General features: G+C 68.3%; 50 protein-coding genes (2 of these 50 running past the window's edge). 23 read left to right on the top strand and 27 right to left on the bottom strand.

Annotation, left to right across the window (positions count from 1 at the left end; all coding sequences use genetic code 11):
• The 4 genes from CTB96_RS03410 to CTB96_RS03395 form a co-directional block, all read right to left on the bottom strand.
• Positions 1–824: the 5' portion of an aldo/keto reductase gene (locus CTB96_RS03410; RefSeq protein ID WP_110125499.1), read on the bottom strand. It extends 148 nt beyond the left edge of the window; only the first 824 of its 972 coding nucleotides appear in the window; its start codon is at positions 822–824; the stop codon falls past the left edge of the window.
• A 93-nt stretch (positions 825–917) separates the two neighbouring features.
• Positions 918–1,838 carry a vacuolar protein sorting-associated family 26 protein gene (locus tag CTB96_RS03405; RefSeq protein WP_146215742.1) on the bottom strand — a complete coding sequence of 307 codons (921 nt, stop codon included), beginning with the start codon at positions 1,836–1,838 and terminating at the stop codon, positions 918–920.
• Positions 1,839–2,012: 174 nt separating this feature from the next.
• A complete protein-coding gene (locus CTB96_RS03400; protein WP_110125497.1) occupies positions 2,013–2,945 on the bottom strand; it encodes a carbohydrate kinase family protein in 933 nt (310 codons plus the stop codon).
• A complete protein-coding gene (locus tag CTB96_RS03395) occupies positions 2,942–3,505 on the bottom strand; it encodes a dihydrofolate reductase family protein (RefSeq protein WP_110125496.1) in 564 nt (187 codons plus the stop codon). Before CTB96_RS03395 ends, CTB96_RS03400 begins: the two co-directional genes overlap by 4 nt.
• 251 nt (positions 3,506–3,756) lie before the next feature.
• Between CTB96_RS03395 and CTB96_RS03390 the strand changes: the two genes are divergently transcribed.
• From CTB96_RS03390 to CTB96_RS03380, 3 genes are read left to right on the top strand one after another with little or no spacing between them, the layout of a single operon-like run.
• The gene (locus tag CTB96_RS03390; protein WP_219993202.1) at positions 3,757–5,034 is read left to right on the top strand and encodes an NtaA/DmoA family FMN-dependent monooxygenase; all 1,278 of its coding nucleotides are present in this window, start codon (positions 3,757–3,759) and stop codon (positions 5,032–5,034) included.
• Complete coding sequence (locus CTB96_RS03385) at positions 5,035–6,336, top strand: NtaA/DmoA family FMN-dependent monooxygenase (protein WP_110125494.1); 1,302 nt, start codon at positions 5,035–5,037, stop codon at positions 6,334–6,336.
• Positions 6,337–6,358: 22 nt separating this feature from the next.
• Positions 6,359–7,942: a carboxylesterase/lipase family protein gene (locus tag CTB96_RS03380; RefSeq protein ID WP_110125493.1), complete on the top strand. Its 1,584-nt coding sequence runs from the start codon at positions 6,359–6,361 to the stop codon at positions 7,940–7,942.
• A 451-nt stretch (positions 7,943–8,393) separates the two neighbouring features.
• On the opposite strand, the gene CTB96_RS03375 is transcribed toward CTB96_RS03380, so the two are convergent.
• From CTB96_RS03375 to CTB96_RS03345, 7 genes are all read right to left on the bottom strand, one after another.
• On the bottom strand, positions 8,394–9,296 hold the full coding sequence (locus CTB96_RS03375) for an ABC transporter permease (protein ID WP_110125492.1): 903 nt from the start codon (positions 9,294–9,296) through the stop codon (positions 8,394–8,396).
• Positions 9,296–10,336: an ABC transporter permease gene (locus CTB96_RS03370; RefSeq protein ID WP_110125491.1), complete on the bottom strand. Its 1,041-nt coding sequence runs from the start codon at positions 10,334–10,336 to the stop codon at positions 9,296–9,298. Before CTB96_RS03370 ends, CTB96_RS03375 begins: the two co-directional genes overlap by 1 nt.
• Complete coding sequence (locus CTB96_RS03365) at positions 10,329–11,138, bottom strand: ABC transporter ATP-binding protein (protein WP_110125490.1); 810 nt, start codon at positions 11,136–11,138, stop codon at positions 10,329–10,331. The genes CTB96_RS03370 and CTB96_RS03365 overlap by 8 nt, the downstream gene beginning before the upstream one ends.
• Complete coding sequence (locus CTB96_RS03360) at positions 11,135–11,998, bottom strand: ABC transporter ATP-binding protein (RefSeq protein WP_110125489.1); 864 nt, start codon at positions 11,996–11,998, stop codon at positions 11,135–11,137. Before CTB96_RS03360 ends, CTB96_RS03365 begins: the two co-directional genes overlap by 4 nt.
• 47 nt (positions 11,999–12,045) lie before the next feature.
• Positions 12,046–13,683 (bottom strand): ABC transporter substrate-binding protein, encoded by a 1,638-nt coding sequence (locus tag CTB96_RS03355; RefSeq protein ID WP_146215741.1) that lies wholly within the window; start codon positions 13,681–13,683, stop codon positions 12,046–12,048.
• A gap of 219 nt (positions 13,684–13,902) precedes the next feature.
• On the bottom strand, positions 13,903–14,541 hold the full coding sequence (locus tag CTB96_RS03350) for a UTRA domain-containing protein (RefSeq protein WP_110125487.1): 639 nt from the start codon (positions 14,539–14,541) through the stop codon (positions 13,903–13,905).
• On the bottom strand, positions 14,538–15,404 hold the full coding sequence (locus CTB96_RS03345; protein WP_181397114.1) for a GntR family transcriptional regulator: 867 nt from the start codon (positions 15,402–15,404) through the stop codon (positions 14,538–14,540). Before CTB96_RS03345 ends, CTB96_RS03350 begins: the two co-directional genes overlap by 4 nt.
• Before the next feature lie 249 nt (positions 15,405–15,653).
• Between CTB96_RS03345 and CTB96_RS03340 the strand changes: the two genes are divergently transcribed.
• Genes CTB96_RS03340 through CTB96_RS03325 form a run of 4 tightly spaced genes read left to right on the top strand, consistent with a single transcriptional unit; the run spans position 15,654 to position 20,929 of the window.
• Positions 15,654–16,937, top strand: a complete 1,284-nt coding sequence (locus tag CTB96_RS03340) for an NtaA/DmoA family FMN-dependent monooxygenase (RefSeq protein WP_219993201.1) — start codon at positions 15,654–15,656, stop codon at positions 16,935–16,937.
• A 12-nt stretch (positions 16,938–16,949) separates the two neighbouring features.
• Positions 16,950–18,233, top strand: a complete 1,284-nt coding sequence (locus CTB96_RS03335; RefSeq protein ID WP_110125484.1) for an NtaA/DmoA family FMN-dependent monooxygenase — start codon at positions 16,950–16,952, stop codon at positions 18,231–18,233.
• A 36-nt stretch (positions 18,234–18,269) separates the two neighbouring features.
• Positions 18,270–19,592, top strand: a complete 1,323-nt coding sequence (locus CTB96_RS03330) for an NtaA/DmoA family FMN-dependent monooxygenase (RefSeq protein WP_110125483.1) — start codon at positions 18,270–18,272, stop codon at positions 19,590–19,592.
• 11 nt (positions 19,593–19,603) lie between these two features.
• Positions 19,604–20,929 (top strand): NtaA/DmoA family FMN-dependent monooxygenase, encoded by a 1,326-nt coding sequence (locus CTB96_RS03325; RefSeq protein ID WP_219993200.1) that lies wholly within the window; start codon positions 19,604–19,606, stop codon positions 20,927–20,929.
• A gap of 376 nt (positions 20,930–21,305) precedes the next feature.
• On the opposite strand, the gene CTB96_RS03320 is transcribed toward CTB96_RS03325, so the two are convergent.
• Complete coding sequence (locus CTB96_RS03320; RefSeq protein WP_110125481.1) at positions 21,306–21,944, bottom strand: polysaccharide deacetylase family protein; 639 nt, start codon at positions 21,942–21,944, stop codon at positions 21,306–21,308.
• A gap of 131 nt (positions 21,945–22,075) precedes the next feature.
• Between CTB96_RS03320 and CTB96_RS03315 the strand changes: the two genes are divergently transcribed.
• Both CTB96_RS03315 and CTB96_RS03310 read left to right on the top strand, forming a co-directional pair.
• Positions 22,076–23,383 (top strand): NtaA/DmoA family FMN-dependent monooxygenase, encoded by a 1,308-nt coding sequence (locus tag CTB96_RS03315; protein ID WP_110125480.1) that lies wholly within the window; start codon positions 22,076–22,078, stop codon positions 23,381–23,383.
• Positions 23,384–23,462: 79 nt separating this feature from the next.
• The gene (locus CTB96_RS03310) at positions 23,463–24,167 is read left to right on the top strand and encodes a hypothetical protein (protein ID WP_146215740.1); all 705 of its coding nucleotides are present in this window, start codon (positions 23,463–23,465) and stop codon (positions 24,165–24,167) included.
• Positions 24,168–24,248: 81 nt separating this feature from the next.
• Here CTB96_RS03310 and CTB96_RS03305 read toward each other — a convergent pair whose 3' ends face one another.
• The 5 genes from CTB96_RS03305 to CTB96_RS03285 all read right to left on the bottom strand — a co-directional run bounded on the left by CTB96_RS03305 (position 24,249) and on the right by CTB96_RS03285 (position 27,481).
• Complete coding sequence (locus CTB96_RS03305) at positions 24,249–24,749, bottom strand: glutathione peroxidase (RefSeq protein ID WP_110125478.1); 501 nt, start codon at positions 24,747–24,749, stop codon at positions 24,249–24,251.
• Positions 24,750–24,821: 72 nt separating this feature from the next.
• Positions 24,822–25,199, bottom strand: coding sequence for an SHOCT domain-containing protein (locus tag CTB96_RS03300; RefSeq protein WP_110125477.1), 378 nt, complete (start codon positions 25,197–25,199; stop codon positions 24,822–24,824).
• Positions 25,200–25,269: 70 nt separating this feature from the next.
• On the bottom strand, positions 25,270–25,602 hold the full coding sequence (locus CTB96_RS03295) for a DUF4190 domain-containing protein (RefSeq protein WP_110125476.1): 333 nt from the start codon (positions 25,600–25,602) through the stop codon (positions 25,270–25,272).
• Between the two features lie 23 nt (positions 25,603–25,625).
• Complete coding sequence (locus tag CTB96_RS03290; RefSeq protein ID WP_181397113.1) at positions 25,626–26,354, bottom strand: META domain-containing protein; 729 nt, start codon at positions 26,352–26,354, stop codon at positions 25,626–25,628.
• A gap of 80 nt (positions 26,355–26,434) precedes the next feature.
• A complete protein-coding gene (locus CTB96_RS03285) occupies positions 26,435–27,481 on the bottom strand; it encodes a helix-turn-helix transcriptional regulator (RefSeq protein WP_181397112.1) in 1,047 nt (348 codons plus the stop codon).
• Between the two features lie 322 nt (positions 27,482–27,803).
• Between CTB96_RS03285 and CTB96_RS03280 the strand changes: the two genes are divergently transcribed.
• From CTB96_RS03280 to CTB96_RS03255, 6 genes are read left to right on the top strand one after another with little or no spacing between them, the layout of a single operon-like run.
• Positions 27,804–29,513, top strand: a complete 1,710-nt coding sequence (locus CTB96_RS03280; RefSeq protein WP_110125473.1) for an MFS transporter — start codon at positions 27,804–27,806, stop codon at positions 29,511–29,513.
• A 9-nt stretch (positions 29,514–29,522) separates the two neighbouring features.
• Positions 29,523–31,112: an SLC13 family permease gene (locus tag CTB96_RS03275; protein ID WP_110125472.1), complete on the top strand. Its 1,590-nt coding sequence runs from the start codon at positions 29,523–29,525 to the stop codon at positions 31,110–31,112.
• A 34-nt stretch (positions 31,113–31,146) separates the two neighbouring features.
• Positions 31,147–32,691 (top strand): leucyl aminopeptidase, encoded by a 1,545-nt coding sequence (locus tag CTB96_RS03270; protein ID WP_110125471.1) that lies wholly within the window; start codon positions 31,147–31,149, stop codon positions 32,689–32,691.
• Positions 32,688–33,743: an AI-2E family transporter gene (locus CTB96_RS03265; protein WP_110125470.1), complete on the top strand. Its 1,056-nt coding sequence runs from the start codon at positions 32,688–32,690 to the stop codon at positions 33,741–33,743. The genes CTB96_RS03270 and CTB96_RS03265 overlap by 4 nt, the downstream gene beginning before the upstream one ends.
• 3 nt (positions 33,744–33,746) lie before the next feature.
• Positions 33,747–35,201 carry a cardiolipin synthase gene (cls, locus tag CTB96_RS03260; RefSeq protein ID WP_110125469.1) on the top strand — a complete coding sequence of 485 codons (1,455 nt, stop codon included), beginning with the start codon at positions 33,747–33,749 and terminating at the stop codon, positions 35,199–35,201.
• Positions 35,202–35,213: 12 nt separating this feature from the next.
• Positions 35,214–35,897 carry a GAP family protein gene (locus CTB96_RS03255; protein ID WP_110125468.1) on the top strand — a complete coding sequence of 228 codons (684 nt, stop codon included), beginning with the start codon at positions 35,214–35,216 and terminating at the stop codon, positions 35,895–35,897.
• Positions 35,898–36,011: 114 nt separating this feature from the next.
• Here the strand turns inward: CTB96_RS03255 and CTB96_RS03250 are convergent, their stop codons facing one another.
• Together CTB96_RS03250 and CTB96_RS03245 are read right to left on the bottom strand one after the other, a co-directional pair.
• On the bottom strand, positions 36,012–36,860 hold the full coding sequence (locus tag CTB96_RS03250) for a DUF1206 domain-containing protein (protein ID WP_110125467.1): 849 nt from the start codon (positions 36,858–36,860) through the stop codon (positions 36,012–36,014).
• Positions 36,861–36,866: 6 nt separating this feature from the next.
• Entirely contained in the window at positions 36,867–40,229 is a 3,363-nt protein-coding gene (locus CTB96_RS03245; RefSeq protein WP_110125466.1) for a DEAD/DEAH box helicase, read from the bottom strand.
• 104 nt (positions 40,230–40,333) lie between these two features.
• Here CTB96_RS03245 and CTB96_RS03240 point away from each other — a divergent pair, with 104 nt between their 5' ends.
• Positions 40,334–41,533, top strand: coding sequence for a class I SAM-dependent methyltransferase (locus CTB96_RS03240; RefSeq protein WP_110125465.1), 1,200 nt, complete (start codon positions 40,334–40,336; stop codon positions 41,531–41,533).
• A gap of 646 nt (positions 41,534–42,179) precedes the next feature.
• On the opposite strand, the gene CTB96_RS03235 is transcribed toward CTB96_RS03240, so the two are convergent.
• From CTB96_RS03235 to CTB96_RS03210, 6 genes are all read right to left on the bottom strand, one after another.
• Positions 42,180–42,785 carry a histidine phosphatase family protein gene (locus CTB96_RS03235; protein ID WP_110125464.1) on the bottom strand — a complete coding sequence of 202 codons (606 nt, stop codon included), beginning with the start codon at positions 42,783–42,785 and terminating at the stop codon, positions 42,180–42,182.
• 47 nt (positions 42,786–42,832) lie between these two features.
• Positions 42,833–44,146, bottom strand: a complete 1,314-nt coding sequence (locus CTB96_RS03230; RefSeq protein ID WP_181397111.1) for a glycosyltransferase 87 family protein — start codon at positions 44,144–44,146, stop codon at positions 42,833–42,835.
• Positions 44,147–44,343: 197 nt separating this feature from the next.
• Positions 44,344–45,894, bottom strand: coding sequence for an APC family permease (locus CTB96_RS03225; RefSeq protein WP_110125462.1), 1,551 nt, complete (start codon positions 45,892–45,894; stop codon positions 44,344–44,346).
• 33 nt (positions 45,895–45,927) lie between these two features.
• On the bottom strand, positions 45,928–46,803 hold the full coding sequence (locus CTB96_RS03220; RefSeq protein ID WP_110125461.1) for a universal stress protein: 876 nt from the start codon (positions 46,801–46,803) through the stop codon (positions 45,928–45,930).
• Positions 46,800–48,884: a primary-amine oxidase gene (locus CTB96_RS03215; RefSeq protein WP_282433112.1), complete on the bottom strand. Its 2,085-nt coding sequence runs from the start codon at positions 48,882–48,884 to the stop codon at positions 46,800–46,802. Before CTB96_RS03215 ends, CTB96_RS03220 begins: the two co-directional genes overlap by 4 nt.
• Positions 48,881–50,311 (bottom strand): aminobutyraldehyde dehydrogenase, encoded by a 1,431-nt coding sequence (locus CTB96_RS03210; RefSeq protein WP_110125459.1) that lies wholly within the window; start codon positions 50,309–50,311, stop codon positions 48,881–48,883. Before CTB96_RS03210 ends, CTB96_RS03215 begins: the two co-directional genes overlap by 4 nt.
• A 271-nt stretch (positions 50,312–50,582) precedes the next feature.
• On the opposite strand from CTB96_RS03210, the gene CTB96_RS03205 reads away from it, so the two are divergent.
• From CTB96_RS03205 to CTB96_RS03180, 6 genes are all read left to right on the top strand, one after another.
• The gene (locus CTB96_RS03205; protein WP_110125458.1) at positions 50,583–51,962 is read left to right on the top strand and encodes an LLM class flavin-dependent oxidoreductase; all 1,380 of its coding nucleotides are present in this window, start codon (positions 50,583–50,585) and stop codon (positions 51,960–51,962) included.
• A gap of 52 nt (positions 51,963–52,014) precedes the next feature.
• A complete protein-coding gene (locus CTB96_RS03200) occupies positions 52,015–53,034 on the top strand; it encodes a methionine ABC transporter ATP-binding protein (protein ID WP_110125457.1) in 1,020 nt (339 codons plus the stop codon).
• Entirely contained in the window at positions 53,031–53,792 is a 762-nt protein-coding gene (locus tag CTB96_RS03195; protein ID WP_110125456.1) for a methionine ABC transporter permease, read from the top strand. The genes CTB96_RS03200 and CTB96_RS03195 overlap by 4 nt, the downstream gene beginning before the upstream one ends.
• Before the next feature lie 354 nt (positions 53,793–54,146).
• Positions 54,147–55,061 (top strand): MetQ/NlpA family ABC transporter substrate-binding protein, encoded by a 915-nt coding sequence (locus CTB96_RS03190; protein ID WP_110125455.1) that lies wholly within the window; start codon positions 54,147–54,149, stop codon positions 55,059–55,061.
• 99 nt (positions 55,062–55,160) lie between these two features.
• Positions 55,161–55,433, top strand: coding sequence for an ArsR/SmtB family transcription factor (locus tag CTB96_RS03185; protein WP_110125454.1), 273 nt, complete (start codon positions 55,161–55,163; stop codon positions 55,431–55,433).
• Between the two features lie 8 nt (positions 55,434–55,441).
• A complete protein-coding gene (locus CTB96_RS03180; protein WP_110125453.1) occupies positions 55,442–55,834 on the top strand; it encodes a VOC family protein in 393 nt (130 codons plus the stop codon).
• A gap of 135 nt (positions 55,835–55,969) precedes the next feature.
• Here the strand turns inward: CTB96_RS03180 and CTB96_RS03175 are convergent, their stop codons facing one another.
• Together CTB96_RS03175 and CTB96_RS03170 are read right to left on the bottom strand one after the other, a co-directional pair.
• A complete protein-coding gene (locus CTB96_RS03175; protein ID WP_110125452.1) occupies positions 55,970–56,713 on the bottom strand; it encodes a class I SAM-dependent methyltransferase in 744 nt (247 codons plus the stop codon).
• Between the two features lie 26 nt (positions 56,714–56,739).
• A complete protein-coding gene (locus CTB96_RS03170; protein ID WP_110125451.1) occupies positions 56,740–57,438 on the bottom strand; it encodes an SDR family NAD(P)-dependent oxidoreductase in 699 nt (232 codons plus the stop codon).
• A gap of 102 nt (positions 57,439–57,540) precedes the next feature.
• On the opposite strand from CTB96_RS03170, the gene CTB96_RS03165 reads away from it, so the two are divergent.
• On the top strand, positions 57,541–57,671 hold the start of the coding sequence (locus CTB96_RS03165) for a helix-turn-helix domain-containing protein (RefSeq protein WP_110125450.1). Its footprint extends 709 nt past the window's final position; the window shows 131 of its 840 coding nt (coding positions 1–131); the start codon lies at positions 57,541–57,543; the stop codon falls past the right edge of the window.

The following is a 57,671-nucleotide window of genomic DNA, read 5'->3' as shown; positions in this document are numbered from 1 at the left end:
ACGGCGCTCTGGTGCATCAGCCAGGCCAGGCCCACGTCGCCCGGTTCGTGGCCGAGTTCGGCGCAGAAGGCCTCGTAGGCCTCGAGGGCCGGTCGGTACTTCTCGATCTTCGCGGCGGATTCCGGCGACACCCGGCGTCCGCTCGTGTTCTGCTTCTTCAGCACACCGCCGAGCAGGCCGCCTTCCAGCGGTGACCAGGGCATGATGCCCATCCCGTTGGCCTGTGCGGCCGGGATGACCTCTCGTTCGATGTCGCGCTTGATCAGGTTGTACAGCGACTGTTCGCTCACCAGCCCGGTGAAGTTGCGGCGTCGGGCCTCGGCCTGGGCGGTGGCGATGTGCCAGCCGGCGAAGTTGCTGCTGCCGGCGTAGAGGATCTTGCCCTGCGCGACGGCGGTCTCCATGGCCTGCCAGATCTCGTCCCAGGGGGTGTTCCGGTCGACGTGGTGGAACTGGAAGAGGTCGATGTAGTCGGTCTGCAGCCGCTTCAGGCTTTCGTCCAGGCTGCGGCGGATGTTCAGAGCCGACAGCTTGCCGTCGTTGGGCCGCTGGGACATGTCACCGTAGACCTTGGTTGCCAGCACAGTGTTCTCGCGGCGGTCGCCACCCTGGGCGAAGTACCGGCCCAGGATGCTCTCGGTGGCGCCCCGGCCCTGCTTGGAGCCGTAGACATTCGCTGTGTCGAAGAAGTTGAGACCCGCCGCCTGGGCGGCATCCATGATCTCGAACGAGGTGGCCTCGTCGGTCTGCGGGCCGAAGTTCATGGTGCCCAGGCAGAGACGCGAGACTGAAAGGCCGGAGCGACCGAGGTGTGTGTATTCCATTTCCTCAGGCTGCTCCGGTTCCCGGCCGCTGTCCAACAGGAGAACCGGATGCGATCCAGCACTCCCGGTTCTCAATCGTCAGCCGGGTGGCTTCTACTCGGTGTCGAGAGTGCTCTGCCGCGGTCCTTCATTGGGCTGTCGGCTGGCGGTGACCGCGAGGAGGTCCAGGGACATTTGCGGGTTGCGGCGTAACGGCAGGTCCACCACGGCCTGCAACTCCCAGCGCACGTGCAGGTTGTCGATGAGCATCGAGGGCGCGGGCAGACCGGCGGGCGTCTGCACGGTGAACGGCAGATCCACCACGGTGCCGGCCGTCAGGGTTCCCGCTGACCGTACGGTGGCGGTGGCCATCGCGGACTCCGAATGCCGGTAGCCCTCCGACTCGCTGGCGTCCAGATCGGCGTCCTGGTCGGGCCCGCCGAGCACTTCTTCGCAGCGCACCAACTGCACCCGTACGCCCCGGGTGGCGAGTTCGTCGGTGGCGCGCAGCCGCAGGATGCCGGTGAGCGGGGTGCCCGGCTCCAGGATTCGCGAGGAGAGCGCGATGAAGTCCATGGTCATGTGCTCAAGGTTCTCGCCCACCGGCGGGTGGCCGATGTCAGTGGCGCTCGAGCGGCCCCAGGACTGCACGTCGATCAGGCGTTCGCGTTTGATGATCTGGCCGTTGGCGGCGTGGAGCACACAGCGCACCGACCAGCCCACGTCGATCAGGTCACCACGCACCGACGCCGGGCCGTCGCTGGGAATGCTCAGCCGGCCGCTGAGTTCGCGCTTGGTACCGGCCGGAATCGCCCCCAGCGCGGGTAGGGCCACAGTGGTGATCACCTCGGTGCGGCGCTCGCGGGCGGGGAACACCGCGCCGTAGACGTTGCCGCGCCCGTAGGTGTAATTCACTTTACGAATCAGGGAGAGCTCGGCCCGTTCGATCAGCGCCGGCCTCAGCGCGGTGAGGGAGATGCTGACTCCCAGCGACCCGCCCTCGACCACCACCCCGTCGGAGGGAGAAAGTTCCACCGTGACTTGCACTGCAGTGTCGGTTTTTGCAGCGTCTGTTCTTTGGACCACCATGTCGCACCAGACTTCCTCTTGCCCGTCGGCCCGAAAGGAGACGACTTGCGCTCAGTAAAGCCCCGCCGGCGGCGGGGTTCAAGGGGATTGACTTGCCCAGTGGGGTCTGAGTGCCGTCGGTCAGCGGTCGGTCAGCTCCACTGTGGTGGGCGGGTTGGCGCCGGCGCGCGACACCGTGATCGCGGCGCTCGCCAGGGCGGTCTGGCCGAGGCGGCCGAGATCGCTGGCGGCGAGCTCGTTCTGCAGGATCGCCTCGGTGGCCTCACCGACCAGAATCGCGTAGAGCAAGCCGGACATGAACGAGTCGCCGGCGCCGATGGTGTCGACCACGGTCACCGGATGCGCGGCCAGCTCGGTCGTGGCCCCGCCGGCGCGGAGCAGCGCACCCTCGCCGCCGCGGGTGACGGCGAACAGGGCCACTCCGGCGGCCACGTAGTCCCGCGCGATCTGGTCGAGGCTGCGGCCGGGGTAGAGCCAGGCGGCATCCTCGTCGCTCATCTTCACCACATGGGCCGCGGCGGAGAGCCGCTCGACGGCCCGCACCACGTCGTCCCGGCTGCCCATGATGCCCGGCCGCACGTTGGGGTCGAAGCTCAGCAGGGTGCCGGCCGGGGCGGCGGTGAACGCGCTCAGCACGGTGCGGGCGCCGGGCTCGAGGATCGCGCCGATCGACCCGGTGTGCATCAGGGTGCACGGCTCCGGCAGCGCCAGCTCGGGCAGCTCCCAGCTCAGGTCGAAGTCGTAGTTGGCGGCGCCGGTCGCGTCGAGGGTGGCGGTGGCGCTCGACGTGGCACCGGCCGTGACCGAGCCAGGCAACAGATCCACGCCCGCCGTGCGCAGATGGGTCGCGATGATCTCGCCGAAGGCATCCTCGCCGATCTGGGTGACCAGGGTGGTGGGCACACCCAGCCGGCCGAGACCGTAGGCCACGTTCATCGGGCTGCCGCCGGCGTGGCTCACCGGTTCGGCGCCGGGGCGCCGCACGATGTCGATCAGAGCCTCCCCGATCACGAGAGCACGGATGTTCGCGGCAAGCGGGCGGTCAGGCGTCATCGCTTCACCGTATAGCCCAGGTAGACCACTCCGTTGCGGAAGGCGTACTCATCCTTCAGCTCGAGCGAGAGGGCGAGGTTGTCGGGCAGGAACTTCGTGCCCCCGCCCACCACCACCGGGGAGACGAACAGCTGCACCTCGTCGACCAGTCCGGCCGCGAAAGCCTGCGCGGCCAGGTGCGGGCCGCCGATCGACAGGTTGCCGGAGGCGGTGCGCTTGAGCTCCCGCACCGCCTCCGGGTCGAAGCTGCGCTCGATGCGGGTGCGCCGGCTGGACGGTTCGGTGAGGGTGCTGGAGTAGACGATCTTGTCTGCGGCCTGCCAGAGCGCGGTGTAGTCCCGCATCACGGCCGGCTGGTTGTCGTCGTCCAGGTGCATGGTCTCCCAGGCCACCATCACCTCGTACAACCGCCGGCCGTAGAGATAGGTGCCGACGGCCCGTTCGAGGTCGTTGATGAAGGTATGCACCTCGTCACTGGGTGCGCTCCAGTCGAAGTTGCCGTTCTCGTCGGCGATATAGCCGTCGAGGGAGGTGATGCCCGTGCAGATCAGAATGCCCATGGGTTGTGTCCCTTCCGCGGTTGCGCCGCCGCGGTGAGAGCTCACGGCAGCGTGGCGCATCCATTCTGCTCGCCCAGGAGGTCTTGAGGCCAGTCCCAGGGCCAGTCCCTCGGCCACCGCAGCGGCCATCGCAGCGGCCGGGCGCGGAGGTGGCGCAATACGGCGTTAACCCGGTGTCACCATTCGGGAAATGCGCCGCCACTGGAATGACAGGAGTACTTCGACGAAGGGCAGGACTGCGAATGTTCCACATGGGCTGGTTTCTCAACTACACGGTTCCGGGCTGGGGCAAGGACTGGTCGGGCGAACCCGCCCGGGACTGGACCAGCCCCGACCTCTACGTCGAGCTCGCCAAGGCCATGGAACGAGCCCGCTTCGACTACATGATGCTCGAAGACGGTGCGTTCATTCCCGACGCCTATAAGGGCACCGCCGAGTACTACCTCGCCAAGGCCAACCACGCCCCCAAGCACGACCCGGCCATCCTGGTGCCGTTGATCATGCAGGCCACCCGGCACCTCGGCGTGATCATGACCATCGCCACCCCCTACTACCCGCCGTTCGCCGCGGCCCGGTTGATGGCCAGCCTCGACCACCTGTCCAACGGTCGTGCCGGCATCAACCTGGTCACCGCGCACAACGTGCGCACCGCGCAGAACTTCGGCCGCGACGTGCACTACGAACACGACCTGCGTTACGAGATGGCCGACGAGTGGATCGATCTCGTCAACCAGCTCTGGACCTCCTGGCAGCCCGACGCCGTCGTCGCCGACTACGAGGCCGGCATCTACGCCGACCACACCAAGGTGAACCCGATCAACTTCGAGGGCAAGTTCTACAAGTCCCGCGGTCCGCTGAACGCCATCCCCTCCCCGCAGGGCCGCCCGGTGGTGTGCCAGGCCGGCGGTTCCCCGGCGGGCCGGGACCTCGCCGCCAGGCACGCCGACACCGTCGTCGCATCCGTGCCCGGCATCGCCGCCATGAAGGAGTACCGGGCCGATATGAACGAGCGGCTGGTGAAATTCGGCCGCGACCCCCAAGACCTCAAGATTCTCTTCACCATCTCGCCGGTGTTCGGCGAGACCCACGACGAAGCCGTGGCCAAGAAGAAGCGCATCGACGCCACCACCGTGGAGGATGCGCTGGCCCGCATCTCCTGGACCAGCGGCATCGACTTCTCCCAGTTCGACCTCGACTCCCCGCTGCCCACCATCAACACGGATGCGGCGTCGTCCACCACCCTGGGCATGCTGCAGGGTTCAGACCCCACCACCACGCTGCGGGAGATCGCCGAGCGGCCGGTGCGACTGGGCTCACTCGAGGTGAGCGGCACCGTCGACGAGGTCGCCAGTGTGATGGAGGAGGCCATGCAGGAGGTCGGCGGCGACGGGTTCCTCATCGCCGGGCAGCTCTCCCGCCGCTACATCAGCGAGATCACCGACGGCCTCGCGCCGGTGCTGCGCCGCCGCGGCCTGATCCGCAGCGAGTACACCGGGGCCACGCTCCGCGAGAACCTGCGGGAGTTCTAGATGTTCCACATGGGCTGGTTCCTGGGCTACGGCTTCGGGTCTTACGGCTGGAACCAGCAGTGGTCGGGCAATGCCGCGGCCGACCTGGCCAACCCTCAGCTGTTCATCGACCTGGCCACCTCGCTCGAACGGGCCGGGTTCGACTACATGATGATGGAAGACTCCTCGGTCATCCCCGACACCTTCCGCGGCACCATGGAGGAGTCCCTGCGCGCCGGCATCGTGCGGATGGACCCGATGCCGCTCATCCCGTTGCTGGCCGCGGCCACCAAGCACCTCGGCATCGTGGCCACCGCCGCCACCACCTTCTACCCGCCGTTCCTGGCGGCGCGGCTGCTGAACACCCTCGACCACCTCAGCCACGGCCGGGTGGGCGTGAACCTGGTGACCGCGAGCCCGGATGCCGCGGCGCAGAACTACGGCTTGGCCAAGCACTACGAGCACGACCTGCGGTACCGCATGGCCGACGAGTGGGTGCAGGCGGTCAAGACGCTCTGGGACACCTGGGAGCCCGGTGCGCTCACCCTCGACGAGGAGAGCGGCATGTTCGCCGACCACACCAAGGTGCACCGGGCCGACTTCGACGGCGAGTTCTACAAGACCCGCGGGCCGCTCAACACCGTGCCGTCGCCGCAGGGCCACCCGGTGATCTGCCAAGCCGGCGGGTCGCCCGCCGGCATGGACTTCGGCGCCAAGCACGCCGACACGATTCTCGCCTCGGCCGACGGCCCGGCCGGCATGAAGCGTTACCGCGACGACATCTCCCGCCGCATGATCGGCTTCGGCCGTGACCCGAAAGACGTCAAGGTGCTCTTCCTGGTGGAGCCGGTACTCGCCGACACGGATGCCGACGCGATCGAGAAGAAGCGCCGCATGGACGCCGCGAACGAGGGCAACATCGAGGCCTCGCTGATGCGGATGTCGTACATCTCCGGCCTGGACTGGTCGAAATTCGCGCTCGACGAGGAGATTCCCGACCTCACCGGCAAGCACAACGGGCACCAGAGCGTGGTCGACGACTTCCTCAAGGCGGCGGAGGGCAAGACCCTGCGCGAGGCGCTGGCGTCACAGCGCCGGGGAACGGCATCCGTCACGCTCGTCGGCTCGCCCGACACCGTGGCCGGGCAGATGGACGATGCAATGCAGGAAGCCGGCGGCGACGGGTTCCTGGTGGCGATGCCGGTGACCCGCAAGAACATCACCGAGGTCTGCGACGGCCTGGCCCCGGCGCTCCGCCGGCGCGGACTCATCCGCGACGGGTATCTGCCGGGCACCTTCCGCGACAACCTGTTCGCGTACTAGCCGCAGAGCCAGAGAACGAGAGATGTCCATCGATTCCGCCGGGCCGGTTGCCGTCGACACCCGCGCGACCGGCGCATCCGCCGCCGGCACCGTCGACGTGACCACCACCGCCGGGATCGTGCGCGGTCGCTGGCGGCCGGGCTCGGCGGCGTTCCTCGGCATCCCGTTCGCGGCGCCACCGGTGGGGGAGCTGCGGTTTCTCGCGCCCGTGCCGCATCCGCCCTGGCCCGGCGTCCGGGATGCCGGCAGCCCCGGCGCAACGCCGCAGCGCGCGACGGGTCGGGAGACGCCCGATGTGCCGCACCCGAGCATTCCGGGCGAGTCGACCCTCAACGTGAACGTGTTCACGCCGCACCCCACCGCGGCCCCGGCCGGTGGCGGCCTGCCGGTACTGGTGTACATCCACGGCGGCGCCTACATCGCCGGGTCGCCGTCGAGCCCGTGGGCGGATGGCGCGGCGTTCAACCGGCACGGTGTGGTCACCGTGAATGTGTCCTACCGGCTCGGCTTCGACGGCTTCGGCTGGATCGAGGACGCCCCGCTCAACCGGGGCGTACTGGACTGGCTGCTCGCCCTGGACTGGGTGCAGCAGAACATCGCCTTCTTCGGCGGCGACCCCGCCCGGGTCACCATCGCCGGCCAGTCCGCCGGCGGCGGCGCGGTCTTCACTCTGCTCACGATGCCCCGGGCGCAGTCGCTCTTCGCCCAGGCGCTACCGATCTCCGGCGTGCCCACCTACGTCGACCCGGCGCGCGCCGAGGCGCTCGGCCGCCGCCTGGCCGCCTTGGCCGGCGTCGCCCCCACCCGGGCCGGCCTGGCTGCCCGCACGGAAGACCAGCTGATCGCACTGCAGGCCCCGGCCACGGCCTTCGCGCCCGGCTCACCCGCCGGCGCGTTGGGCGAGATCGCGAACACCATCACCGGCGGACTGCCGTTCGGTCCGGTGGTCGACGGCGATCTGATCCCGCTGCCCACGGTCGAGGCGGTGCGCGCCGGGACCGGTGCGACCAAGCCTCTGCTGCTGGGCAGCACCGACCACGAGTTCACTGCCGCCCTCGACGGGCTCACCGAGGAGCTGGCCGGCGCCGACGCCGCTGCCATGCTGGCCGAGCTGGGTCTGCCGGCAGCGACCGCGGAGGCCTACGTCGCGGCGCATCCACGGCTCGGCACCGCCGCGGTGCTCGGCCAGTTCGCCTCCGACCGGGCCATCCGAGGCCTGACGGTGCGGGTGGCCGAGGCGCGCGCCGCCGCCGTGCGCCGGTCGGCATCCGCCGCGCGCACCTGGCTCTGGGCCTTCGCCTGGTCGCCCGTGGCGGGCGGTGCCGTGCACACCCTCGACCTGCCGTTCTTCTTCGACAACCTCGATGCACCGCAGGTCGACGGCCTCACCGGACCCACCCCGCCGCAGCGCCTGGCCGACGAGGTGCACGGTGCCGCGGTGGCCTTCATCGCCGGCGGAGCGCCCGGCTGGCCCGCCTGGAACCCGGAGGCCGGCGACACCGCCGCCCAACCGGTGCTCCGCTACGACGATGCCCCCGGCACCCCCACCGACCTCGTCACCGTTGCCACCACCTACGCCGGCGCCCGCCTCGCCTTCACCCCCTGACCCTCCCCACACCACCGGCAGGTACGCGAGAGCGGCCATCTGGTCACTTCAGCTGCGCCGAAGCGACCGTTCGCCCGCTCTCGTGTTCGCCCGCTCTCGTGTTCGCCCGCTCTCGTGGAGGTTCGCGTGCGGTTGTTCGCGCGAGAGCAGGTGCGCGAGAGCGGCCGTGTGGTCACTTCGGCAGCGCGGAAGCGACCGTTCGCCCGCTCTCGTGGAGGTTCGCGTGCGGGCAGGTGCGCGAAAGCGGCCATGTGGTCACTTCAGCTGCGCTGAGGTGACCTTGCGGCCGCTCTGGCGAGACCTTCCAGATCAGAAAGCGAGCACCCAGCACCCAGGACCCAGGACCCAAAACTGTTCCCCGATCGGACATCTGCGGCCGGCGTACCGGGCGCAAATGTCCGTTCGGGGAACAGTTAGGGGAGGGGGGGAGGGATGCGGGCGTGCCCGTGGGTCAGTGACCGCCGGAGGCGCCCTCGGGGCGGCCGAACAGGGCGTGCGAGGCGTTCGCGAATGCCCACACCGTGATCATCAGGGCGGCGGCGGGGAACGCGGCCGGCCACCAGCGTCCACTGAGGGCGTCGTTCGTGGCGGAGGAGAGCATCGAGCCCCACTCCGGTGTGGGCGGCTGCAGGCCGACACCCACGAAGCCGAGCGCCGCGGTGAGCAGCATGCTGGCGGCGAAGAGGAACGACATGTTCTCCAGCGCCACCCACACCGAGTTGGGCATCACGTGTCGCAGCATCAGCTGGGTCTCGGTCTGGCCGCTCATGCGGGCCGCGTCGAGGTAGGCCTCCTTGCGCACCCGTAGCACCTCGATGCGCACCAGTCGCATCTGCACCGGGGCGAGGATGATCGCTGTGCCGACGGCCAGTGACGAGATCGAGGCGCCGAAGAAGGTGACGATCACCAGGCCGATCAGGATGCCGGGGATGGCCTGCAGCAGGTCGAACAGCCGGGTGGTGCCGCGGGCGGCGAGGCCCGCGAGGCTGCGCTCGGACTCGAGGCTGCCGATGATGACACCGAACAGCACCCCGATCGCGGTGCACAGCACGGTGGCCACGAACGCGATCGAGAGGTTGTACCTGGCGGCGGCGATGGTGCGGGAGAAGATGTCGAGGCTGGCGCTGTCGGTGCCGAACCAGTGCGTGCCGTTCGGCGCGGTGGAGGCAGGCCCACTGGTCTGGATCGGGTCGAACGGGGTGAGCGCCGGACCGAAGACGGCGATCGCCACGATGGTCAGGGCGGGCAGCAGCAGCGAGATGTGGATGCGGCGGCGCGGCAGCTTGGCGGCGTAGCGGCGGCGTTCGGCGCGGAGGTCCGCCACTGAACGTGGTGCGCGGGCGATTGTGGTCATCAGTTGCTCCCAACTGCACCCGGGCGGCGCCGGGGGTCGATGATCATCACGGCGAGGTCGACGAGCATGTAGACGATCAGGGTGATGGCGGCGATCACGAGCAGGAAGCCCTGGATCGCCGGGTAGTCGGTGGTGAGCACGGCCTTCACGGCGAGCGAGCCGACGCCGGCGAAGCCGAAGAGGGTCTCGATCACGATCGTGCCACCCACCAGGTAGCCGAACATCTGCCCGACCAGGGTCACGACCGAGGGGGCCGCGCGGCGGTAGATGCTCAGCGTGGTGGCCGTGCGGCCGCTGCCGGTGGTGATGCGGAACGCGGTGGCCGGGTCCTCGATGGCGCCCTGCAGCCCGGAGGCGAGCAGCTTGACCACCACGGCGGACTGGGCGATGACCATGACGATCAACGGCAGCACCAGGTGCTGAGCCATCGAGATGGTGCCCACCCAGTAGCCCTGGATGATGGTGTCGAGGAACGGGAACCCGGTGATCAGCGTCTCCTGCGGCAGCCCGGTGTCGAGCCGGCCGAGCGGGGCAGGTGCCCAGTGCAGCACGGCGTAGAACACGAACAGGGCCACGATCGCGAGCACGAACTCCGGCAGTGCGCCGGCCGCCCGGGAGTACACGATGATCGCCTTGGAAACGATGTTGCGCGGGTGGAACACGGCCAGGTGGGAGAGCAGCACGCTCACGATGATGGTGAGCACGAGTCCCTGCACGGCCAGTTCGAGGGTCCCGGGGAGCCGGTCCATCAGGCTCACGATCACCGGTTCGCCGGTCGAGATGGACTGGCCCAGGTTGAGCTGCAGGAGGTTGGTGATGTAGTTGCCGAGCTGCTGCCAGACGGTGCCGTCGAGCCCAAGGCTCTTCTGCATCGCCAGGTAGGCCTCGTCGGTGTAGTTGGCGCCGAGCACGCCGATCACGGGGTCACCGGGCACCATCCGCAGCAGCAGGAAGGTGATGATGGTGAAGACCAGGAGGTGCAGGGGCAGCATCAGCAGGCGGGTGAACCACCAGCGCTGGCGGGCGAGGAAATCAAGCAACGCGGGACTCCTTCTGGGTCTCGTCGGCGGAGTCGACGTTGTGATAACCGGCGAGCAGCTTCTTCGTGTAATCGTGCGCCGGGTCGGTCACGACCTGGCGGGTGGGGCCGCTCTCGACGATGCCGCCCTGGTACATCACCAGCAGCTCGCTGGAGATGAACGCGGTGGCGGGCAGGCCGTGCGAGATGAAGATGATGCCGGCCTCGCGGGTGCGGCTGAAGGTCTTGAGAAAATTCAGGATGCCGCCCTGCACTGAGACGTCGAGCGCGGAGACGACCTCGTCGCAGACGAGGATCCGCGGCTCCACGATCAGCGCCCTCGCGATGGCGAAGCGCTGGCGTTGGCCGCCGGAGACGCTGCCGGCGGCCCGGTCGGCCATGGCCGGCGCGAGGCCGAGCTGCAACAGCACCTGGTCGGTCTTGTCGTAAGCGTCACGGCGGTTGAGGCCGCCGAGGTTCATCGCCGGGTACATGATCGATTCGCGCAGCGAGTGCCGAGGGTCGAACGACGAGGTGGTGTCCTGGCCGATCAGCTGCACTTCCCGGCGGAACTCCTCCAACCGCGGGCGGGACCGGCGGATGTCGGCGAGCTCTTCACCGTTGAACCGGATGGACCCGGAGGTGGGGTTCTCCAGGCCGCAGAGCATGCGGCCGAGGGTGGACTTGCCCGACCCGGATTCGCCGATGATGCCGACGGCCTGGGTGTTGGAAAAGCGGGTGGAGACGTTGTTCACGGCCACGTGGCCGGTCTTGGACCCGAAACGCTTGACGACGTTCTCGAGCACGAATTCTGCGGTGGTCATGAGATCGCTTCCTGGGCTTTCGGACCGTTCATGAACGAGTCCAGGGTGGGCAGTTCGTCGTCATCGAGGTGTTCGAAGGAGGGCACGCAGGCCAGCAGGCCCTGGGCGTAGGGGTGCACGACGGTTTCGGCGAGCGTGGCGGATGCGCCCCGGTCGACGATCGCGCCGTGGTACATCACCAGGGTGCGGTCGGAGAATTCGGTGCACATCGCGATGTCGTGGCTCACGATCAGCAGCGCGGTGTTCAGCTCGCTGCTCAGGCTGGTGAGCAGCTGCATCGACAGCCGGGAGAGCGAGGCGTCCAGGGCGCTGGTCGGTTCGTCGGCGATCAGCAGGCGGGGCGAGCCGGCCAGGGCGAGGGCCAGCATCACCCGCTGCCGCATGCCGCCGGAGAGTTCGTAGGGCCGGGAGCCCATCACCCGGTCGGTGTCGGCCAGGCCGACCCGGTCCAGCCACGTGCGGGCCCGGTCCCGTGCGGCCTTCTTGGAGATGCGTTCGGTGTTGCGCAGGATCGCGAGGAGCTGCTCCTCAACGGTCCAGACCACGTCGAGCGACGTGCTGGCGTCTTGGAACATCATGGTCACGCCCGGCACCCGGCTGGGCAGCACCGCCCCGACGTTGCGCTTGATGGGGGCACCATCAAAGCGCAACGCCGTGGCGGTCACGTCGATCGCGGGGTCTGTGAGCAGTCCGGCCACGCCTCGGGCCAGGGTGGACTTGCCCGAGCCCGACTCCCCGACGAGGGCGACGATCTCGCCCTCGCCGATGCCGAAACTCACGTCGTCCACCGCGTTGGTTTCCTGGCCGGGGTAGTGGATGGTGAGGCCAACGACCTCGAGGAGGGATTCGGTGCTGCTCATGCGATCTGTGCCTTTCGGGAGTCGGACTAGTGCCGGGTGGAGCCGGCTTAGTCCTGGGTCATGACGGACAGGTCGACCGCGTGGTCGGTGCGCCAGGTCCAGCCGTCCAGAGTGGATGCGACGGCGGAGTCCGACCCGGTCTGGCCGAGGAAGATGTGCGGCACCTCTTCGGTGAGCCAGTACTTCTCGGCGGCGTTCCAGGCCTTGCCGCCCTCTTCGGAGAGCGGGTCGGCGATCGCGTCACCGGCGGCGACGAGGGCCTGGAAGGTGGGGCTGTCCCACTGGGCGTAGTTCGACGAGGAACCGGGCGTGGTCAGCAGCTGCAGCTGGTACGACGGGGTGAGTGAGATGGCTTCACCGTTGCCGATGGTGGCCTGCACCTGTCCGCCGGCCGCCTTCTCCTGCATCTGTGTGGCCGGCAGTGCCTCAACGGTCACGTCGAAGCCGGCCGCCAGGGCGGAGCTCTTGATCGACACGGCCAGGTCGGAGATCGACTGGTTCTCGTTGCTGACGCTGATGGTCACCGGCACGTTCTCGGTGTAGCCGGCCGCTTCCAGTGCGGCCTTGGTGGCCTCGGGGTCGTACTCCCAGTCGGGCAGGCCCGTGCCGTCGTAGCCCGGTGCATCCGTGGAGAGCATGGTGTTCTTCTTCACCGCGCGGCCCTGGTAGACCTCGCTCATGATCTGGTCGTAGTCGATGGCGCTGGTGAAGGCCTTGCGCACGGCCAGGTCGTCGAACGGGGCGAGCTTGGTGTTCAGCGAGAAGACGAGGTAGCCGTTGCGGGCCTTCTCGGGTACGAGCACCGAGTCGTCGGATTCGAGCTCGTTCAGGTCGGCGGCCAGCAGGCCGAGCGCCACATCCGCGTCGCCGTTCTTCAGCGCCTGGGCGCGGTTGCCGGCGTCCGGCACGACCCGCTGGATGATGCGGGTGATCTCCGGGGTGCCCAGCGCGTAGTTCTCGTTGGCCACGAGCACCATCTCGGAGCCCGGGTCGACACTTTCGACGGTGTAGGCGCCGAAACCGAAGTCGTAACGGCCCGAGGTGAACTCGGTGGCCCACGGGTCGGCGTCGGTGGCGTTCTCCTTGAGGTAAGTGGAGTCGTAGATGTCACCGGTGATGTCGGCCATGGTCGACAGCAGCGTGAAGCCGTAGGCCGGCTTCTCGACGGTGACCGTGACGGTGTACTTGTCGGTGGCCACGAACTGGTCGGCCGAGACGATGGCCGGTGCGGTCACGTAGGGCACGATGCTGGTGGCGGCGCCGAACTTGCGCTGGTACGACCAGACGACGTCTTCGCTGGTGAGCTCGTTGCCCATCTCGCTCATGATGCCCTCGCGCAGGTTGAACGTGTAGGTCAGACCGTCGTCGCTCACGGTGTAGTCCTCGGCGAGCACGCCCTCGAAGTTGTAGAGGTCCTGCTCGGTGGTGCCGGCCTGGTCGCTCTCGATGTACGGCTTGCGAATCAGGGTGGCGTTCAGGGCCAGTGACGTGTCGAAGTACGACGCGGTGATGGCGTAGCTGGTGTCGAAGGAGAGCTGGGTGGAGAGCTCGGGGACGACGACCACGACTGTGCCGTCGGCCGCGGCCTCCGTTGAGGGGGCGAGGTTGCTGCAGCCGGTGGCCAGAAGGCCGACCGACAGCGCCACGGCGGTGGCCGAGAGGATGCGTTTACGGAAAGAGGACACTGCGTACTCCGATGCGATTATTGCGGGCACGACTAATCGGGCTCGCGGAGGGTAAGGAGACTGTGAGTGGAAGGGGCCCTTGGGGCGCTTCCGGTAACTCGAGAGGGTGGTTCGAGCGGCTGCCTGATCCAAGTGTGCGTGGCAGGTGTTACCGCACCACGACTTAAACGTTTCCTCTAGATTTCGCTGCCCCGGCGTAAGCGGGCCGTGGTGCCGACATCATTCCAGCGTCACGCGATCGGCGCGGAAGTGGGTGAAACTGAGCTCACGCACCCAGCCGTGTTCGTCGGTGAGCAGCATCTGGCGCAGGATCATGGGCGCCCCCACCGGCACGCGCATCGCCGTTGCGGTGCGGCGGTCGCTTCGCACGGCTTCGACGCTGACATCGTTTGAGAGCAGGTCGACACCGAAGTGGAACCGGAACGACTCCTCGGTGGTCATCGTGGAGCCCTCCGGCGCCGGCGTGCGCAGGCGCCGGGCGGTGGCCTCGAAGTCGCCCACCAGGTGATAGCTCACCCGTACGAAAATCGGTTGGTCGCCGATGCTGCCCAACTGTTCGAGCATCGAGACCGCGAACTCGTCGGTGCGCATGAGCGCCTTGATCAACGGTGACGGAGCCACGAGCGCATGCTCGACCAGGCGCATCCGCACGATCTCGGCGTCGGGCTGGTCGATACTGCCGCCGCGGCGCTCCGGATGCTGGTCGAGCGCGATGCGGTGCACGGTGTTGCCAGGCGCCATCACGGGTTGCTCGGGCCGCCAGCCGGCGAGCATGGCCTGGGCGCTTTGCGCGATGTCGCTGGACGGCACGGCAGCGCGGTCGCCGGGTACGGCGTCCCAGCCGAGTGCGGCGCTCATTCGGCGGCCTTGGCGTAGGTGCGCTGGCTGGTGAGGGTGGCGCGGTCACCGCGGTAGTGGGTGAAGCTGAACTCCCGGGCGATACCCGAGGTGTCGTAGTTCACCTGCTGCCGTTGCAAGAGAGGGGAGCCCTGGTCGATGCCGAGCAGCTTGGACAGGTGTTCGTCGGCCGGCACCACTTCCACCCGGCTGCGGCAGTGGCCGAACGGCACCCCGAACAGAAGCTCGAAGACCATCTCCATCTCGATGCCGTCGGCCGGCGGTTCGCTGCCGACCGGCGCCGCGAGGCTGGCGTCGGTGATGGCGGCCACGGCGGCATTGCAGGCCACGAGGCGGGCGAAGTACTGGTCGGCGTCGTAGGTGATCGGGGAGACGCCGGAACGCACATAGACCGGTTCGCCGTCGAAGATGGCCATCTGTTCGTAGCTGGCGATGCGGTCGGCATCGGTGTCGAGCAGTTCGGCGATGAGGGCCGGGGTGGTGAGAACAGCGGACTCGAGGTCGAGCACGACCATGCCGTGGGTGGCGGTCTCCGGGTCGATGTCGAAGTACCGCGGCAGTACCCGGTCGACCGGAAAGTCGATGATCTGCTTTGTGAGGATCGTGCCCCGCCTGGGACCCCGGGTGATCAGCCCGTCGGCCGCGAGCATCGCCAGCGCCACCCGTACCGAGTTGCGGCTGGCACCGAATTCCTGCGAGATGGTCAGCTCACGAAACTGGGTGTCCGGGTCGGTCAGGCCCACCCGGATGCTGGCGCGCAGCTGCTCGTACGTGCGCCGCGACGAGGTGTGCAGCGTGGGCTGGGACAGGAGGCGCTGGCGCTGGAACTCAACCGCTCGAAGCTCGTTGTGAGTGAAGGACATCTGGACCACCTGTCGTTTTATGGGCAGAAACCTCAATATACGTGTCCCCCGTTCGGGATGGGGCGGAACGGAGATGGCGTAACGAGCGCGAAACGAGACCCTCGATTGGTCGTAATGTCCGGGGCCTTTCGACCCGCCACGGGAGCGTAATACGCGGGAAACACTGTCAGCCATCGGGCGAAATACGCCGCGCTTCTACTGGTCTGCAACAACCTCACGAGAATCGGAAAGTGGTACTGCATGTTTCACATGGGATGGTTCATGGGCACCGGCTTCGGCGTCTACAACTGGAATCAGCGCTGGTCGGGCAATGTCAGCCAGGATGTCGGCAACCCGCAGCTGTTCGTCGACATGGCGACCTCGCTGGAGCGGGCCGGCTTCAGCTACATGATGCTGGAAGACTCCTCAGTGCTGCCCAATGTGCACCGCGGCACCTTCGAGTCGTCGGTCAAGAACGGTGGCACCATCCGGTTCGACCCCGTGCCGTTGATCCCGTTCCTCACCGCCGCGACCAAGAACATCGGCATCGTCGCGACCATCTCCACGTCGTTCTACCACCCGTTCATGGCGGCCCGGTTGTTCTCCACCCTAGACCACGTCACCAACGGCCGGGTGGGCATGAACCTGGTCACCTCGAGCAACAAATCGGCAATGCAGAACTACGGCCTCAAAGACCTCATCCCGCACGACGAGCGCTACGCCCGCGCCAACGAGTGGGTCGACGTGGTCAAGGCGCTGTGGGACTCGTGGGATGAGGACGCGGTACTTCTCGACGAGGTCAACGGTGTCTTCGCCGACCACACCAAGGTGCACACCGTCGACTTCGAGGGCAAGTACTACCGCTCCCGCGGCCCGCTGAACACCATCCCGGGCCCGCAGCGGCACCCGGTGATCTGCCAGGCCGGCGGGTCGGATGCCGGACGTGAGTTCGGTGCCCGCAACGCCGACACCATCATCGCCGCCGTCAAGGGCGTCGAAGAGATGAAGTCCTACCGCGACGACGTCTCCGCCCGCATGATCGCCCTGGGTCGCGACCCCAAGGACGTCAAGGTGCTGTTCCTGATCAGCCCGGTGCTGGCCGACTCCAAGGCCGAGGCCGAGGAGAAGAACGCCGCGATGCTCAAGGCATCCGCCGAGAACATCGACGCGCAGGTGGCCGGGTTCTCCTACTTCACCAGCACCGACTGGTCCAAGTACGACTACGACGAGCCGTTCCCCGACCTGTCGAAGAACGAGGGCCACCAGAGCACCATGAACGATTTCGCCCGCTCCGGCGCCACCATCCGCGAGGCCGTCACCAACCACCGCACGCAGGAATCGGTGCCGCTGATCGGCACGCCGGAGTCCATCGCCACGGAGATGGGCGAGTACATGGACTACGCCGGCGGCGACGGCTTCCTGATCGCCAAGCCCGTCACCCGGCAGAACATCACCGAGATCGCCGACGGCCTGGCTCCCGCGCTCCGCAAACAGGGCCTCATCCGCCCGTCGTACGAGCACTCGACCTTCCGCGACAACCTGCTCGCCTACTAGGGAAGGGCCGCCATGTTCCACCTCGGTTGGTTCCTCAGCTTCTCCACGCAGGCCTGGCACGCCCCGCACTCCGACCGCGGCGGGCTGTTCCCCAACACCGACGTCTACGTCGACTTCGCCCGGGCCCTCGAGCGGGCCGGCTTCGACTACCTCATGATCGAAGACGGCTCGTTCATCCCGGATGCCTACGGCTCGTCCATGGAGCATTCCTTGCGCACCGGGTTCGCGTCGCCCAAGCACGACCCGATGGCGTTGGTGCCGTTGCTGGCGGCCTCCACCGAGAAGATCGGCCTCATCGCCACGATGACCACGTCGTTCTACCCGCCGTTCCTCGCCGCCCGGCTGATGACCACGCTCGACCACCTCTCGGGTGGCCGGGTGGGCTTCAACCTGGTGACCGCGCACAACGACCGCACCGCGCAGAACTACGGCATGGACAAGCACTGGGACCACTCCGAGCGCTACGCCATCGCCACCGACTGGGCCCAGGCCGTGACCGCGCTGCTCACCTCGTGGGATGAGGACGCCGTGCTCGATGACGTCGTGAACGGGGTCTACGCCGATCACACCAAGATCCACCAGTCCGACTACGCGGGCACCTACTTCTCCAGCCGGGGCCCGTTGAACGTGCCGCCGGGGCCGCAGCGCATCCCGGTGATCTGCCAGGCCGGCGGCTCGCCAGTGGGCCGGGCCTTCGCGTCCAGGTTCGCCGACACCATCGTCGCGCCCAGCGGCACGATCGAGTGGATGAAGCAGTACCGCACCGACATCCGTGCGGGCCTGGTCGATGCCGGGCGTGACCCGGATTCGGTCAAGGTGCTCTTCCTCACCGACTTCATCATCGGTGACACCCACGAGGACGCCCTCGAATTGCAGCGTCGTCGCCACGCCGAGATGTCGGCGGACATCGAAGGCCGGCTGGCCTACATGTCGTTCGCCAGCGGCATCGACTTCGCGAAGTTCGACCTCGATGCGCCCGTGCCGCCGATCTCGACCAACGCGGCGAAGACCACCACGGCGCAGATGTTCGCGGGGCGTGAGCACCAGACCCTGCGGGAGATCGCCGGGACCATCATCCCGTCGCTGGAGATCGTGGGCTCGCCCGCGACGGCGGCCGACCAGATGGAGGCCGTGATGGCGGAGGTCGGTGGCGACGGATTCCTGGTGAACAGCCCGGTCACTCCGCGTGCCATCGCCGACATCGCCGGCGACCTCGCCCCGGAGTTGCGTCGCCGTGGCCTGATCCGCTCCGAGTACAGCGCGGACACCCTGCGGGGCAACCTCACCGCGTACTGACCCTTCTCCTGCTTGCAGCTTTTCGAAAGGCGCCCGATGACCGACAAATTCCACCTGGGCTGGTTCACGAACTTCTCCCCGCCCGTCTGGGAGGGCCAGTTCAGCGGCCAGAACGGCGCCACCTGGGCGAACGGCAAGTTCTACCAGGACATGGCCCGCTCACTCGAGCGGGCCAGGTTCGACTACATCATGCTCGAAGACTCCTCGATGGTCTCGGACGCCTATGAGGGCTCATCGCGGGCCGACCTCAAGCACCACCTGTACGCGCCCAAGCACGACCCGTTGCCGCTCGTGCCGCTGCTCGCGGCGGCGTCGAAGAACCTCGGCATCGTGGCCACCGCGTCTACCAGCTTCTACCCGCCGTACCAGCTGGCCCGCACCATGACCACGCTCGACCACCTCACCGGTGGCAGGGCCGGCTGGAACATCGTCACGTCCAGTGAGGACCGCGCCGCGCAGAACTACGGCCGGGCCACGCTGGAGGAGCACGATTCCCGCTATGACCGGGCCGACGAGTTCGTGGAGGTGGTCGACCAGCTCTGGAATTCCTGGGAGCCCGGCGCCCTGCTGATGGACCGGGAGACCGGCCAGTATGTGGACCACACCAAGGTGCATCCGATCCACCACGACGGTGAGTTCTACAAGGTGCGCGGGCCGTTGAACGCGATGCCCGGACCGCAGCGGAAGCCCGTGATCTGCCAGGCCGGCGGCAGCCCGCGCGGCCGCCAGTTCGCCGCAGAACACGCCGACACCATCATCGCCCAGTCCCGCGGGGTGGAGCGGATGAAGGCCTACCGTGACGACATCCGTGCTCGGGCCACCGCTGCCGGACGCAACCCCGACGACATCAAGGTGCTCTTCATCGTGAGCCCGCTGCTGGCCGCCACCGACGCGGAGGCGCAGGAGATCTGGGCCGCCCGCACCGTCTCGGCCGAGGCCAACGTGGAGCGGGCGCTCGCCCACCTCAGCGCCCTCACCGAGGTGGACTTCTCCCAGTTCGACCTGGACGCCCCGGTGCCCGGCGACGTGACCACCAACGGCCACCGCACCACCCTGGCCGAGTTTTTGAAGCTCGGCGATGACGGCCGCACCCTCCGCGAGGTGGCCGCAGGCTGGAACATCAACGCGGTCGACCTGGTCGGCAGCGTCGACACCGTCGCCGACCAGATGGGCGAGGTCATGGCCCACGTCGGCGGCGACGGCTTCCTCATTTCCGGACCGATGACCCGCCCGTACATCGGCGAGGTCACCGAGGGCCTCGTGCCCGCGCTGCAGGCGCGCGGCCTCACCCGCACCGATTACCTCACCGCCGGCCCCGCCGGTGCCCCCACCTTCCGCGACAACCTCCTGGCCTTCTGATGGGTGCTGCAATGCCTTCGAACACGACCGAACAGAACCGGATGCGTCTGGGCTGGTTCATCAACTACCTCACCCCGGCCTGGAACCAGCCCTGGTCGGGCAACGCCGGCGCCGAGTGGATGACCGGCGAGTTCTTCGTCGACATGGCCCGGGCCCTGGACCGCGCGAACTTCGATGTGATGATGCTCGAGGACTCCACCTACATCGCCGACATCTACGGCGGCTCGTCCCAGGCGGAGCTCAAGCACACCGTGCGGGCGCCGAAGAACGACCCGCTGCCGCTGATTCCGCTGCTCGCCGCCGCGACCGAGCAGCTCGGCTTCGTGGCCACCATGTCCACGAGCTTCTACCAGCCGTTCCTGCTGGCCCGGCTGATGACCACTCTCGACCACCTCACCGAGGGAAGGGTGGGCTGGAACATCGTCACGTCATCCGGGTACCTGTCGGCGCAGAACTTCGGCATGGACCAGCTGCCGCCACATGACGAGCGCTACGAAATCGCCGAGGAATTCGTCGAGGTCGTCACCAAGCTCTGGAACTCGTGGGACCAGGATGCCGTGGTGATGGACCGGGAGACCGGCACCTACGTCGACTCCGACCGGGTGCACACCATCGACCACCACGGCCGGTTCTTCGACGTGCGCGGCCCGCTCAACGCGTTGCCGCCGCTGCAGGGCCGCCCGCCGATCTTCCAGGCCGGCGGTAGCCCGCAGGGGCGCTCGTTCGCGGCCAAGCACGCCGACACCATCGTGTCCAGCGCCAAGGGCGTGGACGAGATGCGCCAGTACCGCGACGAGGTGCGCGCCAAGGCGGTGGAGTTCGGCCGGAACCCCGACGACATCCGCATTCTCTACATGGTGTCGCCGTTCATCGAGGAGACCGACGCACTCGCCGCTCGGCGCCGGGCCGAGCGGTTCGCCATCACCGACGAGCGCGCCCAGCGCCGGCTGCTGATGATGAGCGACGAGATCGATTTCGCCCAGTTCGACCTCGACCAGCCGCTGCCCGAGATGAGCACCGACGGCAGCAAGAGCATCCTGGCCGCGTTCCAGAAGTGGGGCGCCGGCCGGCCGCTGCGCGAGGCCGCCGCAAGCGATGAGTTCGAGGCCGTACCGCTCTGCGGCACCCCGGCGACCGTGGCCGACCAGATGCAGGAGGTCTTCGAGGAGGTCGGCGGAGACGGCTTCCTGATCTTCGCCGGCGGCGGCGGCATGATCACCCGCCGCTACATCGACCAGGTCTGCGACGGCCTCGTGCCCGAGCTGCAGCGCCGCGGCCTGGTGCGCAGCACCCAGCCCGAGGGCTACTTCAAGCAGCGCCTGCTCTCCAACGACTGAGGCCCTCCGCCCGCGCTGGTCGAGCATCCCGCTGGTCGAGCTTCCCGTTGATCGAGCATCCCGCTGGTCGAGCTTGTCGAGACCTCGCGTCGTGCCTGTGTGTCGCTGCCGCGGCATCCGGAGGTCGTCTCACCGGGTCTCGACAGGCTCGACCAGCGATGGGGTGCGTCGCGGAGGTCGGCGCACTGAGACGTGCTGGTCCCGTCTGTGTGTCGTGCCCATCCCGCTGGTCGAGCTTGTCGAGACCTCGTGACGTGCCTGCGTGTCGCTGCCGCGGCATCCGCAGGTCGTCTCACCGGGTCTACTTCGACAGGCTCAGCACGGCGTCGACAGGCTCGACCAGCGAATGGGTGTCTCGTGCGGGTCGTCTCGCCGCTTAGGCGGCGAAGACGTCGCGGATGGTGACCGAGCGGAGGCCAGCCGTGGTGATGGCGTCCAGCAGGGCGGGCAGCGCATCCTGCATGGCGTCGAAGTTGAGGTGGCCGATCACGATGCCGCCCGGGTGGAAGGCTACTCCGGCCGACTCGATGAGCTCGTCGGCCGTGCGGGTCGGCCCCTCCACGAGCAGGCTGCTCCACATGGCCTGCACGGTGTAGCCGGCGCGGGCGGCCGCGGCATCCGTGCGGTCGTCGCGGGAGCCGTTGGGCGGACGGAAGTACGGCTTGGTGCTCACGCCGTAGTGCTCCAGAAAGAACTCCTCGTTGAGCGTGAGCTCCTCGATGATCTCGTCGTCGGTGAGGTCGGTGAACTCCCGGTGCGACCAGGTGTGGTTGCCCACCTGCACCTGCCCGGTGGCCACGAGCGGTCGCCACAGCGCGGCGTGCTCGGCCCAGCCGGGGTAGCTGCCGCAGGGGAACAGGGTGACGCGCACCCCGGTCTCGGCCACGAACAGGGCGAACCGGCGGATCGACTCGGCGTTGGTACCGTCGTCGACGGTCCACGCCACCGTGGTGCCGTGTGGGTCGAAGGAATACAGGTTGGTGGTGTGCGGGCGGGGCGCGCCGGTGTCTGTCATGACCCACACGCTAGGCGGCGGCTGTTTCGGGGGATCGATGTCGTGTTGCTCGCGTATTGCGCCGCCCTCGCGTAATGCCCTGGGTGCCGTCGTGTAGCGGAGGGGAAATGCGCCGTTTCTAACCTTCGGTCATGGCAAACAAATTCCACCTCGGCTGGTTCCTCAACTTCTCCTCACCGTCCTGGCTCGGCCAGTTCGACGGCAACAACGACGAGAGCTGGATCGACGGGGAGTTCTACGTCGACATCGTGAAGATGATGGAACGCGGCAAGTTCGACTTCGTCATGTTCGAGGACTCGCTGATGGTGTCCGACGTGCACGGCGGCTCGATGGCGACTGACCTGAAGTACAACATGTACGCACCCAAGCAGGATCCGCTGCCGCTGATGGCCAAGCTCGGCGAGCACACCAAGCACATCGGCCTGATCGCCACGGCGTCCACGAGCTTCTACCCGCCGTTCATCACGGCGCGGATGTACGCCACGCTCGACAACCTCACCCACGGCCGGATCGGCTGGAACGTGGTGACATCGAGCGAAGACCGCGCCGCGCAGAACTTCGGCCTCGACCTGCACTACGAGCACGACGAACGCTACGAGATGGCCGACGAATACGTGGAGGTCGTCAAGGGCCTGTGGAACTCGTGGGACCCGGGCGCGCTGGTGCGCGACCGCGAGACCGGCGTCTTCGCCGACCACACCAAGGTTCACCCGATCGACCACGACGGCAAGTACTACAAGGTGCGCGGTCCGCTCAACATGATGCCCGGCCCACAGGGCCAGCCCGCCCTCTGCCAGGCCGGCGGCAGCCCCCGCGGCCGCGCGTTCGCCGCCAAGCACGCCAACACCATCATCTGCTCCGCTACCGGAGTGGCGGAGATGAAGGCATACCGCGACGACATCCGTGCCCGCATGGTGGAGGCCGGCCGCAACCCCGACGACTGCAAGGTGCTCTTCGTGGTGAGCCCGGTGCTCGACGAGACCGATGAACTCGCCCAGGCCAAGGCCGCCCGCCGCGCCGTGATGACCCCCGAGGGTATGGACATCGCCCTGGCCCACCTCAGCGCCCTCACCAACGTGGACTTCACCCAGTTCGACCTGGATGCCCCGGTGCCGGAGATCACCACCAACGGCCACCGCACCACCCTCGAGGCGTTCCTGCGCAAGGGCGGCGACGCCGGCACCAAGACCCTGCGCGAGCTGGCCTCCATGCCGAGCCTGAACGCGGTGCCGTTCGTGGGCACCCCGGCTACCGTGGCGCAGCAGATGCAGGATGCGATGGAGCAGGTCGGTGGCGACGGCTTCCTGATCTCCGGTGCGCTCAGCCGCCAGGCCGTGGCCGAGATCGTAGACGGCCTCGTGCCCGAACTGCAGCGCCGCGGCCTCGCCCGCACCGAGTACACCCACGCCACCCTGAAGGAGAATCTGCTCGCCTTCTGACCTGGCTCGGGGTGCGGACGGGGGCCAGCGGACATCCGCTCACCTGGGATAGCCTCGGCACCAGACGACGGGGGTTCGGATGGCTGGCAGCGGCGGTAGCGGCACGCGAAAAAGGCTGATCGTGGCCGGGGTGGTCATCCTGGCTGTGGGTGTGTGCGCCGCGCTCGCCGTGCCGCCGCTGCTGGCGGCCGCGGAGGCCGAACCCTCCTCTACCGATGCCGCGCCACCGGATGCGCCGGCCACCAGAGTGGTCTCGGCCACGCCGGTGCCGGAGCCCGTCCGGGCTCCCGTGGATTGGGACTCGTTCACGGTGGAACAGGAGATGGCGATATCCGACCGCCAAACGCCGCAAAACCTGGCGATCAACGCGGTGCAGGAGGCCTTCCCCGACGACTACGCCTACGGTTACATCACCGACGAGGGCTTCGGCATGAGCTTCAAGGCCGACGCCCCACCGGAGGCCCTCGCCATTCTCGATGCGGTCGGCGACCCGTACGAGCTACACGAGAACGTCGGCTTCACGGAGCTCGACGCGCAATCACAGCTCAATCCTGCCGTCGACCTCGTGCAGGCCGCCGTAGGGACGCAGGGCATGATGGCCTCGGTCAATGTGTTCACCGTCACCGTCGAAATCGAGCTTTACCCCGACTCCGACGACAACGACGATCCCATCGTGCTCGACGGCGGGCAGCTGGAACAGTTGGCGGACGCCATCCGCCCGGTGTTGTATCCCGGTTTCGACGTGGAGATCACCCAGGTGCGCGGAGCTCAGATCGGCTTCTAGGGGCTAACTGTTGCCGAAGCGGTCTTTTGCGCCCGGCGCACCGGACGCAGATGTCCGCACGGGCAACAGTTAGGCGACGTATTAGGCGGCGGGGTGCAGCTCGGCCAGGCCGGACTCGATTGCGGCGATCACCTCGGGGGAGTCGGGGAGGGTGGTCGGGCGGAAGCGGTGCACCTCGCCGGCGGGCGAGATCACGAACTTCTCGAAGTTCCACTTCACCTTGCCGGCCTTGCCCGCGCCATCCGGCGTCTGGGTGAGCTCGGCGTAGAGCGGATGCCGCGAGCCGCCGTTCACCTTCGTCTTCTCCATCAGCGGGAAGGTGACGCCGTAGGTGGTGGAGCAGAACGCCTCGATCTTCTCCTTGGAGCCGGTCTCGCCGAGGCCGAACTGGTTGCACGGGAAGCCGAGGACGGTGAAGCCCTGGTCGGCGTAGGTGCGCTGCAACTGCTCCAGGGTTTCGTACTGCGGGGTGAGGCCGCAGCGCGAGGCCACGTTGACCACGAGCACGACCTTGTCCGCGTAGGCCGCCAGCGAGGTGGTGGAGCCGTCGGCGGCGGTGAGGGGAATCTCGCGAATGTTCATGCTCACAGAGTACTTCGAAATTGAAGCACGTAACCGATTCCGCCGGCAATTCTCAGCAGGATTGAGCCCTTCCTAAGCCAGGGCCTTCGCCTTGAGGGCCGCGTACTCATCCTCGGTGATGGTGCCGGCGTCGAGCAGCGCCTTGGCCTGCGCGATCTCGGTGGCACCGCCCACGCCTGCTGCATGGCGGATGTACTCGGTGGTGGCTTTCTGGCCGCGCTCGGCGGCCTCGATCTGGCGCTCCGTCATGCCCCGGCCGCGGGCGATCAGGTAGACGAACGCGGTGAGGTACGGGATCCAGACGAGGAAGATGATCCACAGGACCTTGTACCAGCCGTTCAACGCCTGGTCACGGAACAGGTCCGCGATCACCGAGAACAGGATCATCAGGTAGACCACGAAGGCGAAGACGACGAAGCTCGCCCAGATGAAGTCCCAGAAGTTGGTCATGATTACTCTCTCTTTCTCGAAACGCTGTGGGTGGTGCGATCTGCGTCCGTTTGAGCGCAGGGGGGAAGGTTTACATCCAGTACTGGTTTTGGTAGATCACCACGATGGCGGCCAGCTCGACCACGATTAGCACGTAGCCGATCCAGAGCGCGGCCCAGGCAAACCGCCGGCCGGAGGCCTCGCCCGCGGCGATGCGGGAGAGCGCTATGTGGGCGAGCACGACGCCGATCGGGGCGACGATGATCGCGGCGACCAGGCTCAGGATGGCAAGGAGACTCGTGGCTCCCGGTGGGGGAGTCACTTTCTGCGCGGCTGCGTTCTGTTTGATGCCGAAGCGGAGCAGGAAGATCGCGCCGATGGCGGCGGCGAGGACGACAACGATGGTGATCGGATAGGTGCCCATGGCGTCCTTGCTTCAGTTCGGGCTCAGCGTGCGCTGAGCTGCCCGAGGACGGTGCCGTCTTCTGCCTGCAGGGTCATGACCCCGGACCGCACGTTGCCTTTCACGGCCTGGTTCAGCCAGGTGTCTACACCCTCGCAGGCCATCAGGGTCGAGACGCCGTCGGTGAGCAGGATGGCCTCGTCGTCGGCCTGCTCCCAGTTGCCCAGGATTACGTTGCAGCCGTCATTGCCGGAGTAGGTACCGTCGGCCTGGATGGAGAGGAACGGAGCCTGGGGCGTAGCCGACTCGACCCAATAGCCGATCGGGAGTCCCTGCGGGCCGACGGTGCTGTCGGTGGAGCGGATCAGGTCGGTCGTGGTCGAGTCGAACGAACTGTGGATGACCAGCGCGTCGCCGTCGACCGAGACACTGGTGCCCTGGGAAACTGCCAGGGGAAGTTGGGCGCCGTCGCACGCCATCATGGTCTGCGGTCCGGAGGTGGTGGTGAGCGTGCCTGCGTCGTCGATCTTCCAGGTGCCCTGCACCCGGTTGCATCCGTCGGAGGCGCTCCAAGTGTTGTCCTGCACGAACGAGACGAATGGTTGCTCTGGGCCGTCGAAGGTGTGGTCGATGACCCAGGTGCCCACCAGCGCGCCGGGCTGCACCGAGCCCGCGGTGTTCGTGGCCGTCGGGTCAGACGCGGCCGAGCAGCCGGTGAGGGCAAATAGCACCGCCGCGACGACGACGAGTCTGGCAGGAGTGACGATCGTCATGCGGGCACCTTTCAGCTGCGGAGAATTCTCCTGCCCACTATGCAGGGGAGCCGCGGCCTCTCGATCGAGTTGGCGCGGAATCATCCACCCCGAGGCGCAGGAATCGACTCGATCACCATGGCGGCGGCTTCAACGGCGACTCCGGCGCCCACACCGAATCCCAGCCCGCCAGCCACGCCCGCTACCTCGATTCCAGCCCCGGGCTGGGCCGGCCGGGCGCGGGCAGCGCCATGGGCGCGGTACTCGGAGGGCAGCATGTTGTAGCGGGCCTTGAAGCCGGCCCGCAGCTCGAAGGTCGAGCTGAATCCGGCCCTGGCGGCCACGTCGGCGATCGTCAGACCGTTCGAGTTCGGCATCAACAGCAGCACCCCGGCCGATTCGGCCCTGGCCCTGGCGATCTGCTGGGCGACGGTCTTCCCGCTGCCCTCGAATGCCCGCTGCAGGTGCCGCAGGGAGACGCCGAGCTGGGCGGCCAGGCTGGCCGGCGTGAGGCCGCGATCATGGTGTCGTTCGTCGATCTGCGCAAGCGCCCGCACCCGCAGGCCCAGGCGCAGGTCTTCGCTGTCCATGGCGTAACCGTCGCCCTCCATCAGCAGGCCCACCACCAGGTCCTCGATCGTACGCTCCACCATCAGGCTGGCCGCTCCGCCCGGCGCCCACGCACTTTCGATGATCGCCAAGGCGAACAGTCGCAACGGCATGCCAAGCGAGCCGGTGCTGTCCACGGGTTGGTGCTCTGTGCGCACCCGCACCCCACGCTCCACCAGGCGGGCCTGCGGCACCTGAATGTCCAGGCCCCTGGTGATCTCCAGGCTCTCCAGTCGTGCCGAATCCCAGCTGGGCACCGTGTAGGCGCTGATCGATTTGAACGACCTGGCTTGGGCGCCGTTGAGGCCTATACTCATGGCTCCGTGGAGCATGTAGCCCACGTGCAGGATGCCCGGGGTCACTTCGGTCTTGCCGTCGAACCTGAACGCGGACTGCGTGGTGAGGGTGACGGAGGTGTTGCCCACCACTCGCTTCTGCGCCGAGAAGTGGAAAACCGTCGACTCCGGTACGAAGAATCGCTGAGCGATGACTTCTATCGCCCGGTCCGGCAGCGGCACCGGCCGATCGGCTTGCGACACGATATGTTGCATTGCGGTCAGCGAAATCGGTACCCACATGGCATCCCCTTTGGCCGGCGGCGGTAGCTCGCCTCAGAGCAGGCCGCAGATTTACGCCTCAACATAGCTGCTGGGCACCCTCGCAGGCAATCACTTGACAGATGCTCACCCCGCCGTTCAGCCCGTATTCACGGGCTTGTCGGCGGTGGGGCGCCCCCTCGAGATGCGCCCCGCACGTAATTTCGCGCCAGCACGTGTGCAGACGTGCGCCATTCCGGCCCGCGGTACGCGCGGCGGCCATAGGGTCATTTTGACCCGGCCCGGGTGAACGAGGGGAGCCGTAATGGCCGCATCCAACACCGCGAGAAAGTACGTGACCGACACGGCGAAGGTCTCCTGGCTGCCCCTGATCGTGGTGGTCCTCACCCAGATTCAGGCCTCGTTCGCGGTGAACGCGCTCACGGTGTCAATGCAGGGCATCACCAGCGACCTCGACACCCCCGCCACGAGCGTGGGCACGGCCATCACCGCCGGTACCTTCGCGATGGCGGCGTTCATCCTGCTCGGCGCCAAGATCGGCGCCAAGTTCGGCTCGCGACTGGTGTTCCAGATCGCGGTCGTCATCCACGGCCTGGCGATGGCCGCCGTGGCGCTCAGCGTGAGCCCGATCATGCTCTTCGTCGCCCAGGCCGCCTCCGGAGCCGTAATCGCCCTCATCGCCCCCGCCCTGGTCGTCTTCATCGCCGCGAACTTCCACGGTGCGCAGCAGGCCAAGGCCATCGGCTACCTGGCCGCCGCCATTCCCGCCGCCGGTGTGCTCGCGCTGCTCATCGCCGGAACCTTCGCCTCCACCATCGGCTGGCGCTTCTCCTTCGCCCTGATCGTGGTGCTCGCAGTGGTGAACCTGCTGCTCAGCTTCCGGCTCAAGGTAGTGCCGCCGCAACGCGACATCAGCATTGACTGGGTGGGGGCCCTGCTGGCCGCCGGCTCGATCATCCTGCTCAGCTTCGGCTTCAGCGGCCTGAACACCTGGGGCGTTGTGCTGGCGACCGACGCGGCCCCGTTCACCATCCTCGGGATCTCGCCCGCGCCCCTGCTGATCATCCTCGGCATCATCGGTGGGCAGGCCTTCTTCGTCTGGCTGCGCCGGCAGAAGGCCGCGCACAAACCCCAGATCTTCGACCTCGACGTGCTCAAAAGCGGCTCAGAGAAGGCCACCACCTTCGCGATGGCCGCGATGCTCTTCGTCGGAACCGCCGCGAACTTCCTGATCCCGCTCTACATCCAGATCGTCCAAGGGCGGTCCAGCTTCGAGACGTCCATCTCGATCATTCCCTACACCCTCTCGATTTTCGTCGCCAGCACGCTGGTCGCCAACCTCTACAGCAAGTACCCGCCGCACAACATCGGTCGGGTCGGTTTCGTGGTTGTGGCCCTGGGCCTGACCATTCTGGGCTTCACCATCCGCAACGAGTGGGAACAGATCGTGGTGATCCTCGGCCTGATCATCCTGGGTCTCGGTCAGGGGGCGATCGTGGCGCTGGTGTTCAACACGCTGCTCTCGGCCGCGCCGAAGCGGTTGGCGGGTGATGTGGGCGCCTGGCGCGGCCTCGTGCACAACATCTCCGGCTCGATCGGCATCGCCGTGGCCAGTGTCTTCGCGGTTGGACTGCTCAGCACCCTGATCAGCACCGCCGCTGCCGAAAGCCCCACCTTGCCGCCGGAGCTGATCGCCCAGGTGCCGCTCGACGACGCCAACTTCGTCACCAACGAACGGCTCGAACAAGTGCTCAGCGAGACCGACGCCAGCCAGGCTCAAGTCGACGAGGCCGTGCTGATCAACGCGGATGCCCGGCTGCGGGCTCTGCAGATCTCCCTGCTCGGCCTGGCCGGCATCGCGCTGCTCGCCATCATTCCGGCGGGCCGCATGCCCGACTACCGTCCCGGCGACATCCCCGCGGTGCTCTCCAGCGGCAGAGAAGCCGGCGACGATCCCGACGACGACAAGCCGGCGGCGCCCTCGCTCCCGTCCAGCCGCATCCCCGGGCAATAGGCGAGCTTCGTGGATCCCATCGCGATCACGATGGTCGTGCTCGCGGCCGCCGTGGTGCTCTTCGTCTGGAACCGTCTTCCGGTGGAGATCGTCGCCATTGGCGTCGCGCTCGCGCTGTTCGGTACCGGGGTCCTGAGCTTCACCGAGACCCTGGCCGGGTTCGGTGACCCCGTCATCGTCTTCATCGCCGCCCTGTTCGTGGTCAGTGAAGCGCTGGACGCCACCGGAGTGACCACCTTCGTGGGCGAGCGCCTGGTCACCAGGGCCGGCGCAAGCAAGCGCCGGCTGCTGGTTCTGGTGATGGTGCTGGTGGCCGTGGTCACGGCCTTGATCAGCGTGAACGGCGCCGTCGCTGCCCTGCTGCCGATGGTGGTGGTGCTGGCCATGCGCATCGGGCAGCCGCCATCGCGCATGCTGATGCCGCTGGCTTTCGGGGCGCACGCAGGGTCGCTGCTGGCGCTGACCGGCACGCCGGTGAACGTGCTCGTCTCCGAGCTGGCCGTGCAGAACGGCGAGCGGGCGTTCGGCTTCTTCGAGTTCGCGCTCGTGGGCTTGCCGCTGATCACCGGCACCATTCTGATCACGGTGCTGTTCGGTGGGAAGTTGCTGCCGGCCAGGCTCGCGCCGTCCGCTCCACGGGACCTCAGCGAACACGCCGACACCCTCGCCAAGCAATACCGGCTCTCGGCGATCGGCACCCCGGATGCGCTGCTCGACCGCGAGATCGGCCTGACCGAGGTACTGGTTCCGCCCCGGTCGCCGTTCGTGGGTCAACGGGTCTTTCCCGGCATGGTCACCGACAGCGGCCACCTGATCATCGTGGCCATCCAGCGCAGCGGCGACGACCTCAACGAGACCGTGCTGGCCGCGGGTGATGTGATGGTGCTGCGCGGCACCTGGGACGCCCTCGACCTGGCTAACAGCGACCCGAGCGTGCTCGTCGTCGATGAACCGGCCAGCATTCTCCGGCAGGCCGTTCCCATGGGCACGCGCGGCCGGATCGCGCTGATCGTGCTGGGTGCCATGGTGGTGCTGCTCGCGACCGGGCTGGTGCCGCCCGCGGTCGCCGCGCTCCTCGCTGCCTGCGCCATGATCGTGCTGCGAGTGCTCACCATCCCGCAGGCGCACCGGTCGATGTCCTGGACCACCCTGATCCTGGTGGGCGGCATGATCCCGCTGTCTACCGCCATCCAGGTCACGGGCGCCGCCGACCTGCTCGCCTCCGGGCTGGTCGACGTGGTCGACCGGGTCAGCGGCGACGGCGCGCCGAGCCCGTACCTGCTTCTGTTCGGCATCGCCCTGGTCACGGTGGTTCTCGGCCAGCTGATCAGCAACATGGCCACCGCTCTGATCGTGGCGCCGATCGCGATCGCGATCGCCGCCGAGACCGGCATCTCGGCGCTACCGTTCCTGATGGGCGTCGCCGTCGCCGCGGCCGCGTCTTTTTTGACTCCGGTCGCCACTCCCGCCAACACCATGGTGCTCGGCCCCGGCGCCTACAAATTCGGCGACTACTGGAAGCTCGGCTTGCCCCTGGTGGTGCTTTTCCTCACCGTCGCCACTCTGCTGGTGCCGGCCATCTGGCCCTTCGACCCCTGATCTGCAGTCCCGCCTGTCAACAAAGGAGCCTTCGATGTCCCTCGGTACGCACAAACTGATCCCCGCCTCGTTTAGCGCGGTGCCGTCCCTAGATCCCTCCCGAGCCGTCGGTGTGCTCGTGGTCACCGATCTGGCCGTGGGGCTGGATGCCGTCGGCTACCTGGTCGGACCGACCGGAGATCTGCCGGAAGACCTGGCGATCGACCGCGACGCTCTCACCCGATCCGGATTCGACGCCAAAGCCGGCCAGTCGATCCTGCTGCCCCAGCTCACCGGACCCCAGCTCTTCCTGGTGGGCACCGGACCCTCCGGCGACCTCACCGAGGCTGGACTTCGGGATGCCGCCGCGACTTTCGCCCGCGCCGCCCACCGGCACGCCCGTATCGGCCTGTACCCGGGCGCCCACGTTTCGATCGACGCCGCACAGGTGGGCCAGGCCCTCACCGAAGGCGTTCTGCTGGCGCGTTACCGCTACACGGCACTAAAGCCGTCCAGCACCCACGTGCCCCTGATCTCCCTCGACATCCTCGCCACCCCGGAGGACGCAGAGGGAGTGACCACGGGCGCGCACGCGGGCGAAATCATGGCGAGGGCCGCGAACCTGGCCCGCGACCTGGCGAACACGCCGCCCGGGCACCTCACCGCCACCGACATCGCCGACCTCGCCGTGTCTGTCGGCGGCGAGCACAGCCTCGAGGTGACGGTCTTCGACAAGCAGCAGATCATCGATCTCGGCTGCGGCGGCCTGCTCGGGGTGAACGCCGGCAGCGTCGAAGAGCCGCGCATCGTCAAGCTGGTATACACGCCGGAGCCCACCGCGGACGGCGTCCCGCCGGCGCACCTGGCCCTGGTGGGCAAGGGCATCATGTACGACTCCGGCGGAATCTCGCTCAAGCCCTCCGACCCCATGCACCTGGCCATGAAGATGGACATGGCCGGAGCCGCCGCTGTGTTCGCCGCCATGATGGCACTGCGCGATGTCGGCTGCGCCACGGCGGTCACCGCGTTCCTGATGTGCACCGACAACATGCCCTCCGGCTCGGCGATGAAGCTCGGCGACGTGCTCACCATCCGCGGTGGCACCACCGTGGAGGTGAAGAACACCGACGCGGAAGGGCGCCTGGTGCTCGCGGACGGTCTCGTGCTGGCCGTCGAAGACAACCCTGATGCCATCGTGGACATCGCCACCCTCACCGGTGCTGCCCTGGCCGCCCTCGGCATGCACACCGCGGCGGTGTTCGGCACCAGCCAGCCGCTGATCGACCAGGCCAGCGCAGCCGGAGCCCAGACCGACGAGTCCATCTGGCAGCTGCCGCTGGAGAAGCGCTACCGGTCTCAACTGGATTCCGAGGTGGCCGACATGTCGAACATGGGCGGCAAGTACGCCGGCGCCACCATCGCGGCGTTGTTCATGGCCGATTTCGTGGGCGAGGTGCCCTGGGCACACCTCGACATCGCCGGCACCATGCAGGCCGAGAAGGACGAATCCTGGCGCAGCCAGGGCGCCACCGGTTTCGGCACCCGACTGCTGATCGAACTCGCGTCGAACTTCCTGCCGGTCGCACCGGCCGCGCCATGACCGAGTTCCGGTTGCTCTCCGGCGGGCCGTTCCGCATCGGCTTCGTCGCCACCCTCGGCGTGCTGCTCGCGCTGCTGCTCGGCTCGGCGATCGTCTCGCTGAGCACGGCACTCACCCTGATCTTCGTCGCCCTCTTCATCTGCCTGGGGCTCTATCCCACCGTGCAGGCGCTGGAGGGGCGCGGCTTCTCCAGAATCGGCGCGGTCCTGACCGTGCTGGGGGCGTTCCTCGTGCTGCTGAGCCTGCTGATCTGGCTGATCGTGCCCATCGTGATCACCCAATCGGCGGCCCTGGCGCAGTACCTGCCCACCGGGTTCGACCGCATCGAAGACCAGGCCTGGTTCATCAGCGTCAATCAGTCCGCTGGCGGCTATCTCACCCCGGTACTGGCCTGGCTCGCCGACGCCAGCGCCGATCCCAACGTGTGGTTGGCCGTGGGCGGCGGGGCGCTGCGGGTCGGCGCGGGGTTCCTCAACGGCATCGTGGGCACGGTCTTCGTGATCGTGCTCACCATCTATTTCGTGGCGGGGCTGGAGAGCATCAAGGCCGCGGCGTACTCCCTGGTGCCGGCGTCCAGGCGGGAAGGCTTCATCGAGCTCGCCGAAACCATCGCCTCGTCGGTGGGCGCCTACCTCGGCGGCATGGTGGTGCTCGCGGCGATGAACGCTGCCTTCACCTTCATCCTGCTCAGCGTGTGCGGGGTCCGGTACGCGGCGCTGCTCGCGGTGCTGGCCTTCCCGATCACGCTGATCCCGCTGGTGGGCAGCGTGATCAATACCGTGATCATCACCTTTGTGTCACTGTTCACATCGCCATCCACCGCCGTTGTCGTGTTGATCGTGATGCTGGCCTACGTGCAGCTTGAGTCGTACGTGCTCACCCCGCGCATCGTGGGCAAGGCCATCAACATCCCCGGGTCGCTGGTGCTGATCGGCGCCCTCGTGGGCGGCACCCTCCTGGGCCTCCTCGGCGCGTTGATCGCCTGCCCGGTCAGCGCATCCGTGCTGCTGATCATGAAGAAGGTCGTTGTGCCGGCCCAGAACCGGGCCTGAGCGGTGTTCGACGTGGAGATCGGCGCGGTGCTGCTGATCGTGCTGCACGCCGCGATCGTGTTTGTCGCCGCCGTGTACATCTCCGGAAACCGTCGGCCGTCGGCCGCGATCGCCTGGATTCTGGCGATCATCTTCGTTCCCTACCTCGGCGCGCTGGCCTTCCTCCTGGTGGGCTTCGGCCGGTTGCCGAGACGCCGCCGGGAGAAGCAGCGGGAGGTCAACGAATTGATCCTGGCCCGCACCGAGGGCCTGGAACAGCTCAGCCACCGCGACGAGTGGCCGGACTGGCTGGTCTCGGCGGTGCGGTTGAACCGCAACCTGGGCGCCCTGCCCATGGTGGGCGGCAACCGCGCCGGACTGCTGCCGGACTACGACGGGTCGATCGCCTGCATGGCCGAGGCCATCGACACCGCCACCGACTACGTGCACGTGCAGTTCTACATCCTGGTGCTCGACACCGTCACCCAGCCGTTCTTCGACGCGCTCGCCCGGGCCCGTGCCCGCGGGGTGCGGGTCAATGTGCTCTCCGACCACCTCGCCGGCCTGCGGTTGCCGAACCGCAGGGAAACCCTGGCCGCGTTCGACGCGATGGGCGCCGAGTGGCGCGGGATGCTGCCGCTCCGGCCGTTCCGCGGCCAGTGGCGCCGGCCCGACCTGCGCAACCACCGTAAGCTGCTCGTGGTCGACGGCCGGCTGGGCTTCACCGGCTCGCAGAACCTGATCGACTCCAGCTACCTCAAACCCGCCAACATCAAGCGTGGCCTGCGCTGGCACGAGCTGATGGTGAAGCTCGAAGGTCCCGTCGTACGCGAGCTCAACGCGGTTTTCATCACCGACTGGTACAGCGAAACGGATGTGCTGCTTCCCTTCGACGCCAGCCCCGTGGTGCTCGATCCCTCGCCGGACCTGCTCGACGCCCAGGTCCTTCCCAGCGGCCCGAGCTTCGAGAACGACAACAACCTCAAGCTCTACGCCCTGCTCATCCACAAGGCCGAACACCGCGTCAGCATCACCAGCCCCTACTTCGTGCCCGAGGAATCGACCATGCTCGCCATCGTCACCGCCGCCTCCCGCGGGGTGGAGGTGGAGCTGTTCGTCTCGGCGATCGGCGATCAGGCACTGGTCTATCACGCACAGCGCTCGTACTATGAGGAACTGCTGCGCGCCGGAGTGTCCATCTACCTCTTCCGTGAACCGACGGTGTTGCACTCCAAACACTTCACCGTCGACGACGACGTGGCGGTGGTGGGCTCCAGCAACATGGACATCCGCTCGTTCAGCCTCAACATGGAGGTCTCGGTGCTGGTGCACGGGCGCGAGTTCGTTGACCGGATGCGCGAGGTGGAAGACGACTACCGCGTCAACAGCGACAAGCTCGAACTGGCGGACTGGCTGAACCGACCGCTGCCCGCCAAAGTAGGAGACAACTTGGCCCGCCTGACGTCCTCACTGCAGTAAGAGGAGACGGTTGTGACCGACTGGATGCCGCTGGTGCCGCTGGCGCTGACCATCGCGCTCAGCCCGCTGCCGGTCGCGGCCCTGCTGATGCTGGTCTTCTCACCCCATGGATTCACATCCGGTGCCGGGTTCGGCATTGGCTGGTTCGTGGGGGTCGCGTTGGCCACCACCGGGCTCGCCGCGCTCTCGTCGCTGCTGCCGTACACCCGGTCGGCGGAGGTCGGCGCGTTCCAGGTGGGGGTACCGTTGTTGCTCGGCAGCGGGCTGATCGTGCTCGGTGTGCTGCAGTGGCAGCGCCGGCCCAGCCAGGGAACCGAGGTGCCGATGCCCCGGTGGATGGGCGTGCTCGGCCGGCTCACCCCGCTGCGCGCCGCGTTGATCGGCGTGGGTTACGCCGCGTTCCGGCCGAAGAACCTGGCGGCAGCGGCGGCAGCCGGTGTGATCATCCTGGGCGGCGCGACCGGCCCCGGCGCAGCCACGGTGTCGTTCGGGGTGTTCACGGTGGTGGCGTCGCTGACGATGCTCGGTCCCGTGTTCGCCTATGCGTTCGGGGGCAGGGCGGTGCGGTCCTCCCTCGAGCGGCTTGGCGAGTGGTTGGTGCGCAGGATGCGGGTCATCACCACTGCCACCACCCTGGTGGTCGGGGTAGTTCTGGTGTTCGCGGGCGGGTGGGCGCTCGTCGTGCGAGTGGCCTGAGCGGGCGGCGCGACCGGTCGAGGTGATTTTGCGCATCGCTCTTACGGCTTGCTGCCCTGCACGCCGGCGGCGCCCACGGGGAACAGTTCGCGGCAGCTGCCTCTCCGGGCGGGCTCAGTGCCGCAGGAACGCCGCCCGGGCCACGAGGTACAGGCCGAACGCGATCAGGCCGGCGGCCACCACGTTCAGCAGGATCGGCCCGGACTGCAGCGTGAGCAGGTAGCGCAGCCCCGCGTCGAGGCCGCCCACCCAGCGGGAGTCGGCGAATACCGCGGCGGCCACGAGCAGGCTGCCCGTGACGAGGAACGCCAGGCCCTTGGCGACGTGGCCGAAGACGCCGAGGGTGAGCACCACGACCTTGGTGGGCCCCCACAGGTAACGCAGCTCCTCGCGGAAATTGCGGCGCACCCCGCGCCAGACCAGTCCGCCGCCGATAATGCCCACCGTGGTGCCCACTACGAGCAGCAGGAACAGGCCCACCGGGCTCTCGACGATGGCGGCGTCGGCTTCTTCCACGGCTTCGCTGCCGCCGGCCCGAGCGCCGAGCGCCACCGCGAAGGTGACCAGGCCGAGCAGGCCGAAGCCCAGCGCCTTGCCGATGTTGAGCAGCCGGCGGAACACCAACACCCGCCGGTTGGGCGCCATCACGATCGCGGCGTTGGTGCCCTGCCAGAGCGCCAGGCCCCACAGCGCCACCGTGGACAGCCACAGCACCACGACGCCGCCGGGGCCGCTCGAGATGGCGGTGAGAGCGCCCATCTGGTCGGCTTCGCCGGTGCCACCGTTCGCGAGGCGCAGCGCGGTGCCGCCGATCAGGGCGTGCACCAGGCCGTTGGCCAGCAGGCCGAGCCGGGCGGATGCGCGCACCGACTTGTTGCGGTGGGCCCGCTGAGCGGCGTCCTTCATGCGCTCGCGGGCCTCGGCAGCCCGGTCTACCGCCGGATCGGCGGGAAAATCGCTCACTGGGGGTTACTCGAGCAGTTCGCGGATGTCGGAGGCGGTGAGCCCCTGGCCGGTGCCGCCGGTGGCGCCGTCGGTCATCACGCTGTCGAAGAGCTTGGCCTTGACGGCCTTGAGCGCCATCACCTTCTCTTCGATCGTGTCGGTGGCCACCAGCCGGTAGACCATGACGTTCTTGGTCTGGCCGATCCGGTGCGCCCGGTCCACGGCCTGCGCCTCGGCGGCGGGGTTCCACCACGGGTCGAGCAGGATGCAGTAGTCCGCCTCGGTGAGGTTGAGGCCGAACCCGCCGGCCTTGAGGCTGATCAGGAACACCGACGTGTCGCCGTTCTTGAACCCGTCGATCGCCGCGGCGCGGTTGCGGGTGCGTCCGTCCAGATAGGAGTAACTCACGCCGGCGGCGTCGAGCCGGGCACGCACCTTGCTGAGATAGCCGGTGAACTGGCTGAAGATCAGGGTACGGTGCCCCTCGGCGACCACGTCTTCGAGCAGCTCCATCAGCACATCGAGCTTGCTCGACGGAGTGTCGTTGTACTTCTCGTCGTACAGCGACGCATCCAGGCTGAGCTGGCGCAGCATGGTGATCGACCGGAAGATCTCGAACCGGTTCTGGTTGAGGTCGCCGAGCAGGCCGAGTACCTTCTGCCGCTCCCGCTGCAGGTGCATCTGGTACACCCGGCGGTGGCGCGGGTGCAGCTCGAGCTGCAGCACCTGTTCCTGCTTGGCGGGCAGGTCGCTGGCGACCTGGTCCTTGGTGCGGCGCAGCATGAACGGGCGGATGCGCCGGCGCAGCTGGGTGAGCCGGTCGCCGTCGGCCTGGGTCTCGATCGGTCGCTGGTAGTACTCGGCGAACCGGGCGGCGTTGGGGAACAGGCCCGGCGCGGTGATGGAGAGCAGGCTCCACAGCTCCATCAGGTTGTTCTCCAATGGCGTGCCGGTGATGGCGAGCTTGAACGGGGCCTGCAGCCGCTTGGCGCAGTGGTGCGCGCGGGACTTGTGGTTCTTCACGAACTGGGCCTCGTCGAGCAGCAGGCCGGCCCAGCTGACGGCGTCGTATTCGTCGAAGTCGAGCCGGAAGAGTGTGTAGGAGGTGATCACGACATCCGCCGTGGCCACGGCTTGGGCGAGCGACCCGCCGCGCTTGGCGGTGGTCTCGGTGACGGCAGCCACGGAAAGGCCCGGCGCGAACCGGGCGCACTCGGTGGCCCAGTTATGTACAACGCTGGTGGGCGCCACCACGAGGAAGGGCTTGCGTTCCTCGCCCGCGGCCTGGCGTTCGCGCGCGTCGACGATCAGGGCGATGGCCTGCAGGGTCTTGCCGAGGCCCATGTCGTCGGCGAGCACCCCGCCGAGGCCGGTGTCGTAGAGGAAGCCGAGCCAGTCGTACCCGGTCTGCTGGTAGGGCCGGAGCGAGGCGTGCACTGCGGCCGGCAGGGGCCGTTCGGCGATCGCGGCGCCGTCGGCCAGGCCGGCGAGGGTGTCGCGCCAGGCGGCGGCTTCGGCTTCGGCGCTGCCCAGGTCCTGCAGTTCTTCCCACAGGTCGGACTGGGCCCGGTTGATGCGCAGCGAGTCGTTGGGGGAGTCCTGCAGCCCGCGGGCCTCCTCGATCAGGTGCTTGAGCTGCTGTAGCTCGGGCCGGTCGAGGCTGAAGTAGGTGCCGTCCTGCAGGATCATCAGTTCCTGGCCGGTGGCCAGGGCGCGGAAGACCTCGTCGAAGGGCACCTCGTCGCCGTCGACGGTGACGCGCACCGAGAGGTCGAACCAGTCCCGGCTCTCCGGCCGGGCCGAGGTGGCGAAGGTGAGGGTGGGCGGGGCGCTGGCCTCGCGGTACTCCGGGGCCTCGCCGACGAACTGCACGTCGAGGTCGTCGTGCGCCTCGAGCACCGGCAGCACCGATTCGAGGAATTCGATCATGCGGGCCCCGTCGAGGGTGGCGTCGGCGCGCAGGATGCCCGGAGCTGCCGGGTCCACATCGGGAGCCGGGTCCTGGGCTGCGAACAGTGCGGGCAGGTGGGCGGGGAAGCCGGCGAAGATCTCCCCCACCGCGTGCAGCACCCGGGTCTCATCGGCGGTGTCGCGGTAGCCGGCCGGGGCATCCTCGGTGGCCGGGCCGCGCAACGGCGCGATCGCTGGGCCGCCGGAACCGCCCGGGCCGCCGGTGTAGTGCCATTCCCAGTGCAGGGTGATGCGGGCATCCGCCTGGGCGCTGATCAACACGGCCAGAACCGGCCGGGCGGTGTCGGGCAGGTCGAAGCTGCCGTCGATGCTGGTGAGGGTGAGCTGGCCGCGCAGGTAGGGGTAGAAGTCGGCGAGGAAGACGTTCTCTTCGTCGGGCGGAACCGTGATCGGGGTGTCGGCGGCGGCGAGCACCCGCAGGTCGCGGCCGAGCTGACGGGCGAGCGGGGCGATGGTGAGGCGTGTCGTGGCGCTCGCGGTCGACCAGGTGAACAGGCCGTGTGCCGGGTCGCCGATGTAGCCGAGGGTGCTGCGGCTGAGCGCGTGGCCGTCGAGCGAGATGGTGGGCGAGAGGGTGAGGCCGCGTTCGTCGCGGCGGATGTCGAGGGAGAGCTCGGCGGGGTCGGTGGCCACGGTCACCGGGTCCTGGCCGGGCGTGGTGCCGATGAACGGGATGCCGGCTTCGCGGGCCTCGCCGAGCAGCCCCCAGAGGGCGCGGTTGGCGAAGCCGTCGAGGTGCAACCACGGGTCGGTGGTCACGTGATAGCGCTGGCCGGAGGAATACACCTCAAACAGGGCGGTGAGCACCCGCAGTTGGGCTCGGTTGAGCATGCCGCGCGAGTAGGCCAGGTTGTCCCAGGTGAGGTTGCCGCGAATCCACTTGTTCTTCTTGCCGCGCACCATCGGGCGCACGCCGAGGCGGGCCAGCGACACCGTCGGGGCGGGCAGCCGGGCGGCGCGCGGCGGCGGCAACAGTTCGAACTGCAACGCCAGCGCGGTGCCGGTGGTGGGCTCGGCCACGGGCGCGCGGGTGAGCGGGGCCAGCGCGCTCTGCCAGGTGGCGGGCGCGGCGGTCATGGTTCGCTGGGAATCCGCCGCACGCGGCGTGCGGGCCAGGTCGGCGGCGCTAGAGCGGCTGGCCAGCAGCAGGGCGACGACGTGCTTGCAGTTCAGGCCCATCGGGCAGCTGCAGGTGCCGGATGCGCGCACGACCGTGCCACTGGCGTCCTGCTGGAAGGTGACGGTGACGTCGTAGGGGCGGGCCTGGGTGCCGCCGACGGTGCCGAGCAGTCGGCTGCCGCCCTGTTGCCAGACCTGGTCCTCGACCCGGCCCTCCTTGGCGTAGCGCACCCCGCGCGAATACGCCTGTGGCCCGACGAGGCGCGCGATCTGCAGATCGCTGAGGTTGTGGGCCATAGGGTGCGGTGTCCAAGACGATCGGGGAACAGGGGTCTCTCATTGTCCCACGCCGCGGCGGCACTCCGGAGCCGCTCGAGTTCCCGGGCGGCTATCCTGAGCGGATGCCTGAGTTTCCGTTCGAGCGCCTGCGCCGCTGGCCCGACGTCGAGGCTGCCAATCTGTTCGCCGTGGATGCCAGCGACCGGCTGATCCTGGACGAGGCCGCTGCCGCGATCGCCGGGCAGGCCGGGGCTGCCGGGTCGAGCGAGACAGCCGCGCTCGCCGGGCTTACGCCGGGCCAGGTCGTGGTGCTCGAGGACCATTACGGCGCCCTGACCCTGGCCGCTGCCGCGATGCTGGGCGCACAGCCGAACATCCGGGTGCACCAGGACGCCCTCTCGGGTGAGCACGCTCTCGACCGGAACGCCGCCGACCTCTCCGGGTCCGAGCCTTTTGCCGGGCTGGCCGGCGCGTACCGGCATCTGCCGCTGGGCGCGGATCTGTTGCAGGGCGCCCGCGTGGTGCTGCTGCAGCTGCCTCGCAGCCTCGCCGCGCTCGACGAGCTGGCCGGTGCCATCGCCCGGTTTGCCGCCGATGACGTGACCGTGATCGCCGGTGGGCGCATAAAGCACATGAGCGTGGCCATGAACGAGGTGCTGCGCCGGCACTTCGACGAGCTCACCGTGACTCCCGCCCGGCAGAAGTCGCGGGTGCTGGTGGCCACGCGGCCGATCCTGCCCGACGACAGCGCCGCCTCCTGGCCGCGCAGCGTGGAGCACGCCGACCTCGGCCTCACCGTGTGCGCCCACGGTGCCGCCTTCGCCGGCACCACCATCGACATCGGCACCCGGTTCCTGCTCGACTATCTCGACCGCATGAAGCCGGATGCCGCCACGGCGATCGACCTGGGCTGTGGCACCGGCGTGCTCGCGGCCGCCCTCGCGCTGCGCCGGCCCGGCGTGCAGGTGCTGGCCACCGACCAGTCCGCCGCCGCGGTCGCCTCGGCCACGGCCACCATGCAGGCCAACGGTGTGGCCGACCGGGTGCGGGTGCTGCGCGATGATGCGCTAGGCACCCAGCCGGATGCATCCTCCGAATTGATCCTGCTCAACCCGCCGTTCCACATCGGGTCGTCGGTGCACGCCGGCATTGCCTTGAAGCTCTTCGAGGACGCCGCCCGGGTGTTGCGTCCCGGCGGCGAGCTCTGGGCGGTGTGGAACACCCACCTGGGCTATCGCCCGGCGCTCACCCGCATCGTGGGGCAGACCCACCAGGTGGCCCGCAACACCAAGTTCACCATCACGGTCTCCACTCGCCGCTGACGCCTGCCACGTCGTCGTTCGTTCGTTCGTTTACGGACTTCGCATAGTGCGGAGGCCTAGCGAAGGTGCGAAGTCCGTAAATGAGGTGGGTTGGGGCGCTTGATGACCGTCGGGATGCATCCGGCGGGGTTTCGGATGCTCGCCCGTGAGTCGCGCCCACCCCGCCGGTCGAGCTTGTCGAGACCCGGTGAGGTAGTCGAACGACCTAGCCATTCCGCCGGTCGAGCTTGTCGAGACCTGGTGAGGTAGTCGAACGACGTAGCCATTCCGCCGGTCGAGCTTGTCGAGACCTGGTGAGGTAGTCGAACGACGTAGCCATTCCGCCGGTCGAGCTTGTCGAGACCTGGTGACGTGCCCGCCCGACGCGCCCATCTCGTCCGTCGTCAGTTCGTTTACGGACTTCGCACAGTGCGGAGGCCGAACGAAGGTGCGAAGTCCGTAAATGAGAGGGATGGGAACGTACATAGATCGGCTTGCGGGGTCTCGACGAGCTCGACCAGCGGGATGGGAGCGTTCAGAGAACGGCTTGCGGGGTCTCGACAAGCTCGACCAGCGGGTGGGGACGCCTGCAGGTTGGCCCGCGGGGTCTCGACGAGCTCGACCCGCGAACCCGCGGGGTCTCGACGAGCTCGACCGGCGGAGCGAGCTAGAGCGCGGCCAGGGCGGGGTCGGCGTCGAGGAGCTCGTTGTTGATGATGGATGCGGTCCAACCGGTTTCGGGGTTGAAGTTCACGACCGAGATGGCGGCGTTCAGGATCGGCGGGATCTCCACCTCGAGCGCGGCGATCAGGCTGAGTCGGATCAGGGTGCCGTGGCAGACCACGATGATGCGGGCGCCCGGGTAGTCCTCGGCCAGGCTCCGAAGCGCCTCGAGGCCGCGGTCGGAGACGCTCTGCGCGGGCTCGGCGCCGCGGAAGCTGCCGTACTCGCCGCCGACGCGCAGGGCGTCGAGTTCGGGTGACGCTGAGAGGCCCTCGGCGGGCCCGTAGTTGCGTTCGACCAGGCCGGGCAGGTGGCGGGTCACCTCGAGCTCGAGGTCGGCGGCGATGATCTCGGCGGTCTCGGCCGCACGCACCAGCGGCGACGCCACCACGAAGTCCCACTCGAACTCCGACAGCGGCGCGACGGCGTCGTTCGCCTGGCCCCGGCCCACGTCGTTCAGGGGAATGTCTGTGGCTCCCTGGATGCGCCCGGCGGCGTTCCAGTCGGTCTGGCCGTGGCGGACGAGGGCGAAGGTCGTTGTAGCAGTCACCCCCCTATTCTGCCGTGTGCGGCTGACCGACCCGCAAACGGGTGGTGTCAGTTGGTCGCCAGGCCCCGGGCATCCGCGTGCCGACGCACCGAAACGGATGCCGTCGAGCCCACCCGTGCGGTGTGCCAGAGGGCCAGCACCGACCAGCCGAGCAGCACCACCAGCAGTGCGTTGCGCAGCGTGAGCAGTAGCAGCGCACCCGCATCGCCGTGCACCAACGGCAGGTAGAAGACCGGGAAGATCAGCGTGGTCAGAGCGCCGATCACCAACATCAGGTAGGCCGGCACCCGCCAGCGCGCCCAGTCGTGTGCCACTCCCACGGCCACGACCGGGGCGATCCAGAGCATGTACTGCGGGGATCCCACCTTGTTGAGCACCACGAAGGTGCTGACCAGGGCGAGCGCGCCCATCAGCACCAGCTGCGCGTGGTCGCGGCTGCGCCGCAACGCCACCACCAGGAGCACGAAGATCGCCGCCATCACCAGGAACATCAGCGGGGTCATGGCCGATGCGGCAAAGGTGGTGCCGGGGCCGGTCACCTCCCGGGTGGCGATGGCGTGATTCTGGTAGATGGTGGTGCCGTGGTGACCGATCGCGGCCAACCACACCCACGGGGTCGTCACCGGCGCTTCGAGTTGCAGGGCCCGGTCGGACTGCATGGTGACGAAGCCGGTGAGAAAGCGGATGCCCCCGGCCGCCCACACCGCGCCGGCGATGGCCGTCGACACGGCGGCGCCGGTGAGCACCACGCTGACCCGCCGGCGGCTGGCCGCCACCACCGCGAGCATCACCGCGGCCGGCCAGACCTTGATCCAGGTGGCGATGGTGAGCAGGGCGGAGGCGATCACCGGGCGCCGGGCGAGCAGCACCAGCCCCATGATCACCAGCGGCGCGCTGAGCCCCTCGAGCCGCAGCAGGCCGACGGGGCTGAGCACCAGGCTGATCGCCAGCCAGAACCACGCGGCCTTGTAGCCGGCGCGATTGCGGCCCCATCCGGTGAGTACGCCCACCGCCAGGGCGTTCAGGGCCAGGGTCATGAGAAACCAGAGCAGTTGATAGAGCAGCGGGCCGGCGACATCCGCCAGCACGATCGGCACGAGCGCGCCGATGGGGTACACCCACTCAACGTCGATGCCCTGCCAGACGTTGGTCGTGAGGGCCTGCTCGGCCCAGACCCGGTAGAGCGGCAGATCGCCGAGCACCCGGCCGGTGAGGATGGTGGGCAGCAGCGCGAACAGGAAGAGCAGGTGCAGGCCCACGAAGCCGAGCAGCAGCGTGCGGGGGCTCTGCAACCAGGCGCGCCGTGCGGGGGTGATGAGGGTGATCAGCCGCTGATCGACAAGTTCAACGAAATAGGACACTGGCACGTCACTTTCAACCCAGTCACACCCGATGAAGCCGGCACGCGCACCCGCACGCGGCGGGTCACTTCGGAGTGTACGAATCGAAGGTGAAAGCGAAACGACGAGAAGGTGTCCGAATGCCTCAGGCGCCTGAGAGTGCATTCAGGCCGCCCTGGTGCACGGTGCCCCCGGGCACGCGGATGCGGCGGTCCGGGTCAGGCCTTCTCGCGCGAGACCCCCTTGGTGAGGGTCTTGCCCTGGAAGAACGCCGGGTTGACGGCCCGCATGATGAACATCAGCACGATGCCGGCCACGAACAGCACGATCGCCAGGATGAACACCAGCCCCACCCCGCCGATCTCCGACCCGCTGCCGTAGTCGGGGTTGGTGCTGTCGATCAGGGTGGTGGCGAAGATCACGGCCAGGATCACGCCGCCCACCAGGGGGGCGAGCAGTTTGAGGAAGAACGCCCGCGCGCTGCCGAACACCTCGCGGCGGAAGAACCAGACGCAGGCGAACGCGGTGACGCCGTAGTAGAAGCAGATCATGATGCCCAGGGTGAGGATGGTGTCGGTGAGCACATCGGTGCTCAGCACTCGCATCACCGCGTAAAAGCCCCACGCCACCACGCCGGCCATCACGGTGGCGAACCCCGGCGACTTGAACCGCGGGCTGATCGCAGCGAACCGGTTGGGGAACGCCTTGTAGTGCCCCATCGCGAGCATGGTGCGGGCCGGGCCCACGAAGGTGGACTGCAGCGAGGCGGCGGAGCTGGAGAGCACGGCCAGCGACATCAGGATGGCGAACGGCCCCATCACCGGCCCGGCCAGCGCGGCGAACACATTGCCCTGGATGTCTTCGTTGCCGAGGCCCAGCTCGCCGGTGCCGACGCCGGAAAACATCAGCGCGGAGACCGACACCAGAATGTAGAGGGCGAAGATGATGCCCACGGTGAGGGTCGCGGCCCGGCCCGGGGTGGTCTCGGGGTCCTTGGTCTCCTCGTTCATGGTGAGGGTGACGTCCCAGCCCCAGTAGATGAAGATCGACAGTGATACCCCGGCGGCGAATGCGGAGAACGACGGGGTGAGGAACGGGTTGAACCAGTCGATGCTGAAGCCGAGGGCGTCGAACGCGGTGCCGTTGGAGAAGTGCAGCAGGGCGGCGACGCTGAACCAGACCAGCACCAGCAGTTGGAAGGCCACCAGCACGTATTGCACCATCTTGGTGGTCTCCATGCCCCGGTAGGAGACGTAACAGGCGCCGACCATGAAGACCAGACAGGTGAGGATGTTGATCCACACGTTCGCGGCCAGGTCGGCGAGGTCGGGGTTGCCGAACAGTTGCGCGAGCATGAGGTAGAAGAAGTCCACCGCCACCCCGGCGAGGTTCGACAGCACCACCACGGTGGCCACGATCAGGCCCCAGCCGCCCATCCAGCCCAGCCACGGTCCGAACGCGCGGGTCGCCCACGTGAACGAGGTGCCGGCATCCGGCATCGCGTTGTTGAGTTCGCGGTAGCCCAACGCCACGAGCAGCATCGGGATGAAGCCGACCATGAAGATGCCCGGCATCTGAGTGCCGACCGCGGCCACGGTGGGGCCGAGCGACGCGGTGAGCGTGTATGCCGGGGCGATGCAGGAGATGCCGATGACCGTGGCGCCGAGCAGGCCAACGGAGCCGGCGCTCAGACCCTTGGAGGAGATGCCTCCGGTGCTGGGTTCGGCGGCGGGGGAGGAGGCGGGAGTTGAGGCGGGAGACTGTGCCATTGACCTGTCCTTTGTTCCGTTGGTGCGGGTCGATCAGCTGCGTGCGGGAGAGGTCGGAACGACGACGAGCGGCACCGGCAGGGCGTGCAGCATGCGGTGGGCGGTGATGCCGAGGAAGATCGTGCTCGGTGCGGCGAGGCGGCTCGAGCCGACGAAGGCGAGCTCGTCCGGCCGCCAGTCCAGCGCTTCGACGGCCTTCTCGACGCTGCTGCCTGAGCCCACCTCGGTGCTGATGTCGCCCTGGCTGTGTGCGTGTCGTTGGTAGTAGGCGAGCACGGTGTCGAGGTGCGCCGAGCTGCCGGCGGCCACCGGCGACTGCTTCTCGCGGGCGGCGTCCACCTCCACCAGGGTCACGAACCGCAGGTCCACCTCGAGCCCCTCGGTGAGCGCCACCACGGAGTCGAGCAGTGTCTCCCAGCCCGGGCGGGTGCCGATGGCGCAGGTGATGCGTGTGATCTGGGTCGGCGCTGAGTAGCCCTGCGGCGCGAGCGCGACGGGAACGGGGGAGGCGTGCAGCAGGGCATTCGCGACGCTGCCGATGGTGAACCGGTTGAACAGGCCGCCCCGGGCGGCGCCCACCACGATGCGGTCGGAGTCGAGATCGGCGGCCGCCTGGATCAGGCCCTCCGAGGTGGAGTCGGCCCAGAGCAGGTGGGTGGTGGCGGTGACGTCTGCGGGCACCCAGCCGGCCGCCGTGCCCAGCCACTCGTGCGCCTGTTTGGCGAGCAGTACCTCGAAGTCCGAGCTGGCGGCGTGGATTTTCGCGGGCGCGGCCCCGAGCCGTTGCAGCACCAGGCAGATGCGCAGTTCGGCCTCGGTGAGCCGGGCCATGGCCACGCCGAGTTCGAGGGCTTCCCGGCCCTGGGGGGTGGCCTCGTAGGCGACCACGTAGTTCGGCACTCGCGTCACGCTGTTCTCCTTGGTTCGGTACTCGTGGCATCCGGCGCGGTGTGGCCGTTCTCGTGCTGATGGTCGGCGACCGCACCGTCGTGATGGTCATGGCCGGCATGGTCATGGTCGGCGTGGTCGTGCCCGGCGTGCTCCATACCGGGGGCGCAGTGCGCGGGGCTGGGTTCCACATCGAGCGAGGGGTTGCGGTCGAAGAAGCCCACCGGCTTCAGCCAGAACGAGACGATGTCGGCGGGCATCACCGGCCACTCCTCCGGCCGGGTGATGTGGTGGATGCCGAAGGTGTACCAGAGCACCACGTCGGTGTCGCGCACGGTGCGGCCGGCCTGGATCCACTCGGGCAGGCCGTGGTCGACGCCGCTCTGGTTGACGAACTCGCCGCACGGCCAGCGCTCGCCGGAGTCGTTGGGGGTGACCCAGACGGTGTGGCCGATCACCTGCGCGCGTTGCAGCGCCGGCGCCGACGCGTGGAAGAACGACGGGATCGCCCCGCCGGGCACGAGCTTGTACGACACCGGGGTGCCGAGCCCGTTCGGGGTCTTCTCGTTCACGACCTTCCAGGCGCGCTGGGTGTTCCAGTCGAAATCGTCGAAGCCCTCGGTCTCGATCGGGGTGTTCTGCTGGGTGAGCGCCAGGCCCAGCGGGTTACCGGCGTCGATCGGTTCGATGCGGGTCTCGCTGCGATAGACGGTGTTGCTGGGGCCGTCGATGTCGAGGTCGAGCCGGGCCACGATGAAGTGCTGGTGGAACGGCGCGTAGGTGCGCTCGTCGACGAGGGTGCCGTTGGGATGCGGCTGCCCGGCGGCGAGGTGGGTGACCACCATGATGCCGGTGGCACGCACCTCGCACTCGATGTTGCCGTCCTGGTAGAACCGCCAGTAGACCAGGTATTCGTAGTTGGCCACGGTGACGTGGAAGGACACCACCAGCCGGCGCATCCGGCGCACCTCTGCGCCGCCGTCGTGGTCCACGTGCTTCCAGAGCACGGCATTGTCTTCCTCGTGGATGCAGAACGCGTTCGGGATCGTGTACGGCTCGCCGGCGCTGTTGTGCAGCACCGCGTCGAGGTAGCGAATCTCGCCCAGGCAGTCGCAGCCGAGTTCGAGCGAGGTGGTCATGAAGCCCAGCCCCCACTCGCCGATGTCGAAGGCGGTGCGGCGGAAGTGGTCAACGCTCGGGTCGCGGTACGGCACCACCATCTCGGCGAACGACAGCCGGTTGGCGATCGGCCGCACCCGGCCGGCATCCGTGTAGGTCACCTGGTGCAGGGTCATGCCCTCGCGGTAGTTGAAGCCCACCCGCAGTGACCAGTTCTGCCACTGCACGAGGTTGCCGTCCAGGCTGAAGCTGGGGCCCTCGGGCTGCACGATGTCCAACGGCTTGAGGGGCGGCCGGGTGCTCGCTTTGCGGATGCGCTCCGGCACCAGGTGCGGCACGTACTCACCCATCACCGCCGGCGGGTCGACCGTGAAGGTGTCCTCCACCTCGAGCAGGTTCATCGTGTTCACGTCGATCACGAAGTGCAACCCGCTCACCGGCCCGGCGTAGGGGTTGGCGCCGGCACCGGCGCGCACCCAGACATCCGCCCAGCCCAGGCGCAGGCCGCGGTACTTGTCGGGGATCACGGCGTCGCCGTAGGTCCAGGTGTCGATGAAGACGTGTTCGAGGTCGGTGATACCCCGCTTGGCCAGGGCCGCAACGACCTCCGGATGCGCGCGCAGCGCGGTGTCGGCCTCTTCCCACTCGTCCACGGTGAAGTTCGCCTGCACGCCGGGCACCTCGCCCCACTCGACCACCCGGTCGGTGTCGAGCGACACCACCGCCACCCAGGTGGTGTTGGAGGCCCGCTCGAGCACCACAGCGCGTGCCCGGCGCTCGGGCAGCACCCCGTCGTTCTCGAACGCCGCGATGGCTGCCCGGGGAGGTTCGACGAGTTCGATCGAGGCGAACCGCCAGCCCTCGCCCACGCCATGGGCGCGGCCGAGCACGGCGGCCGCCCGAGTGAACTCCGGGCCGGACAACGGGTCGAGCGGGTGAAAGGTCATCTTCGGTTCCTCTTGTTCGGCACGACCGGCGGTTATTCCAGCGAGCTCATCACGTGCTTGATGCGGGTGTAGTCCTCCACGCCATACATGGAGAGGTCCTTGCCGTAGCCGGAGTACTTGAACCCGCCGTGCGGCATCTCGGCGGTGAGCAGGATGTGGGTGTTGATCCAGACCGCACCGAAGTCGAGGTCGCGGGAGACCCGCAGCGCGCGGGCGTGGTCGCGGGTCCAGACGCTGGAGGCGAGGGCGTAGCGCACGTCGTTGGCCATGGTGATGGCCTCCTCCTCGGTGCTGAAGCTCTGCACGGTGATCACCGGGCCGAAGGTCTCGTCTTGCACGATCGCATCCGTCTGCCGCACCTGGGTGACCACGGTGGGTTCGAAGAAGAATCCGGTGTCGCCCACCCGGTGGCCACCGGTGGTGACCACGGCATGGTCGGGCAGCGCCGCCACCTTGTCGACCACCTCGGTGAAATGCCGCACATTGTTGAGCGGGCCGAAGTAGTTGTCGGCGTCGTCGGCCGAGCCGGTGGTGCGCTGCTCGGCCTCGGCATTGAACGCGTCGACGAACGCGTCGTGGATGGACTCGTGCACGAGCACCCGGGTGATCGCCGTGCAGTCCTGGCCGGCGTTGTAGAAGGAGAAGTCGGCGATGGCGGAGGCGGTCTTGGCCACGTCGACATCCTCGAACACCACGGCGGGTGCCTTGCCGCCCAGTTCGAGGTGGGCCCGCTTGAGGGTGTGCGCGGCACCGGAGGCCACGGCCATGCCGGCCCGCACACTGCCGGTGATCGAGATCAGCCCTGGCACCGGATGCTCCACGATGAGCGAGCCGGTGGAGGCGTCGCCGAGCACGATGTTCATCACCCCGTCGGGCAGGATGCCCTGGCTGATGCGGGCGAGTTCGAGGGTGGACTCCGGGGTGGTGTCGCTGGGCTTGAGCACGAGGGTGTTGCCCACCGCCAGGGCCGGGCCGATCTTCCAGATCGCCATCAGCAGCGGAAAGTTCCACGGTGTGACTTGGCCGACCACGCCGATCGGTTCGCGGCGCACCCAGGAAGTCATGCCCTCGATGTACTCCCCGGCGGATTTGCCCTCGAGCAGCCGGGCGGCGCCGGCGAAGAACCGCAACTGGTCGGCGCCGGCGGCCACCTCGTCGGTGGCGATAGTGGCGCGCGGTTGACCGGTGTTGCGGTGCTGGGCCTCCACCAGGGCGTCGCTGTTGGCATCGACGGCGTCGGCGAGTAACAAGAGGGCCCGCTGGCGCTCCGAAGGAGTGCTCCTGCTCCAGCCGGGAAAGGCGGCCTTGGCGGCCGCCATGGCGTCGTTCACATCGCTCTCTACCGAGACCGGCGCCTGCGCCACCGTCTTGCCGGTGGACGGATCGACGATGTCGAGCATCTCCGAGCCGGCCGGAGCCACGAATTGGCCGTTGATGAAGTTGGCAAGAATGGGGGTGCTCACGGTGCTCCTCTACGTTGAGACAGGTCCGAAAACGCCGCCCAGCCCGCGCATGCGGGAGAGCAGCGTTTCGGGGCCAGTATGGCACCTGGCCGGGATAAACGGCACCCCCGGCGGACATGCGCCGGGGGCCGATTCGACTGCCGGAACCGCAGCTTCTTTCGTTCGCACACCTGTCGTCGAGGGTGAAACGCAGATCCTGCGACACATCCGCATGTGACGCCATGTTTCGACCGAGGATGTGGGCGGTGCACGAAAACGTGAGCATAGGTCCATGCCCAGACAGATTCGCTTCAATGCCTTCGACATGAACTGCGTCGCCCACCAGTCCTCCGGCTTGTGGCGCCACCCCGACGACCGGTCGCAGAGCTACACCGACCTCGCGTACTGGACCGAACTGGCCAAGCTGCTGGAGAAGGGCCGCTTCGACGGCATCTTCCTCGCCGATGTGTTGGGCACCTACGACGTGTACGGCGGCACCAACGAGGCGGCGATCCGCAACGGCGCACAGATCCCCGTCGCCGACCCGCTGCTGGTCATTCCCGCGATGGCATATGTCACCGAGCACCTCGGTTTCGGCGTGACCGCCGGCACCGCCTACGAGCACCCGTACCCGTTCGCCCGCCGCATGTCCACGCTCGACCACCTCACCAAGGGCCGGGTCGGCTGGAACGTCGTCACCGGCTACCTGCCCTCGGCCGCCCGCAACATGGGCAACGAAGACCAGCTCGAGCACGACGACCGCTACGACTACGCCGACGAGTACCTCGAGGTGCTGTACAAGCTGTGGGAGGGCTCCTGGGAAGACGACGCCGTGGTGCGCGACGCCGCATCCGGGGTGTTCACCGACCCGAGCAAGGTGCACTCGATCGGGCACTCCGGCAAGCACTTCCAGGTGCCCGGCATCCACCTCTCCGAACCGTCGCCCCAGCGCTCGCCCGTGATCTACCAGGCCGGCGCCTCCAGCCGGGGCATCGCGTTCGCCGCCGGCAACGCCGAGGCGATCTTCGTGGCCGCGTCGACAAAGGAGGTACTCAAGGGCACCGTCACCAAGATTCGCGACGCTCTCGAGGCCGCCGGCCGTGACCGGTACTCCGCCAAGATCTACACGCTGCTCACCATCATCACCGACGGGACCAGCGAGAAGGCCCAGGCCAAGTACCTCGACTACCTCAGCTACGCCAGCGAAGAGGGCGCCCTGGTGTTCATGTCGGGCTGGATGGGCGTGGACCTGTCTGAATTCGCGCTCGACGAACCGATCGGCAACGTCAAGAGCAACGCCATCCAGTCGGCGGTGGCCAACTTCCAGGCCGCGAACCACGACGGTTCGGAGTGGACGGTGGGGGACATCGCCCGCGCCGGCGCGATCGGCGGGCTCGGCCCGTTCATCGTGGGCTCCGGTGCGGAGATCGCCGACCAGCTCGAGGAATGGGCCGCCGAGACCGACGTGGACGGGTTCAACCTCGCCTACGCCATCACGCCGGGCACCTTCGAAGACGTGGTCACCTGGGTGGTGCCCGAGCTGCAGAAGCGCGGCGTCTACCCCACCGAGTACACCGAGGGCACCCTGCGGCACAAGCTGCACGGCCGCGGCGACCGCCTGCCCGACGAGCACCACGGCGCGAACTTCCGCGTCGGCGTGCCCGTCGCCTGACCCTCCTCCGCCCCGCACGCAACGCTCAACAGGACTCGATAGGGAGCCCCGCATGATCAGCCTCGAACAGCTGACCAAGGTCTACGGCCACGGTGACCAGCGCACCGTGGTGCTCGACCGGCTCGACTTCAGCGTCGACGCCGGCGAGATCTTCGCCGTCGTCGGCCCCAGCGGCGCCGGCAAGAGCACCCTGGCGCAGTGCGTCAACCTGCTCGAGCGGCCCACCAGTGGATCGGTGCTGGTGAACGGCGAGAACCTCTCCCAGCTCAGCGAGAAGCAGCTGCGGGTGGCCCGGCGCCGCATCGGCACCATCTTCCAGTCGGATGGCCTGTACTCGCGGCGCACCGCCGCCCAGAACGTGGCGCTGCCGCTGGAGTACCTCGGTGTGACCGCAGCGGAAACCCGCGCCCGGGTGGCCGAGCTGCTGGGCCGCGTGGGCCTGTCGAACAAGGCCGGGCACTACCCGCACCAGCTCTCCGGCGGTCAGCGCCAGCGGGTGGGCATCGCCCGGGCGCTGGCCCTGCGACCCAGCGTGCTGCTCAGTGACGAGGCCACCTCGGGCCTCGACCCCGACTCGACCCGCTCGATCGTGGCGCTGCTCAAGGAACTCCGCGACGACCTGGGCCTGTCGATCCTCTTCATCACCCACGAGATGGACACCGTGCTGCAGGTCGCCGACTCCGTCGCCCGCCTCGACCACGGCCGCATCGTAGAGAGCGGCCGGATAGTGGAACTGTTGCGCGACCCGGCCTCCGGCCTCGGCCGAGCGCTCCGCCCCGCCCGGTCGCACGAGAGCGCCGCGGCCGACGCCACCGAATGGTTCGTCAGCTACACCTCCGCCGCCGTGCCCGCCGACTGGCTCACCCGGCTCGCCGACCAGCTCGGTACCACCGTGTCGCTGCTCGGCGCCTCGATCGAAACCGTCGACGGCGCCACCGTGGGGCACGCGAGCATCGGCGTCACCGGCGCGGACCCCGACCACCTCATCGCCGTGGCCCAGAGCCTCGGCCTCGACGCCCGCACCGAGCAGCCCGCCGACGAGCCGGCCGAGATTCTGGAGCAGGCCGCATGAGCATCCTGACCGCGACCCTGACCGGCCCGCTCCCGCTGAACAACAACGTGCCGGTCGCAGACATCCCGGCGCTGGTCTTCCCGGCGCTGCTCGACACCCTGATCATGGTGGGCATCGTGATGCTCATCGTCGTGCTGGTGGGCATCCCGCTCGGCGCCCTGGTGCACAACCTCGCGCCGGGCGGCCTGTTCGAGAACCCGGCGCTGCACACCACTCTCAGCTGGATCGTGAGTATTGGCCGGTCGCTGCCGTTCCTCATTCTGATGGCGGCGATCGTGCCGTTCACCAGATTCATCACCGGCACCAACATCGGCATCGCCGCGGCCGTCGTGCCGATGTCGATCGCCGGCATCGCCTTCTTCACCCGCATCGTGGAGAACTCCCTGCGCGGGGTGCCGCCCACGCTGGTGCGGGTGGCGAAAGCCTCCGGCGCGTCACCGCTGCAGATCATCCGCACCGCCCAGCTGAGCGAGGCGCTGCCGTCGATCATCGGCGGACTCACCATCAACACCATCGCCATGATCGAGTACTCCGCCATCGCCGGCACCATCGGCGCCGGCGGCATCGGTTACGTCGCGGTCACCTACGGCTACCAGCGCTTCGACAACACGGTCATGCTCGCCACGATCGTGATCCTCGTGGCCACCGTGGCCTCGGTGCAGTTGATCGGCGACCGGCTGGTGCGCCTCACCACGCCGCACAGCCGCACGCAGGCCCGCCTGCCGCGTGCCGCCCGGCGTGAAGCGAGCCTGGTGTGACCCGCCGCGCCCGAGGGCTGCCCGCACGCCCGCCGCGCCGAATGCCCGGGGCGAGCTGTCCGGCCTGAGGCCGAACTCGCCCGACCTGATCTGACTCCCGCGCCCCTGCTTTTCCGGCCGCGGCCAGACCCCGCCTGCCCGCGCGCCCGCACCGGGCCCGCTCGGCTCCGCTCGTTTACGGCCCCGCACGGCCCCGCACGTTTACGGCCCCGCACGGCCCCGCACGTTTACGGCCCCGCACGGCCCCGCACGTTTACGGCCCCGCACGTACGTGCACGTCCCGCATGCGCCCGCCGGCCATGCACTCCCCCGCACTCCTGCACAGCACGCAGACCTCACCCCGAAGGATCCCCCATGTCTGAACCCACTACTCCCGCCACTCCGCCCGTCGAGCCGCACGGCTTCGCCCTCAAGAAGCGCCGCCGCTGGCCGTGGATCGCCGGCATCGCCGTGGTCGCCGTGGCCGCCGCGACCGCGATTGCCGTGCCGCTGCTGAACCCGGCCAAGTCCGCCAACGCCACCGAGGGCGCCACCCTCATCGTCGCCACCGCGGAGGGCAACGCGGCCGAGCAGGCCCTGGTCAACTTCGTCGCTGAAGAGGTCGCCCCCAAGTACGGCATCACGGTCGAGTTCAAGGGCCTCGCCGACAGCAACACCATCAACCGGGCCGTGAGCGAGGGCGAGATCGCCGGAACGGTCTACCAGCACAAGCTCTGGCTGAGCCAGGTGCTCGAGTCCAACCCCGACTTCAAGGAGACCGCAGCGACCCCGGTGTTCCGCTGGGGCTTCGGTCTGTGGAGCGACAAGTACACCAGCGTCGACCAGGTGCCGGATGGCGGAACGGTGTCGCTGTACTCCGACCCGGCCAACGAGGCGCAGGGGCTCTGGCTGCTGCAGGAGGCCGGCCTGATCACCCTCAAGGACGGCACCACGGCCGGCACCGCCACTCAGGATGACATCGCGACCAACCCGAAGAACCTCAAATTCACCCTGCTCGATTTCGCCGCCCAGAGCCGCGCGCTGCCCGACCTCGACCTCGCCGCCGGTTACACCGAGTACTACCTGGCCGCGAGCATCCCGATCGAGCAGCAGATCTTCGCCCCGGCCGCCCCCGACGAGTTCGCCGGCCAGCTCACCATCGGCAGCGACTTCGCCGACACCGAGAACATCAAGAACCTGGTCGCCGCGTTCCAGGACCCGGCCGTGCAGGAGTTCCTCGCCACCGACGAGACCGTGAAAGGCATCCTGCTCCCGATCGACGCGAAGTAGCCCGCCCCCGCTCGCTGGTCGAGCTTGTCGAGACTTCGTGAGCCGACCAGCGGCTCCGAGGGCTTGATACGCAAGCAATAGCTTGCCTATGATGGGCGCATGGGAGACATCTTCCGAGCACTTGCCGATCCGACCCGGCGCCAGATCCTCGACGAACTCACCATTCGCGATGGCCTGACGCTGTTCGAGATCTGCGGTCGGCTGATGATGTTGCACGGCGTGGTGTCCAGCCGCCAAGCCATTTCCCAGCATCTCGCGGTGCTCGAAGAGGCCGGCCTGGTGCACACGCGCCGGGTCGGCCGCACCAAGATCCACGAGCTGAACACGGCACCTCTTCGCGAGATCATCGACCGCTGGCCCATCACCCCCTAGGAGCAGCCATGCCCATCCGCATCAATATCACCAGCATTTTCGTCGACGACCAGGCGAAGGCCTTGGCCTTCTACACCGAGAAGCTCGGTTTCGTGCCGAAGAACGACGTGCCCCTGGGCCCGCACCGCTGGCTCACCGTGGTCGGGCCGGGGGAGCCCGACGGCACCGAATTGCTGCTGGAACCCGACGAGCACCCCGCGGCCAAGGCCTACCAGCGGGCCCTGGTCGAAGACGGCATTCCGGCCACCTCGTTCGCCGTCGACGACGTCGCCGCCTTTGTGCGCGAGCTCGAGGCCAAGGGCGTGACCGTCACCCAGCCGGCCACCGAGATGGGCCCGGTGGTGGTCGCCACGATCGACGACACCTGCGGCAACCTGATCCAGCTGACCAGTCCGGCCTGATCTGTCGGCTCGCCTGGTCTCGACAAGCTCGACCAGCGGTGGGGCTGGTCTCGACAAGCTCGACCGGCGCAGGCTCGACCAGCGGTGGGGCTGGTCTCGACAAGCTCGACCGTCGCAAGCTCGACCAGCGGGGGCTCAACCAGCGGTCGGGACAGCCCGCGCGATCGTCACCCGGGTGCGGTACGGCATGAGGTACTCGGTGCGACCGGCCAGGTCGGGGTGGGTGTCGAGCAGTTCGTCGAGCCGCACGAGCAGTGCCGCGCGATCGGCCGGCGCCATCGTGATCACGTAGCTGCGCGAGGTGACCATCGCGATCAGCTCCTGGCGGGTGAGCGGGTTCTCCCAGAGGATCTCGGCGTAGTCCTCGATCGCGAGCGGCGCGGCGACGGCCGGCTCGTGGCTGTTGTACTGCTCAGCCTTGGACGAGCCCATCACCTCGCCGAGCTGCTCCACCCACTCGACTTCGGGGTCGCGGATGTTCCAGACCAGGGCGAGCGCACCGCCCGGCCGCAGCAAGCGTGCCACTTCGGCCGAGGCGGCTGGCACGTCGACCCAGTGCCAGGACTGCGCGAAGGTCACCAGATCGGCGCTCGCATCCGGCAGCGGCATCGCCTCGGCGGTGCCGGCCAGCGCCTGCACCGAGGGGAAGTTCGACACGAGCCGGGCGCGCATCTCCGGGTCGGGCTCGACGGCCGTCACGGTGAGACCACGGGCGACGAGGGAGGCGGTGAACTTGCCGGTTCCCGCTCCCACGTCCACCACCTCGGCCACCGCTCCCGCCCGGTGCAGCAGCCAGTCGACCGCCTCCTGCGGGTAGCTCGGCCGGCCCAACTCGTAGTCGCCGACGGCCTGGCCGAATGAGAGTGCGTCTGTGGTCATGCCTTCCAGTGTAGGAAGGCAGCCCGCTACCAGGGCACGATGCCGTAGCGGCTCTGGAAGGTGCCGGTGGGACCGTCGGCGGCCAGCGTCGCCAGCCGCACGATCGCATCCGTGCCCTCTTCAACGGTCTGGTGGCCGGAGAAGTTGTTGAAGGCGGTGCCGGTGTAGCCGGGATCGGCCGCGTTCACCCGCATGCCCGGCAGGGCGCGCGCGTACTGGAAGGTGAGCATCGTGAGGCTGGCCTTGGTGACCGAATAGATCGACGGCGGCACGTTGGCCTCGTCGGTTCCGGCCTCCTCGTTGCGGGCGAACGAACCGACGCCGCTGCTCACGTTCACGATGCGTGGATTCTCCGACAGCGCCAGCAGCGGCACGAAGGCGTGGGTCATCCGCGCAACGCCGAGCACGTTGGTCTCCAGGCCCACGGCGACATCGGCCGCTGTCATCTCAGCGAGAGGCCCGAGCGGGCCGAGAATGCCGGCGTTGTTCACCAGCACGTCCAGGTGGCCGTAAGTCTCTCGCACCCACGCGGCGGCGGCGTCCACGCTCGCGTCGTCCGTCACATCAAGCTGCACAAAGGTGGCGCCGAGTTCATCGGCCGCGGCCTGGCCGCGCTGGGCGTCGCGGGCGCCGAGCAGCACGGTGTGCCCCTGGGCGAGCAAGCGGCGGGCGGTTTCGTAGCCGAGGCTCTTGTTGGCCCCGGTGATCAAAGTGAGAGTAGTCATGGCATCCACTCTCGCCGTGCCGGCATGGCGCCGGAAGATACGCCCGGTCGGTAGGACGGCCAGTACCACCCAGCAGCGTGACGCGCAGACGATACTGGAAAGATGACCGAGAACCACCGCGAGTTCGGGGCGCTGCTGCGCATCTGGCGCGACCACACCACGCCCGCCGCCGTGGGTCTCTATGCCGGATCCCGCCGCACCACCGGACTCCGCCGCGAGGAACTCGCCGCCCT

It is taken from the genome of Cryobacterium arcticum (assembly GCF_003185895.1).
Taxonomy (GTDB): domain Bacteria; phylum Actinomycetota; class Actinomycetes; order Actinomycetales; family Microbacteriaceae; genus Cryobacterium; species Cryobacterium arcticum.
The sequence above is the reverse complement of the archived record's forward strand: the minus strand, read 5'-3'. Positions and strand labels throughout refer to the sequence as shown.

What these genes read in the sequence shown, in the direction of transcription:
- CTB96_RS03400 (WP_110125497.1), bottom strand. Translation starts at nt 2,945, where the DNA reads ATGACGCCTGACCGCCCGCTTGCCGCGAACATCCGTGCTCTCGTGATC.
- CTB96_RS03395 (WP_110125496.1), bottom strand. Translation starts at nt 3,505, where the DNA reads ATGGGCATTCTGATCTGCACGGGCATCACCTCCCTCGACGGCTATATC.
- CTB96_RS03390 (WP_219993202.1), top strand. Translation starts at nt 3,757, where the DNA reads ATGGGCTGGTTTCTCAACTACACGGTTCCGGGCTGGGGCAAGGACTGG.
- CTB96_RS03385 (WP_110125494.1), top strand. Translation starts at nt 5,035, where the DNA reads ATGTTCCACATGGGCTGGTTCCTGGGCTACGGCTTCGGGTCTTACGGC.
- CTB96_RS03380 (WP_110125493.1), top strand. Translation starts at nt 6,359, where the DNA reads ATGTCCATCGATTCCGCCGGGCCGGTTGCCGTCGACACCCGCGCGACC.
- CTB96_RS03375 (WP_110125492.1), bottom strand. Translation starts at nt 9,296, where the DNA reads ATGACCACAATCGCCCGCGCACCACGTTCAGTGGCGGACCTCCGCGCC.
- CTB96_RS03365 (WP_110125490.1), bottom strand. Translation starts at nt 11,138, where the DNA reads ATGACCACCGCAGAATTCGTGCTCGAGAACGTCGTCAAGCGTTTCGGG.
- CTB96_RS03360 (WP_110125489.1), bottom strand. Translation starts at nt 11,998, where the DNA reads ATGAGCAGCACCGAATCCCTCCTCGAGGTCGTTGGCCTCACCATCCAC.
- CTB96_RS03350 (WP_110125487.1), bottom strand. Translation starts at nt 14,541, where the DNA reads ATGAGCGCCGCACTCGGCTGGGACGCCGTACCCGGCGACCGCGCTGCC.
- CTB96_RS03345 (WP_181397114.1), bottom strand. Translation starts at nt 15,404, where the DNA reads ATGTCCTTCACTCACAACGAGCTTCGAGCGGTTGAGTTCCAGCGCCAG.
- CTB96_RS03340 (WP_219993201.1), top strand. Translation starts at nt 15,654, where the DNA reads ATGGGATGGTTCATGGGCACCGGCTTCGGCGTCTACAACTGGAATCAG.
- CTB96_RS03335 (WP_110125484.1), top strand. Translation starts at nt 16,950, where the DNA reads ATGTTCCACCTCGGTTGGTTCCTCAGCTTCTCCACGCAGGCCTGGCAC.
- CTB96_RS03330 (WP_110125483.1), top strand. Translation starts at nt 18,270, where the DNA reads ATGACCGACAAATTCCACCTGGGCTGGTTCACGAACTTCTCCCCGCCC.
- CTB96_RS03325 (WP_219993200.1), top strand. Translation starts at nt 19,604, where the DNA reads ATGCCTTCGAACACGACCGAACAGAACCGGATGCGTCTGGGCTGGTTC.
- CTB96_RS03320 (WP_110125481.1), bottom strand. Translation starts at nt 21,944, where the DNA reads ATGACAGACACCGGCGCGCCCCGCCCGCACACCACCAACCTGTATTCC.
- CTB96_RS03315 (WP_110125480.1), top strand. Translation starts at nt 22,076, where the DNA reads ATGGCAAACAAATTCCACCTCGGCTGGTTCCTCAACTTCTCCTCACCG.
- CTB96_RS03310 (WP_146215740.1), top strand. Translation starts at nt 23,463, where the DNA reads ATGGCTGGCAGCGGCGGTAGCGGCACGCGAAAAAGGCTGATCGTGGCC.
- CTB96_RS03305 (WP_110125478.1), bottom strand. Translation starts at nt 24,749, where the DNA reads ATGAACATTCGCGAGATTCCCCTCACCGCCGCCGACGGCTCCACCACC.
- CTB96_RS03300 (WP_110125477.1), bottom strand. Translation starts at nt 25,199, where the DNA reads ATGACCAACTTCTGGGACTTCATCTGGGCGAGCTTCGTCGTCTTCGCC.
- CTB96_RS03295 (WP_110125476.1), bottom strand. Translation starts at nt 25,602, where the DNA reads ATGGGCACCTATCCGATCACCATCGTTGTCGTCCTCGCCGCCGCCATC.
- CTB96_RS03290 (WP_181397113.1), bottom strand. Translation starts at nt 26,354, where the DNA reads ATGACGATCGTCACTCCTGCCAGACTCGTCGTCGTCGCGGCGGTGCTA.
- CTB96_RS03280 (WP_110125473.1), top strand. Translation starts at nt 27,804, where the DNA reads ATGGCCGCATCCAACACCGCGAGAAAGTACGTGACCGACACGGCGAAG.
- CTB96_RS03270 (WP_110125471.1), top strand. Translation starts at nt 31,147, where the DNA reads ATGTCCCTCGGTACGCACAAACTGATCCCCGCCTCGTTTAGCGCGGTG.
- CTB96_RS03265 (WP_110125470.1), top strand. Translation starts at nt 32,688, where the DNA reads ATGACCGAGTTCCGGTTGCTCTCCGGCGGGCCGTTCCGCATCGGCTTC.
- CTB96_RS03245 (WP_110125466.1), bottom strand. Translation starts at nt 40,229, where the DNA reads ATGGCCCACAACCTCAGCGATCTGCAGATCGCGCGCCTCGTCGGGCCA.
- CTB96_RS03240 (WP_110125465.1), top strand. Translation starts at nt 40,334, where the DNA reads ATGCCTGAGTTTCCGTTCGAGCGCCTGCGCCGCTGGCCCGACGTCGAG.
- CTB96_RS03225 (WP_110125462.1), bottom strand. Translation starts at nt 45,894, where the DNA reads ATGGCACAGTCTCCCGCCTCAACTCCCGCCTCCTCCCCCGCCGCCGAA.
- CTB96_RS03205 (WP_110125458.1), top strand. Translation starts at nt 50,583, where the DNA reads ATGCCCAGACAGATTCGCTTCAATGCCTTCGACATGAACTGCGTCGCC.
- CTB96_RS03200 (WP_110125457.1), top strand. Translation starts at nt 52,015, where the DNA reads ATGATCAGCCTCGAACAGCTGACCAAGGTCTACGGCCACGGTGACCAG.
- CTB96_RS03195 (WP_110125456.1), top strand. Translation starts at nt 53,031, where the DNA reads ATGAGCATCCTGACCGCGACCCTGACCGGCCCGCTCCCGCTGAACAAC.
- CTB96_RS03190 (WP_110125455.1), top strand. Translation starts at nt 54,147, where the DNA reads ATGTCTGAACCCACTACTCCCGCCACTCCGCCCGTCGAGCCGCACGGC.
- CTB96_RS03185 (WP_110125454.1), top strand. Translation starts at nt 55,161, where the DNA reads ATGGGAGACATCTTCCGAGCACTTGCCGATCCGACCCGGCGCCAGATC.
- CTB96_RS03180 (WP_110125453.1), top strand. Translation starts at nt 55,442, where the DNA reads ATGCCCATCCGCATCAATATCACCAGCATTTTCGTCGACGACCAGGCG.
- CTB96_RS03175 (WP_110125452.1), bottom strand. Translation starts at nt 56,713, where the DNA reads ATGACCACAGACGCACTCTCATTCGGCCAGGCCGTCGGCGACTACGAG.
- CTB96_RS03170 (WP_110125451.1), bottom strand. Translation starts at nt 57,438, where the DNA reads ATGACTACTCTCACTTTGATCACCGGGGCCAACAAGAGCCTCGGCTAC.